Below are 57,671 nucleotides of genomic sequence, written 5' to 3'. Positions count from 1 at the left end.
CCGCGAGGCCCGACGCGCACTGCCGGTCGACGGTGAGCCCCGGCACGCCGACGCCCGCTCCGGCGGCGAGCGCCGCGACGCGCGCGACGTCCCCGCCGGGGCCCGTGCAGCACCCGAGCACGACGTCCGCCACGTCCGCCGCGACGCCGTGCGCCCGCGCGTCGTCGAGGGTCGCGCGCAGCGCCGCGGCCGCGAGGTCCACCTCGGTGAGCGCCCGGTGCCCGTGGCCCGCCGTCCCGACCCACGTGCGGCGCGCGGCCACCACCACGGGCGTCGCGTCGGGCGCGCCGTCCGTCGCGCCGAGCTCTCGTGGGCTCACCGCAGCGGCTCCAGGCCCGAGCGTGCGAGGTCCGTCCCACCGAGGACCTCGCTCACCGCGCCGCGCGCGGGCTTGCCCGACGGCGTCCGCGGCAGCGCCCGCGTGCCGTACCAGCGCCGCGGCCGCTGGGCCGGCGCGAGCGCCGCGCGGGCGACCCGCTCGAGGTGCGCCCGCAGCCCCGACCGGTCGTCGCACTCCACGACGGCCGTCACGACCGCCCCGAGGCGGCGGTGCGCCGTGCCGAGCACGACGACGTCGCGCACCCCGGGCACGGCCCGCAGCACGACCTCGACGTCCTCGGGCACGACCGTCGACCCGCCCGAGAGGATCGCGCCGTCGCCCCGGCCGCGCAGCACGAGCGGCTCCGGACCCGGGTCGGCGAGGTCTCCGACGGTGTGCCACGCGCCGTCGCGCCGCAGCGGTCCTGTAGCGCGCGCGAGGTAGCCCCGCGACACCCACGGCGAGCGCACCCACACCTCGCCGACGCTCGCCGACGGCAGGGGACGGACCGCCAGGTCCACGCCGGGGAACGCGCGCAGCCCCGACCCGTCGGGGTCGTAGGCGACGAACGACAGCTCGACGGCGCCGTAGTACGCGAGCACGTCGACGCCGAGGCCCCGCGCCCGCTCCCGCGCGCCGGGGGCGAGCGACGCCCCGCCGACGACCGCGTGCCGCAGCCGCGACGGCGCGCCCGCGGCGACGGCGTCGAGCACGTCGTCGAGGACCTGCGGCACGAGGTGCACGACGTCGCTCGTCGCGAGCGCCGCCGTCGTCGCGGCCGGGGTGCGCGTGAGGACGACGCACGCGCCCACCGCGAGCGCGTGCACGGCGGCGAAGCAGTACAGCGACGACGCGAGCGGGCCGGGGACGAGGACCGCGTCCGTGGGTCGGAGCCCGAGCAGCCGCGTGACGGCGTCGAACGACCCCGCCCACGACGCGCGCGTGCGCACCACCGCGCGCGGCCGGCCGGTGCTCCCGGACGAGAACCCGGCCCACGCGAGGTCGTCGGGGCCGGGGACGTGCGGCGGGACGGGCTGCGCGCCGTCGGCGGTGCCGGTCCCGCGCGGGAGCGGCACCTCGACGAACGTGCGCGGCGCGAGCGTGCGCAGCACCTCGGCGCGGTGGGCGCGCGGCCAGGCGGCGTCGCACACGAGGGGCGTCGCGCCCAGGTGGTCGACGGCGAGCACGGCGGTGAGCAGGTCCAGCGGGTCCGGCAGCGAGACGGCGACGAGGTCGCCCGGCCGCGTGCCCGACGCGCGCAGGTGCGTCGCGCCCGCGCGCACGTCCGCGGCGAGCGCGGCGTAGGTGCGCGACCGCTCGGGCGTGCGCAGGGCGGGACGGTCGCGCACCGCCGGGTCGGCGGCGTGCGTCAGGACCTGGTGGGCGACGGGCACGCGGACACTCTCGCAGGTGTTCAGGAGGCGGGGCGGTCGTCGGCCGCGGCACGGTCGGCGCCGGTCGGGCGCCGGGCCGGGCGGGCCGCGGGGTAGGCGCGCACGACGCCCACCGTGATCGCGGCGGCGGCGAGCGCCTTGAGCACGTCGCCGGGCAGGAACACGAGCGAGAGCTGTGCGGTCGTGGGCAGCGGCACGCCCGTGACGAGCGCCTGCACGGGGACGCCGACGGCGTAGACGACCGCGACCCCGCCGACGAGGCACGCGACGAGCACGGGTGCGAACGTGACGCGCCGGAGCCGGTCGACGAGCAGACCGACGACGGCCGCGCCGGCGAGGAACCCGACGAGGTAGCCGGCGGACGGCCCGACGAACGCCCCGAGCCCGCCGCGCCCGCCTGCGAGGACGGGGAGCCCGGCCGCGGCGAGCGCGAGGAAGGTCGCGACGGCGAGCGAGCCGCGCCACGCGCCGAGGACCGCCCCCGCGAGCATCACACCGAGCGTCTGGAGCGTCACGGGCACCGCGTTGCCGAACAGGGCGATCGAGCCGGGCAGGCCGAGCGCGGCGAGGAGCGCGGCGAACGTCGCGACCCGTGCCGCGTCGCCGGCGTCGAGCGCGAACCGGCCACGGCGGCGGCCGGGCTCGTCGCGCGGTACCTCGCGCGGCGCGGCCGGGGCGGTGGCCGCCGGGGCGGACGAGGTGGCGGTGGGCGTCTCCGTGCGGGCGTCGGTCATCGCGGGCTCCCTGCTGTCGGTGGTCGGGCGTGTCCACTCTGGCCGGGACGGCGGTCGTCGGGCGACGGCGCTCGCGACCACCTCGGCGGCCCGCCGTGCACGGATCGCACAACCCGTTGGAGGGAACCTCCAACCGCTCCCGGGCGCGGGTGCGGGGCCGGTGTGGGAGCCGCACAACGCGGCCTGCGTGGCCGGTCGGCACGCCTCGTCGCACCTCTTGGCACTCCCGGGGGGAGAGTGCTAAAACAGGAGCTGTAGCCGCCCGCGGGGTGCCTGCCTCGCGGGAGCACCGACCGGTCCCGGACCGCCCGGGACCGTGCGACGAGGAGGTGAGAGGTGTGGCTGCGATGACCGACCCCTTCACGAGCACCTTCGACGCGATGGACCGCCTGGTGGGCCAGCTCGCGTCCGGCGCCCGCGCGACCGCGGCCTCGGCGGCCTCGGGCGGCATGCCGCTCGACCTGTTCCGCGCCGGCGACCACTACGTGCTGACGATGGACCTCCCGGGCGTCGACCCGGGCACGATCGACGTGTCCGTCGAGGACCGCACGCTGACGATCCGCGCCGAGCGGAGCCCGCGGACCGACCCGGACGTCCAGTGGCTCGCGCGCGAGCGGCCGTCCGGCACGTACGCACGCCAGCTCACGGTGGGGCGCGGCCTGGCGCTCGACAAGATCACGGCGTCGTACGAGGACGGCGTGCTGACGCTGACGATCCCGGTCGCTGAGGAGGCCCGGCCCCGCCGGATCGAGGTCGCACACCGCGCGGGCGGCGCGGCGACCCAGATCACGGCCGAGGCCGAGCCTCAGGCGTCGGAGGGCTGAGCCGGGCTCACGCCTCGCCGGGGAGCGCTTTGCGGACGACGAGGCGCGTCCACGCCCCGAGGTACACGCGGTCCCCGTCGGCCAGCTCGCGTCGCTGGCCGGCGGGGATCGGGTCTGTCGGGAGCGGCTCGCCCGCGGGGCTCACGTAGGTGCCGTTCGAGGACTGCAGGTCCTCGACCCACCAGCGCTGCCCGTCCGTGCTGAGCTGGCAGTGCCGTCGCGAGACGCCGGTGTCCGCGCCGCAGTCGACCTGCGGGTGGATGCCGCGCGAGACCGACGGGCGCCCCACGAGCACGCTGCGCTCGCGCAGCACCACGAGCCCCGGCAGGCCCGCCGACGGCATGGGGTCCTCGGGCTGCTGGGCCGCGTACCAGTCGGGGTCGATCCAGATCTCGACGACCCACTGGTCTGGCCCGGGCACGGGCGGCGTCGGCAGGTGCGCGCCCGACGGCGCGGCGGAGGCCGGGTCGGCGGGCTCACCGCCGGGCTGCTCACCCGCGGCGGTCCCGGTGGCCGGGGTCGACGCCGGAGCCTCGAGCGGTGCGGAGGCGCCCGGCGGCGGGGTGGCCGCGGACGCGGGCGACGCGGCCGGGAGCGGCGGCGGCGTCGCGCCCGACGCGACGCCTGCCTCCGGTGCGACGGGTGCGGCCGGTGCGGCCGGTGCGGCCGGTGCGGCGGCGGGTGCGGCCGGGGTCGCCGGCGTGGGACGCGACGGCGGGTCGAGCGAGAGCGCCGACGCGGGCTCCACCGGGTCGGGCAGGGCACCGGTGGTGAAGTCGTAGCCGCAGTTCTCGCAGAACAGGGCGCCGGCCGGGGCGGGCGAGCCGCAGTTCGGGCACTCGAGAGCCTGTGCCGGGGTGCCGGACGACGCGCCCGGTGCCGGGGACGACGCGCCCGCCGGGGGCACCGCGGGTGCCGACGCCGCGGCGATGGGCTCGCCGCACACGTCGCAGTAGTCGGTCGACTCCGAGGGGTGCCCGTTGGGGCAGACGACGGCGCTCACCGACGCACCCGCGTCGTCTTCGTCGAGGCGGTGTCGAGCGCCATCTCGTCGAGCGTCGACGTGTTGCGCTTGAGCCGCACGGTGCCGTGCTCCTCGTCGTCGATCTCGACGACCTTGCGCAGGCGCGACGTCGCCTCCTCGTTCCCGGTCTGCTGCGCGAGCTGGACGGCGCGCCCGAGCTTGACGGTCGCCGTCGCCTCGTCCCCCGAGGCCTTGGCCGCGAGGCCCTCCTGGATCGCTGCGGCGAGCTCGGTCTGGCCGGTGTAGTGCGCGACCTCGGGGTTGATGCGCGTGGTGAGCGACTCGTCGTCGGACCACTTCGCCTTGACCAGGCCCGAGGACACGACCTCGCCGTTCACGGCGAGCTGGACGCGCGCCGCGAGCTGCTCGGAGCCGACGGGCTTCGAGGCCACGCGGACCGCGACGTGGTAGTCGCGCGACTCGTCGCCCCACGACCCGGTCGGGTACGCGCCCGTGAGCGGGTTGACCTCGGCCCGGCGGTGCGTGAGGTCCTCGACCGTCGGGGCGACCTGGCGGACGAACAGCACCTGCGAGCCCTGCGGGGCCCACACGCGCAGGTCCGCGGAAGCGACGCCGCGCGCCATGGAGGCCTGCATGAGCTTCTCGAAGTCGGCGGCGATCTCGTTCGGGTCCGCGATGAGGTCCACCGTGCCGAGCAGCGCGGTGGAGATCTCGCGCAGCTCGTCGACCTGCCAGCGCGAGCCGACGCCGCGGGCGTCGCACTGGAAGTGGCCCGTGACGTCCCGGACCGCGGCCGAGAGGTTGGCGCGGGGCTCCGACTCGTTCTTGCCGTCGGTGAGCAGGATCGCGTGCCGCTGCGTCGCCTGGGGCACCGTCGCGAAGAGCTGGTCCGCGAGGCGCAGCCACGTGCTCATCGCCGTGCCGCCGCCGGGCGTGAGCATCGAGATCGCGCGCTTCGCCTCGGCGCGCGCGCCCGGCTCCATCTGCACCATGGCCATGCGGGCGTTCGGGTAGGGGAACGCGCGGTTCGCGACGTGGCTCCCGCCGACGATCGCGAACCACGTGCCGTCGAGGATCTGGTCGACCGCGACCTGGGCCGCGTGCTTCGCGGCCTCGATGTTGCGCCCCGACATCGACCCCGACGTGTCGACCATGATGATCTCGGCCACCCCGCCCGCGCCGCCGGCGCTCCCCGCGCTCCCGGCGCCGCGGCACGTCACGGTGACGATCGCGTGGACGTCCGTCGCGCCCTCGGACAGGAACTCGTTCTGGTAGACCTCGGCGGCGAACTCGGCCATGGGGGCTCCTTCGGTGGTGCGGGTGTTCGTGCAGGCTATCGGGTCGTCGGGGCCCGACGCGCGGTGCGCGTCAGGTGGTGGCGGGGTCCGCCGGGGGCGGCGGCGGAGTCGTGGACGACGCCCGGGAGAACCGGGCGAGCGTGGCCGTGATGTTGTCCCGGCCGCCCTGGGCGTTCGCCCAGTCGACGAGGGCGCCCGCGAGCGTCTGCGGGTCGTCGCCGACACGGTCCTGCGTGCTGCGCACGAGGGCCGCCAGGTCGGGCGCGGGGGAGCAGTAGTTCCACAGGCCGTCCGAGCACACGAGCAGCCAGCCGTCGCGGTCGGGCAGCGTCGCGGCCGTGCGGGCCACCGGGTCGGGGGCGTCGGGGCCGAGCCAGCGCGTGATGGCGTGCGCCTGCGGCGACGTCTCCGCCTGGGCGCGCGGGACGCCTTGCGCGATCATCTCCTGCGCCCACGAGTCGTCGACGCTGAGCTGGTGCGCGTCGCCGTCGTCCGGGATCCAGTAGGCGCGCGAGTCGCCCACCCAGCCCGCCACGACGAGCGGCCCGTCGAGGACGGCCGCGACGAACGTGCACGACGGCGGGTTCTCGCGGTCGGCCATCGTGCCCACGGTCGCGAGGATCGCGTCCTGCGCGGCGCGCGACGCGTCGCCGAGGAGCGCGGACCACGCGCCCATGCGCGCCGAGGCCTCGCCGGTCACGGGGTCGGTCCCGTCGGGGGCGCGCGCCGCGAGCACGTCGCGCGCGGCGCGGGCCGCGGCGAGGCTCGCGACGTCGGAGTCGGGCGCGGAGGAGACGCCGTCGCACACGACGAGCGCCGCGAACGCCCGCTCGGCCGTCGCGGACTCGCTCGCCGCGAGGGCCATGGCGTCCTCGTTGCGCGAGTGCCGCACGCCCCGGTCGCACACGCCGGCGACCCAGCTCGCGGGCCGCTCGGCCCAGTGGTCGCGCTCGGACGCGGCGGGCTCGCCGCACTCGGTGCAGTACCCGTCCTCGGCGACCCGGCCGCCGCAGCGCACGCAGGGGCGCGCGCCGGTCTCGGCCGCGGCGCCTCCGGTCTCGGCCGATGCCCCGCCCGACGGCTCGCCGGGCTCGTCGCCGGTCCCGTCGCCGCTCCCGGGTCCGCCGCCGGTGGTCCCGGCTGCTGCGGGGTCCGTCGCGGCGTCGGTCGCGGGGTCCGCGGCAGGGCCGGTCCCGGCGTCTGGGGCCGGCGACGCGGGGAGCGGGGCGAGCGGCGTGCCGCACGCCTCGCAGAACCGGGCGCCCTCGGGCGACGGCTCCCCGCACGCCGGGCACTCGAGCACGCCGCTCGGCTCCGCGACCGTGCCGCCGGGCGCGGGTGCCGGGGAGTCGCTCATCGGATCGTCCACCGGCGGACCTCGTTCGCGCGGTCCACGAGCGTGATGCGCTCGTCCCGCGAGTCGGTGAGCGACGCGAGCTCGCGGTACGCGCCCTCGAGCGCGTCGCGCAGCGCGGGCTCGTCGGCGGGCACGCCGGCGATGCGCGTGGTCGGCTCCGGGCCGGAGGTCGTCACGGTGTCGAGCGCGGAGCGCAGGACGCCCACCGCGAGCTCGGCCCGCTCGCGCGGCGCGATCGCGACGGTCGACACGCTCGCCATGGCGTCGGCGAGCGCGGGCAGCCCCCGGCCCGACGCCGCGAGCAGGTGCGCGCGGAGGGTGCGGGACTCGACGTACGACCCGCGCGTCGGGCCGACGAGGTCGAGCGCGTGCAGCGCGCCGTCGAGGTCGCCGCGCGCCTCGCGCACGCGCATGAGCCCGAACGCGGCCGGCGCGGTGTAGTTCGCGTCGGTGCGCGCGCAGATCACGTAGAGGGACTCGGCGATGTCGGGCTCGCCGCTCAGCTCGCAGGCCGCGGCGAGCGCGAGCTTGGGCGCGAGCTCGCCCGGCACCTGCCCGTAGACGGCGTTGAACGAGGCGCGCGCCGCGACCGGGTCGCCCTGCGCGAGCTCGCCGAGGCCACCGATCCACGCGGCGCGCCACTCCCACGGGTCGTCCGCGAGGATCGTCGCGATCGTGTCGCGCAGCACGTCGAACCGCTCCGCCTCGATCGCGGCGCGGGCTCGGGCGAGACGCACCTCGACCGTGTCCTCGGGCGCGTCGGCGAGCGCCGCGAGGCGCGCGTCCGGGTCCACGACGTTGACCCCGGCGAGCCAGCTCGCCATGGGGTCGTGGTCGTCGCGCCGCAGCGTCGGCAGCTCGTCCCACGCGAGCGGGCGGGACGCGACGTCCGCGACCGGCGCCTCGAACAGGACCGAGGCCGCGGAGTGCAGCGCCGGGTTGCCCGGGCCGGCGTCGGCCGCCACGACCTCGCGCAGGACGCCGAGGAGCTGGGTGCGCATCTCGTCCGCGGTCGCGAACCGGTCGGCCGGGTCGAGCGCGCACGCCTTGGCGAGCAGGCGGTAGAACGAGTCGTACTGCTGGAAGACGGGCGTGTCCGCGACGGGCGGGAGCGAGGCGACGTACGTCGTCGTGTTCCCGCGGAAGTCGAGGACGAGCGTCGCGAGCGTGCGGCCGATCGTGTAGATGTCGGACGCGACGGACGGCCCGACCTCCGCGACCTCGGGCGCCTGGTAGCCGACGGTGCCGAAGATCGCGGACGTGAGGTCGTCGGTGCGGCGCACGCCGCCGAGGTCGATGAGCTTCACGCCGTCGCCCTGCTGGATGACGTTCTCCGGCTTGAAGTCGCAGAACAGCAGGTTGTGGTCGTGCAGGTAGGCGAACGCGGGGAGGATCGCGAGGACGTAGGCCAGGGCCTGGTCCACGGGCATCGGGGCGATGACCCCGTTGTTGTCCTCCCGGCGCTGCTGGAGGATCTCCTTGAGCGACTCGCCGCCGACGTACTCCATGACGGTGTAGCCCGCGCCGTCGTGCATCGCGAAGTTGTAGATCTCGACGATGAGCGGGTGCTCGACCTCTGCGAGGAACTGGCGCTCCGAGATCGCCGCCGCGTACGCGTCGGGGTCGCCCGAGTTGAGCAGGCCCTTGAGCACGACCCACCGGCCGGACACGTTCTGGTCGCGCGCGAGGTAGATCCAGCCGAGGCCGCCGTGCGCGAGGCAGCCCACGACCTCGTACTGCCCGCCCACGAGGTCGCCCGGCTTCAGCTGCGGCGTGAAGTCGAAGCGGTTGCCGCAGTGGGGGCAGAACCCGGAGGTGCGGCCGGGCTGCCCGTCGCGCCCGCGGCCGACCTTCTCGCCGCACGCGGGGCAGAAGCGCTTGCGCTCGGCGACCTCGGGCACGGCCATGACGGACTGCAGCGGGTCGCGGACGGGCACCGACGGGACGGTCGTGAGCCCCGCGCCCAGGCCGCGCCCGCGCAGCCGCGTCGAGGAGGTCCCGACGCGACGGGTCGCCTTGGAGCCGGTCGCGGCGGTGCGCGCCGAGCCGAGCGCGGTCGACGCGAGGCGGCTCGAGCTCGTGCGGCCGGTGCGCGTCGAGCGCTCGGCGTCGGGGTCGCCCGCCCCGGCGGTGCCCGGGCGGCCCTGCACGAACCCGGTGCCGAGCATGGCGGACGGCGAGGCGGCGGCCGCGCCGCCGGGCGCGGGCACGCCGGTGGTGCCGCTCGCGGTGGGCGTCGGGGCGGCGCCGGAGCCGCCCGCGGGCGCGCCGCAGACGTTGCAGTAGCCGTCCTCGATGGTGCCCGGGCAGCCGGGCTCCGAGCACGGGACGGTCGCGGTGGTCGTCACGACGACGCTCCTTCCGGGGTGGGCAGGTCGCGGGTGAGGAACTGGTACTGCTCGACGAGGAACCGTGCGAGCGTCACGTCGCACGGTGTCGTCTCGACGGCCTCGCGCGCCTCGGCGAGGCCGGAGCGCACCGTGGGGGACGCCGACCGGCCGTTGGCGTCGGCCCGCGCGGCGAGCCGCTCCAGGCTGTACCGCAGCTCGGCACGGGCGCGCAGGGGGCGGGTGTACGCGTCCTCGACGGTCTCGACGGCGCGGGCCACGGTCGCGAGCCGGGCCGCGTAGGCATCGAGCTCGAACCGCGAGTCGGGCACGGGGCCGAGGCGCGAGACGTCCGGGACGGCGAGCCGCGGCGGGTGCGCGATCTCGCGTCGGCAGCGCGCGACGAGCTCGCGCAGGGCGGGCTCGCGCGACTCGAGCGCGGCGCGCTGCTCCTCGGTGCGGGCGCGGTCGCGGCGCAGCTCGCGGCGTTGCGCGGACGCGACGATGAGGTCGCGCTCGGCGCGCGCGACCTCGGTCTCGAGCTCGGCGAGCGGGCCCGACACGTCGGCGCCGCGCGCCGCCTGCGCGACGAGGTGGTCGAGGCGCCCCCGGAGGGTCTCGACGCGGCCGCGCGCGTCGGCGTCCGAGCCCGCGAGGTCCTCGCAGCGCACGAGCTCGGCGCGCACGCCGCGCAGCCGCGCGACCTGGTCGGCCGTGTGCGGGTCGAAGGACAGGCGCGTGCGCAGCTGCACGACGAGCGCGTCGCACAGCTTGACCGCCTCGACGAGCGAGACGAGCGCGGCGCCCGAGCCCGAGTCGAGCCTGCCCCACAGGAGCTGGGAGATCTTCTCGCGCGCGACGGCGTCGGCCCGGCCCGAGTCCCACACGGGCCGGATCTCGTCGGCGCGCGAGCGGATCGCCTGCCACAGCGACAGCGCGAGCACGAGGTCGGCGGTGTAGGCGTCGGGCGTCGCGGCGGCCTGTGCGGCGGCGTCGAGCCGGTCGAGCTCGGTGCGGCGCTCGTCGAGCCAGGTCTCGAGCGCGCCGAGGTACGCCAGGAGGTCGGCGGCGGGGATCGCCTCGCCGAGCCGTCCCGGCGCCTCGGGTGCGGGGGTGCGCGTCACGGCGTGCGGCCGTACACCGCGGCCGGCGGGGTCGGGGCCGGGCCGAGGCCGCCGAGCCACTCGCCGTAGATCGCGGCCCAGCGCCCGTCGGCCTTCATCTGCTCCAGGACACCGTTGACGAACCGCACCATGTCGACGTTCTGCGCCGGGACGCCGATGCCGTAGGGCTCGTCGCTGATCGCCTCGCCGACGACCTTCGCGTACGGGTCCTGGGCGGCGAAGCCCGCGAGGATCGTGTCGTCTCCCGTGATCGCGTCGACCTTGCCCTGCTGGAACAGCACGAGGCACTGCGTGTGCGTGGTCGCGGGGACGGGCTCGATGCCGGAGAACTGCTCGAGGCGCGTGAGCGTCGTCGTGCCCTCGGGCGCGCACACACGCTGACCCTCGAGGTCCGCGATCCCGTTCGCGGTCGAGTCGCGCGTGACGAGCACCTTCTGCCCCGCGTGGTAGTACTCCGCGGAGAACGCGATGGACTCCCAGCGCTCGCAGTTGATGGTGAACGCGCGCGCGACGAGGTCGACCTCGCCGTTCTCGAGCACCTCGAGCCGCTGCCCCGACGTGATGACGCGGAACTGCAGCCGGTCGGGGTCGCCGAAGATCGCGCGCGAGACCTCGTGCAGCACGTCGATGTCGAAGCCCTCGATCTGGCCCGACAGCGGGTTGCGCGCGCCCATGAGCAGCGTGTCCGCCGAGACGCCGACGACGAGCGCGCCCCGGTCGCGGATCGTGGCCATGGTGCTGCCGCCCGGGAGGGCGTCCGGGCCGGGCAGGGCGCCCTCGGGCGCGTACGAGGCGAGCGGGTCGGCGCACTCGGCTGGTGCGGCGGGCGCCGCGGGGGACTCCTCGGTCGCCTCGTCCTGCGGGGTGGTCGTCAGGCGCAGGTCCTCCGCGCCCGACGGCCCCGAGCAGGCGCCGAGCACGAGCAGCGCGGCGAGCGCCGAGGCGACCCCGGTCGTGACGGCGCCGGCCCGGCGGGCGCGCGTGCCGGTGCGGCGGGTCCCGGCGGGCCGGGCATGGGGGGCGGGCGTCGTGGTCACCGGTACTCCTCCAGTCGTGCCGTCACGCCGCGCCACGCGAGCAGCGCCGCGACGAGCCCTGCCACGAGCAGCAGCCAGCCCGCGACGGTGGCCGTCGTCGCCGCGCCGTCGAGGCGGTCGCTCGTCGCGGCGGCGTTGGTCTCGATGTCGTCGCGCGCCGCGGCCGAGAACGCGTCGAACGCGGCGTTCGGGCTCTCGGGGTCGGTCGCGGTCGCGAGGGCGACCGCGTCGTCCCACTGGCCCGCGTCGTCGAGCGCGCGGATCTCGGCGTGCCGTGCGACCCAGGCGTCGAGCGCCTGCGCCGTCGTCCCGTCGAGGTTGCCCTCGGTCGCGGCGGTGTCGAGGCGTGCCGCCGCGTCGTCCGTCGCGGCGACGAACGACTCCTCGTACGTCTGGCCCGAGCCGCGCTTGATGAGCGTGAACGCCTCCATGGACTTCGCGTCGTTCGCGAGCGAGTACGCCTGCGACGCGGCGAGGGTCGCGGCGTACGGGCCGGTCCGGACGTCGTGCGCGCGGGCGCTCGCCTGGGACAGCAGGACCGTCGAGACGACGCCCACGACGAGCACCACGGCCGTCGCGACGGCGAGCCCCACGTTGAGCACGCGGTGCGTGCGCCGCGCGAGCCAGACCTGGCTGGCGAGGAGCACGGCGAGCGCGAGGAGGCCGGCGGCGAGCACCCAGAGCGCGTTGCGCACGCCCGAGAAGTCCGCGGCGACGCGGTCGGCGTCGTCGAGCACGACCTCGTCGAGCGCGGGGAGCATCTGCTCGCGCAGGATCGTCGAGGCCTGGTCGAGGTACGCGGACCCGACGGGGAAGCCCTGCCGGTTGGTGGCGCGCGCCTGCTCGACGAGGCCCGTGTAGACCGTGAGGTCGGCGGCCACCTGGCCCAGCAGCGCGGCGTCCGCCTCGTTGCTGCCCGAGAGCGTGGCGAGGCGGTTCGCGGCCTGGTCGACGAGCTCGTCGTACCGCGCGCGCTGGTCGGCGGGCTCGAGGCCCCCGACGAGGAACGCCCCGGTCGCCGTCGCGTCCGCGGCGACGAGCGCGTTGCGGACCTCCTGGACCCCGACGAGCTGGGCCGCGTCCTCGCTCGCCGCGGCGAGCGCGCGCGACTGGAGGCTGCCGGCCTGGAACCCGAGGGCACCGAGCGCGAGCGCGGCGAGCACGCACAGCGCCATGACGAGGCGCAGCTTGCCGGGCGTGCGTCGCAGCGCGCCGCGCGCGCGGGACACGGCGGCGCTCTGCGACCCCTGCGGGACGACGGCGCCGCCGCCCGGGGCGGTCAGGGCACCACCCGGCGCGGGGCCGCCGGCCGGGACGATCTGCTGGCCCGCCGGGCGGACCGGGGTGGTCGTCATGCGTTCTCCTCGGCGCTGGAGGGTGCGGTCTCTGGTGCGTCGTCGGTGGCGGGGCGGTCTGTGCCGTCCGTGCCCTCCGCTGCGGATCCGGCCGGCTCGGCCTCGGCGGGCTCGGCCTGCGCGTCCTCGGGTGCGGGCGGGTCGAGCGTCGCGAGGAGCGCGGGAGCGCCCTCGCCGTCCACGAGGTCGACGGGCAGGAGCAGGCGCAGCTCGTCGATCGTCGGGGCGTCGACGTCCTTGAGCCGCCACGCGTGGCGCGCGATCGCGGCGTCGAGCACGTTGCGGGCCCAGCGGGCGTTGCCGAACCCCTCGGTGCGCGGCTGCGCCGCGGCGAGCCGCGCGAAGACGTCGAGCGCCTCGGGGGTCGGCTCGAAGTCCGCCCGGGAGGCCATGCTCGCGAAGATGTCGCGCAGCTCGGCGTCGGCGTAGTCCTCGAACGTGATGGTCGTGGAGAACCGCGACTCGAGCCCGGGGTTGGTCGCGAGGAAGTCGGCCATCGGGCCGGGGTAGCCCGCCACGATGACGACGAGCTCGTCGCGGTGGTCCTCCATGTCCTTGACGAGCGTGTTGATCGCCTCGGCGCCGTACTGGTCCTCCGCGAGCCCGTACGCCTCGTCGACGAACAGGACGCCGCCGAGCGCGGTCGCGACGACCTCCGACGTCTTCACGGCCGTCTGCCCGAGGTAGCCCGCGACGAGCTCCGAGCGGTCGACCTCGACGAGGTGGCCCTTCTCGAGCAGCCCGAGCGCGCGGTAGATGCCCGCGACGAGCCGCGCGACCGTCGTCTTGCCGGTGCCCGGGTTGCCGAGGAACACGAGGTGGCGCGTGAGCGTGGGGCGGGTCAGGCCCGCCTCGGTGCGCAGCTTCTCGACGCGCAGCAGCTCGGTCTGGCGGTGGATCTCGTCCTTGACGCGCGTGAGGCCGGTGAGCGCGTCGAGCTCGGCGAGCAGCTCCTCGATCGAGCGCGCGGGCTCCTCCTCGACGGCCGCGTCCGCAGCGGTCTCCGTGGCGGTGGCCGTCTCCGCGCTCCCGGCGGTCGCGTCCGCCGTCGTGCCCGACGCCGGGGCGGGCGTCGTGCCCGACGGCGCGGTCCCGCCCCCGGTCCCGCGCGCGCCGAGCGCGTCGAGGATCGACGCGACGGACGGGACCTCGGGGGCCGGGCGGCGCAGCGCGTCGAGCGAGCCCTGCGCGGCGAGCAGGTCACCGAGGTCGAACGGGTCCGCGCCGCCCGTCGTGCGGGGTGCGCCGAGCGGGCCGCCCGCGGCGGGCTGCGCCGTCGGGCCCGACGGCGCTCGGCTCGCCGCGGGAGCGGCCACCGGCCCGGCGCCGGCCTGCTGGACCGCGGCCGTCGCGGCGGCGGCCCCGGCGACGTGCGGGCCGGGCGAGCCGAGGCGCGCGGCCGCGCGGGCGACGTCGGCGAGCGCCTGCCCGTATGCGGTCGCGTGCTTCGAGCGCGCCGCCCCGAGTGCGGCGAGGACGTCGGTCGGGGACGTGCGCCAGCGCCGGGCGCTCGACGCCGCGGTGAAGAACGCGCCCGTCGCCGCCGGGTCGTGACCCAGCGCGGCGAGCCACGCCGCCGGGGCGCCGGGGGAGGACTCGGCGACGGCCGCGGCGAGGCGCGCGCCCTCGTCGCGGGCGGCCTCCTCGTCCACGCCCGCGGCACGCGCGGCGGCGTCCAGCGCGTCGAGCGCCGCCGCGAGGGTCGGGGTATCCGGGGTGGTCACGGTGCCTCCAGTCGTCCGGGCTCCGACGGCGGGCCCGGCTGCGGCGTGCCCCGGCCCGCGCCGGGGTCGAGCGCGATCGACGAGTCGCGGAACTTCTCCGCGAGGAACGCGCCGTGCGCGACGAGGGCCGCGGCGTCGGCCCGCGAGACGGCGTCGGAGATCTTGTCGAGCGTCACGCCGAGCAGGTCGAGCTGGTCGCACAGCAGCATGAGCGACGTCTTGCCCTGCGCGACGACCCGCCGGTCGGCGAAGTCGCGCGGCAGGCGCAGGTACGCGCCGACGGCCTCGGGCAGGTAGCTCGTCGCCGTCGCGACGACCGTGTGCGCCTGCTGCGACCCGCCGCCGAGGCGGTCGAGGCGGGGGACCATCTCTTCGACCGTGCCGGTGATGCGGTGCACGCGCGCCGTCACGGCGGGCGGCACACGGCCCTCGATCTGCTGCTCGACCCGCTCGACCGACGCGAGGATGTCGGTCGACGTCGGCGGGGCCGGGAGCTCGTGCTCGGGCTCGGGCGCGGAGGACCGGCCGCCGAGGCGGCCGATCACGTCGGAGAACCAGCCCATCTAGCTCGGGGTCCGATCTGTGGTGCGGGGAGGGGTGGTCGGGGGACGGCGCGTCACAGCCGACCGATGTCGAGCGAGCCGCTGCCCGCCTGCGACTGGTCGGAGCGGCGTGCGCGGTCCAGGTACTCGTTCGCCTTCGTCGTCTCGGTCTCCAGGACGCCGATGGTCTGCGCCATGGAGTCGAGGGCCTGCGTCTTGAACGTCGAGATCGAGTCGAGCGTCGCGTAGATGTTGGCGAACGCCTGCTGGAGCTGCGGGAGCCCGACGGTCGCGCTCGCGGCCTGCTGCTGGATGCTCGCCGACTGGTCCGCCAGCATCTTCGAGGTCGACGCGATCATGTTCGACGTCGTCGTGTTGAGCGCCGTGATCTGGTCGAGCACGAGCTTCTGGTTCGCGAGCGCCTGCGCCACGATGACGGCGGTGCGCAGCGCCGAGATCGTCGTGGTCGTCGCGCGGTCGACGCCCTTGATGAGCTCGAGGTTGTTCTTCATGATGATGTCCATCGCGAGGTAGCCCTGGATGGACACCGCGAGCTGCGTGAGCAGGTCCTGGTGCTTCTGGCGCACGTAGAACAGCACGTCCTCGCGCAGCGCCTGGGCCCGCTCCGGGTCGCTCGCCTCGATCTCCGCGATCTTCGTGGACAGCTCGGTGTCGAGGCGCTCGGCGATGAAGATGTACTGGTTGAGCCGCGCCATCGTGTCCCAGAGGTTCTGCTTCTCCAGGTTGAGCGCGGCGTTGTCCTTGCGGAGCTCGTCCTGACCGTTGTACAGCGACTGGACGATCGCGTTGAGCTGCTTCTGCGAGCTCTCGTAGCGGCGGAAGTAGTCCTGGAGCTTCCCGCCGAACGGGATGAGGCCCAGGAACTTCTTCCCGACGCTCGCCTCGCTCGGGTCGAGGTCCTCCACGGTGCGGCGCAGCTCGAGCAGCGACTTGCTCACCTTCGAGCTGTCGGACACGCCGCCCTCGCGCAGCTCCTTGACCGGCATCTCCAGCATGCGGTTGGAGACGTCGGCCGCGGCGCGGATGTCCTTGTCGCCCATCTTGCGGACGTCGTCCGCCTTCGCGCCGAACTCGGGGGAGCGGGTGTCCGTGGTCAGGAGCTGGTCGAGGTAGGACGACACCTTCGACTCGAGACCCGGGATGGCCGCCTCGTCGATGCGCGGCGCGAGCGCCGGGGCCTGGGTCGCCGCGACGGGCTTGACGGGCTCCGGGGCGCTGAGCGTGAGCGTCTCCGTCGGGGCGGGGGGCTGGAGCGGTGCTGCCTCGGTCATGTCGGTCCTTCGCTCGTGCGTGCCGTCGGACGCCGTCGGTGGCGGGTGGAGGACGCCCTCGCGGGCTCCCCCTCGACCCGGGCGAACCGGGTGGAACCGGCCTGCGCCGGTCGGGCGAGTATATCTACGACCGGTGGCCGGATCTTTACCCTTTCCGGGGATCGGGAGGGTGAGAACTCCCCATGTCAGACCAACGTTCGGGCCGTCCGCGAGTTCCGCCCCTCGGCTCGTGCGTCGGTGCGTCGGGGTGCTCCGTCGGGGGCGCGCACACCACCTCAGGAGGGCGACCGCAGGAAGTCCGCGGCGAGCTCTGCGGGCGTGGCCCCGGTGAACCCGGTGCCGTCCAGCGGTCTCGTGAGCTCCTGGGCGCGGGCGCCGTCGGTGATCGTCACGTGGAGCGTGTCCTCGTGCCAGCGGATCCGCGCGTAGGCCAGCGGCTGCCCGAAGTCGCGGAGCAGGTCTTCCCAGGTCCCCAGATCGACCAGGTAGGCGGCCCACCCGAGGCGCCGCGACCAGGGCGTGAAACCACTCGCCCCCACTGCCGGGGCGGCCGTGCGCAGCCCGGGGACGCCGGCCGCGAGCGCGGCCCGGACGGCCCGCGAGTCCTGCGCCACGAGCAGGTCCACGCTCCCGCCCTGCACGGTCTGGACGCGCACACCGCCCGGGAACGGCTCGAGCGCGAGCGTCACCGGGTCGGGGCCCGGTTGGCCCGCCTCGATCCGCCCGACCGCAGCGATCAGATTCCCGAGCGCGCTCACGTCCCTCTCCTCGCTGCGCCTCGCGCCGTCGCCGACCGCGACTCGCGTCCCGTCGTCCGTCCAGGGTCGGTGACCGCATTCTCCGCCCCGCGGCCCGTGCGTGAGTCCTGTCGCTGCGAGCTCGTGAAGGCCTCGATCACGAGCTCCGCTGCGCGCACGTTCTCCTCGGGCACGTGCTCGTCGTAGAACCAGGTGCGCCCTTCCCCGTCGGGGGTGAGCGCGACGGTCACCGCCTCCGCGAACGCCTCCCGCGCGGGACGGAGGGTCGGCCGCTCGCGGTCGAGCTCGACGACGACCAGGTCCCGGAGATCGTCCTCCGAGAGGCCCAGCAGCGCGTCGCGCACGTGCCCGAGCTCCACCACCACCCGACGCCGTCCGGGAGGAACCGTCACCGGACATCGCACACCGGCAGCCCACGGGCCCCGAGCCGCTCGATCTCCTCCCACGCGATCGCGTTGACGACGCCCGCGACGTCGTCGGGCACGCACGGCGTCCCGGGCGTCACGTGGGAGTAGGCGGCGAAGCGCGGGTGCGGGAAGGTCGCGGGCCGGGACTCCGGCGTGCCTCAGTGGTTGGGTGTTCGAGTCCTAGAACTGCTGGGACTCCGACGGTCCTGCGTGGTGCCCCGAGCAGGACTCGAACCTGCAACCTACGGATTAGAAGGCCGTTGCTCTATCCATTGAGCTATCGAGGCGCGCGCCCATCGTAGTGGGAGCCGGGCGTGCTCGGGAGGTGGAGCCGCGGCGGTGGAGCCGCAGGTCGGGTGGTCGTGCGTCGTCCGGCGCGTGCGTTTGGCGGGGCCCTCGACAGCGGTCACTATGAACCAGTGAGAACCCCAGACGCCGCCACGAGCGACGCGAGCGCCACCTCGGCCGGCCGGTCGCCGGGCTCGTGGCGCCCCGCTCAGGCGACCGAGGAGCTCGGTGTCACGGTCTTCGACGTCGCGCGCGACCTGCGCCGCGACGTGGCGGACGTGCGCCTCCCGCTCGCGATCGACGGCGCGACCGAGGCCGACGCCTCGCGCCGCCGTCTGCTCACCCAGCTCGACGAGCACCTGCTGCCGCGGCTGCGGGAGCTGTCGTCCCCCGCGATCGTGGTCATCGCGGGGTCGACGGGCGCGGGCAAGTCGACGCTGTACAACTCGCTGCTCGGCGAGGAGGTGTCGCAGGCGGGCGTGCTGCGGCCCACGACGCGCGAGCCGGTGCTCGCGTTCAACCCGCTCGACGCGGACGTCATCGTCGAGGGCCCGGTGACGCGCGTGGCGCGGGTGATCGACCACGACGGCGTGCCGCGCGGCACGGGCCTGCTCGACGCCCCGGACCTCGACTCGCTGCTGTCGGAGAACCGGGACACGGCGAGCCTGCTCCTCGAGGCGGCGGACCTGTGGCTGTTCGTCACGACGGCGTCGCGCTACGGCGACGCGCTGCCCTGGCAGGCGCTGTCGCGCGCGAAGGAGCGCGGGGCGAGCGTCGCGATGGTCCTCAACCGCGTCCCGCGCGAGACGCTCACGACGATCCGCGGCGACCTGCTGCAGCGGCTGCGCGACCACGGCATGGACGGCGTGCCGCTGTTCGTCGTGCCCGACGTCGGCCCCCACGAGGGCCTGCTCGACCGCTCGGTCGTCGCGCCGGTCGCGCGCTGGCTGACGATGCTCGCGGGCCCGGACCGCTCCCGCGCGGTGATCGTGCGCACGCTCAAGGGGTCGCTCGCGGCCCTGCCCGACTGGGTCACCGGCGTCTCGGACGCGGTGGAGGAGCAGGTCGAGGCCGCGGCGGACCTGCGTTCCGCGGTCGAGCGAGCGCTGCCGCCGGTGCAGGAGGCCGTGCGCCGCGCCGCGCTGGACGGCGCCGTCGCGCACGGGTCGCTCGAGGCGCGCTGGTCCCAGGTGACGGGCGCCGGGCGGGTCGACCGCGTCAAGGTGCGCGGCGGCGTCGTGCGGTCGTCGCGCCGCCGGGGCCGCGCACGCGACCTGGTGCTCGCCCCTCTGCTCGACGAGACGCGCGACGCGGCGCGCCGCACGCTCGCCGCGGACGGTGTCCTCGCGTACGAGGCGCTGCGCGCGGCGCTCGACGGCGACCGCCCGCTGCCCGGCGGGGCCGACGTCCTGCCGGCCGAGGACGCGGCCGCCGCGCGCCGGGAGGCGTCGGCGACGACCCAGGTGCAGCAGTGGGCGACGCGCGCCGAGCACGTGGTGGCCGCGCTCGGGGCGCCGTCGGCGTCCGAGGCGGGCCGTGCCGCGGTGAAGGCCTTCGGGGAGACGGGCGTCGCCGCGCTGCTCCTCGCTGCCGCGGCAGGGAACGACGACGCCGCCCGGCTCGTAGGGACCGTGCTCGCCGACGAGGGCGACGAGGCGGTCGCCGCGCTGCGCGACGACCTCGCCGACCGGGCCGCGACCATGGTCGAGCGGGAGGCCGAGCCGGTCCTCACGACGCTCGCCGACCCCGCGCTGGCCGCGGACGCCGCCGTCGGCCTGCGCCTACGACTCGCCGAGCTGAGGAGGCTCATGTGACGTCCCACGACGCCCAGCTGCGCGCCCGGGTCGACGACCTCGCGCGCGCGGTGGACCTCGCGGGCGACCGCCTCGACCCCGCCGTCGCGGCCCAGGTGCGCGACGCGATCGGCGGCGTGCGCGAACGGCTCGCGCTCGGCGTCGACCACACCGTCGTCGCGCTCGCGGGCGGCACCGGGTCGGGCAAGTCGAGCCTCTTCAACCGGGTGTCGCGCCTCGACTTCGCGGACGTCGGCGTCAAGCGGCCCACGACGGCCCGGGTCACGGCGTGCTCGTGGAGCGACGCCGCGACGGCGCTGCTCGACTGGCTCGACGTCGACCCCGAGCGTCGCATCACGCGCGACGGCGAGCTCGACGCCGAGGACGAGTCGGCGCTCGGCGGTCTCGTCCTGCTCGACCTCCCGGACCACGACTCGATCGAGCCCGCCCACCGCGCGGTCGTCGACCGGGTGCTGCCGCTCGTGGACCTGCTCGTGTGGGTCGTGGACCCGCAGAAGTACGCCGACGACGCGCTGCACTCGGGCTACCTGCAGAAGTCGACGGGGCTCGAGGGCTCCATGGTGGTCGCGCTCAACCAGATCGACACCGTCCCCGAGGCGCGCCGCGCGTCGCTCGTCGAGGACATGGACCGCCTCCTCCAGGAGGACGGGCTCGACGGCGTCTACGTCACTACCGTCTCGGCGCGCACCGGCGAGGGCCTGGACGAGCTGCGCTCCCTGCTCGAGCAGGCGGTCGCGCGGCGCAGCGTCGCGGCGAGCCGCGTCGCGGGAGAGCTCGACCGCGCCGGGGCGCTCCTGCTGGAGCAGCTCCCGGGCGACGTCCCGTGGACGATGAGCACGGCCGTCGAGGAAGAGGTCGACGCGCTCGCCGACGCGACGGGCCTCGCCGCGGTCGCGGGCCAGGTCGGCGCGGCCGTGCGCAACGGGTACGGGCGGCCCGAGTTCTCGCCGCCGCAGCCCGACGCCGTCGCCCTGTCGCGCTCGCGCTGGCTCGCACGCGCCGGGCGCTCGCTGCGGTCCGGCTGGCAGAAGGCGCTCGACGAGGCCGTCGCGCCGTCCACGCGCGTCGCCGAGGCGACGCGGTCCGCGCTCGCGAAGATCCCCCTCGACACGCGCGGGCCGTCGTCTTCGCGGCCCACGCGGCGCGCGGCCTGGTCGGCGCTCGCGGTCGGGGTCGTGGCGGGGGTCCTGGCGGTGCTCGGGTCGCTGCGCGTGCTCGACCTGGGGCGCACGCTCGTCACGGTGTGCGCGGTCGTGGCGGCGGTCGCCGTCCTGGGTGCCGTGGTCGCGTTCCTCGTCGCGCTCCAGGTGCGGCGCACGCTCGCCCGACGCCGCGAGCAGCAGGTCCTCGCCTCGGGGCGCGGCGCGATCGAGCGCGTCGTGCAGGACGCGATGGGCCGGCCCACCCAGGAGCTCCTCGACCTGCACCGGCAGGTGCGCGAGCTGGCGCAGTCCGCGCGGGACAAGACGCCCGCCGCGCCGCTCACCGGGGCTCTACGGCTACCCCCAGGCATGGACGGCGCAGGCACGTCCACAGGCGAGGGTCCGACGCCGGACGGCACCACCGCTCCCACCGCACCCTGAGGCGGTGGCCGGGACCAGCCCGGCCGTCGACCTCAGGAGGAACCATGCCCGGTGACGTCACGGTCACGCTGTCCGGCTTCGTCGCGACCACGCCCACGCTGTTCCGCTCGCAGTCGGGCAACGACTTCACGAGCTTCCGGATCGCCCAGACCCGGCGCTACCTCGACCGCGAGCGCGGCGAGTGGGTCGACGGTCGCACGCTGTGGTTCACGGTCAAGGCGTGGAAGAACACCGCGCGCAACGTCGCGCTCTCCCTCCACAAGGGCGACCCGGTCGTCGTCACGGGCCGGCTCTCGCTCGACGAGTGGGACGGCCCGGACGGCCCGCGCACGAGCCTCGTCGTCGAGGCGACGGCGCTCGGCCCGGACCTCACGCTCGGCGAGGCGCGGTTCACGCGCACGGTGCACCGGCGCGACGACGACGCCGCGCGCCGGAGCGAGGGCGGCCCCGCCGACGAGGTCGACGGCGTCCCGCCCGCCGCGGCCGGCTCGCTCGACCCGACCGGGGAGTCCGACGCCGCGGGTGGGGGCGATGCGGGCACGGGTCCGGGCGACGGTCACGGTGAGCCCGCTCCGGGTGAGCCCGTGCGCGAGGAGCCCCCGGCCGACGACCCCTGGGCGACGGCGGACGTCGCGGCGGCGCTGGGCGGAGAGCCCGGCGCGTCGGGTGCCCGCGCGCCGCGTGCCCGCGCCGCCCGGAAGGGGAGCGCGACGGCGGCCGCCTGAGCCGCGGGACCGGGCGGCGCCGTGACCTTCGACCGGTCGCGGCGCCGTCGGGCGCGTCCCGGCGGCCCGACCGCGTAGGCTGAGTGGTCGACGAATCCCGTACCTCTCCCGACCGAAACGGTGGAACGACAGGCTGTGGCTGAGTTCATCTACTCCATGTACAAGGCGCGCAAGGCGCACGGAGACAAGGTCATCCTCGACGACGTCTCCCTGAACTTCCTGCCCGGCGCCAAGATCGGCGTCGTGGGCCCCAACGGCGCCGGGAAGTCCACGATCCTCAAGATCATGGCCGGCCTGGACACGCCGTCGAACGGCGAGGCGCGACTCTCCCCGGGGTACAGCGTCGGCATCCTGCTCCAGGAGCCGCCGCTCAACGAGGAGAAGACGGTGCTCGGCAACGTCCAGGAGGCCGTGGCCGACATCCTCGCCAAGAAGCAGCGCTTCGACGAGATCTCCGCGCTCATGGCGGAGCCCGACGCGGACTTCGACGCGCTCCTCGCCGAGATGGGCACGCTCCAGGAGGCCATCGACGCCGCCGACGCGTGGGACCTCGACTCCCAGCTCGAGCAGGCGATGGACGCGCTGCGCTGCCCGCCGCCGGACGCCGACGTGTCGGTGCTCTCCGGTGGTGAGCGACGCCGCGTCGCGCTGTGCAAGCTCCTGCTCGAGAAGCCGGACCTGCTGCTGCTCGACGAGCCCACGAACCACCTGGACGCCGAGTCCGTGCTGTGGCTCGAGCAGCACCTCGCGACGTACCCGGGCGCGATCCTCGCCGTCACGCACGACCGCTACTTCCTCGACCACGTCGCGGAGTGGATCTGCGAGGTCGACCGCGGTCGCCTCTACCCGTACGAGGGCAACTACTCGACGTACCTGGAGAAGAAGCAGGAGCGTCTGCAGGTCCAGGGCAAGAAGGACGCGAAGCTCGCCAAGCGTCTCAAGGACGAGCTCGAGTGGGTGCGCTCGAACGCGAAGGGCCGCCAGACCAAGTCGAAGGCGCGTCTCGCCCGCTACGAGGAGATGGCTGCCGAGGCCGAGCGCACGAGGAAGCTCGACTTCGAGGAGATCCAGATCCCGCCGGGCCCGCGCCTGGGCAACCTGGTCCTCGAGGCGTCGAACCTGCAGAAGGGCTTCGACGGCCGCCAGCTCATCGACGGCCTGAGCTTCACGCTGCCGCGCAACGGCATCGTCGGCGTCATCGGCCCGAACGGCGTCGGCAAGACGACGCTGTTCAAGACGATCGTCGGGCTCGAGCCGCTCGACGGCGGCGAGCTCAAGGTCGGCGAGACGGTGTCGATCTCCTATGTCGACCAGTCGCGCGGCGGCATCGACCCGAAGAAGACGCTGTGGGAGGTCGTGTCCGACGGTCTCGACTTCATCAAGGTCGGCAACGTCGAGATCCCGTCGCGCGCGTACGTCGCGTCGTTCGGGTTCAAGGGACCGGACCAGCAGAAGCCCGCGGGCGTCCTGTCCGGTGGTGAGCGCAACCGCCTCAACCTCGCGCTCACGCTCAAGCAGGGCGGCAACCTCCTGCTGCTCGACGAGCCGACGAACGACCTCGACGTCGAGACCCTGGGCTCGCTCGAGAACGCGCTGCTCGAGTTCCCCGGCTGCGCCGTCGTGGTGTCCCACGACCGGTGGTTCCTCGACCGGGTCGCGACCCACATCCTCGCGTACGAGGGCACCGAGGAGAACCCGGCGAGCTGGTACTGGTTCGAGGGGAACTTCGCCTCCTACGAGGAGAACAAGGTGGAGCGCCTCGGCGCGGAGGCGGCTCGCCCGCACCGCGTGACGTACCGCAAGCTCACGCGCGACTGAGCGACCCTCGTCGCACGGCTCGGCACGACGCCGGGCGGGACCCGTTCCCGCCCGGCGTCGGCGCGTCCGGGCCCGCCCTGGCCGACCGAGCCGGTGGGAGCCGTGGAGCCGTCCAGACCGCCAGGCTACGGCGGGGGACCACCTCGTCCACGGCGACCTCCGGGGCGACAGCACGGTGCCTGTCGACCGCGCCGCCGTCGCCGTCGACTGGCCGGGCGCGGCGCGCTGCGCCGCGTTCTGGGACGCGGTCGGCATGCTCCCGCCGGGCATCCCGCACCTGCGCGCGTTCCAGCGGGCGCAGGCGGAGGTCGGGGTGGCGTGGCTCCGGCATCGCGTGGGGGAGGGAGCCACCGCGAGATCGGCCCGTGCGGTCGAGATCGACCTTCCGCAGGGCGATGTCGGGCCGGGCGGGTCGATCTCGCCGGTGGTGTCGGCGGCTTGTGGTGTCATATCGGGCCTGGCCAGCGGCGTTCCGGCAGACTGGCGGGATGACGGCCAGCGGTGACTCCGGAGACGACGCAGTCCACTCTGGCGCGTCGGCACCCGACGGCCCGCGTCCCGACAGGCCGCGCCTCGACGGCCCGCCTCCCGACGGTTCGCGCGCCGGTAGGGTCGCGGCGGGCGCCGCGGCGACCACGGGGCTCGTCGAGGCGCTGGAGATCCTGCGGGGGCGGCTCGCCGCCGCGCGGCTCCCGCTCGACCTGCCCGGCGCGGCGCTCGCGCGCGAGGACCTCGGTCTTGCGGTCCACCAGCTCGACGACTACCTGCTGCCCCGGCTGCGCTCGCACGCGGCGCCGCTGCTCGTCGTCGTCGGCGGGTCGACCGGAGCGGGGAAGTCGACGCTCGTGAACTCCCTCCTCGGCGAGCACGTCTCGGCACCCGGCGTGCTGCGCCCGACGACGCGGGCTCCCGTCCTCGTGCACCACCCGCTCGACGAGCGCTGGTTCTCGACCGACCGCGTGCTGCCCGGGCTCGCGCGCGTGAGCGAGCACGGCGCGCGGTCCGCGGCCGCCGGCACGCCGACCGGCAGCGTGACCGGTGCCCTGACCGGCACGTCGACCGGCACGTCGACCGGCACGTCGACCGGCACGTCGATCGGCAGCGCGACCGGGAGCAGGACCGGGCAGCCGGTCACCCCGCCGGACCCGACGCGGACGCTGCGCCTCGTGGCGAGCGACGCGCTGCCGCAGGGCCTCGCGCTCGTGGACGCGCCCGACGTCGACTCCGTGGAGACCGCGAACCGCGAGCTCGCGGCGCAGCTCCTCGCCGCGGCCGACCTGTGGCTGTTCGTCACGACGGCCGCCCGCTACGCCGACGCCGTCCCGTGGGACCTCCTGCACCGCGCCGCCGAGCGCCGCGCCCAGGTCGCGATGGTGCTCGACCGGGTGGACCCGGGCGCTGAGGCCGTGGCGGACGACCTGCGCCGGATGATGGACGAGAACGGCCTCGACGCCGCGTCGCTCTTCGTCGTGGGGGAGTCCGAGCTGGTCGACGGCTTCCTCCCCGAGCAGGCGGTGGCCGAAGTGGCGTCGTGGCTGTCCGCGCTCGGGGCCGACGGCGACGAGCGGGACCGGGTCGCGACCGCGACGCGCGACGGGGTCGTGGACGACCTCGTGCGCCGGGCGGTCCTCGTGGCGGGTGCGGCCGACGCGCAGGCGGCGTCGGACGCGCGGCTGCGCGCCGTCGTCGAGCGCGCGTACGACGAGGCGGCGACGACCGTGGACGCCGCGACGAGCGACGGTGTGCTGCTGCGTGGTGAGGTGCTCGCGCGCTGGCAGGACTTCGTGGGCACGAGCGAGCTGTTCCGCTCGGTCGAGCAGGGCGTCGGCCGGGTGCGCGACGCGCTCGCGGCGTTCTTCCGCGGGCGTCCGGCGCAGGCGCCGCAGGTCGAGCAGGCGATCGCGCACGGCCTGGAGGCGGTGGTCCTCGACGCGACGGACGCCGCGGCCGAGCGGGCGTACGGCGGGTGGCGCGCGGACCCGGCGGGGTCGGCGCTGCTCGACGGTCTGGACCTGGCGCGGTCGTCCGCGGGCGTGCGGGCGCGCGTCGCGGAGGAGATCCGGGGCTGGCAGTCCGACGTGCTCGACCTCGTGGGCGAGCAGGGCGCGGGCAAGCGTGGCGCGGCGCGAGCGCTGTCCTTCGGGATCAACGGGCTGGGGCTGAGCCTCATGGTCGTGGTGTTCGCCTCGACCGGCGGCCTGACGGGCGCCGAGGTCGGGATCGCGGGCGGGACGGCGATCCTCGCGCAGAAGCTCCTGGAGGCCGTGTTCGGCGACGACGCCGTGCGGCGTCTGACGCGGACCGCGCGCGAGCGGCTCGCGGAGCGTGTGCGGGTCGTGCTCGACGACGAGGCGCTGCGCTACACCGCGCAGCTCGACGCGCTCGGGACGGCCGACGCCGACGAGACCGCCCGCTCGGTGCTCGAGGCGGCGCGCGCGGTCGAGGCGGCGGCCCGGGTCGAGCGGTCCGCGCGCCCGGACCGCGCGGCCGGTGGGGATGGCGGCCGGTCCACCGTGGGCCGGCACGCCGCGCGCCTCCTGCGCGGCGCTGGGTGGACCCCGCCGCCCCCGGACGAGCCCGCAGCCGCGCCGGGGGGCGAGGGTACCGAGCCGGCCCGGCGGCCGGGGTTCTGGCGCCGCCTGCTGGGGGGTGACCAGGCATGACGATCGACCTCGCGGCGCGCACGACCGCGCTGGAGACCGCCGTGCGCGCGGGGGAGGGACGCGTCGACGCCGACCTGCTCGCCGACGCGCGGACCGTGGTCGCCCGCGCGCGCGAGCGGGCCGGGCTCTCGGCCGACCACACCGTCGTCGCGCTCGCGGGCGCGACCGGCTCCGGCAAGTCGTCGGTGTTCAACGCGCTCGCGGGCACCGAGCTCGCGACGGTCGGGGTGCAGCGGCCCACGACGTCCCACCCGCTCGCCGCGGTGTGGGGCGCGTCGGGACCCGCCGCCGGCCCGGCGGGACCGGCCGCGCTGCTCGACTGGCTGGAGGTGCGGCGACGGCACGAGATGGGGACGCCGCTCACGTCGGGCGACCCCGCCGACGCGCGGGCGGGCGGCGGCCTGCGCGCGCTCCTGCGCGGTCGCCGCGCGGGCGAGCTGACGAGCGGCCTCGTGCTGCTCGACCTGCCCGACCACGACTCGGTCGTCGTCGAGCACCGCGTGCGCGCGGAACGCCTCGTCGAGCGCGCCGACCTGCTCGTGTGGGTCGTCGACCCGCAGAAGTACGCGGACGCCGCGCTGCACGAGCGCTACCTGCGCCCGCTCGCGGGCCACGGGTCCGTCGTCGTCCTCGTGCTCAACCAGGTGGACCGGCTCACGCCCGCCGACGCCGACGCGTGCCTCGCCGACCTGCGCCGGCTCGCGGCGGAGGACGGGCTCGCCGACGCGCGCGTGCTCGGCGTCTCGGCCCGCACCGGTCAGGGCCTGGACGAGCTGCGCGGGCTGCTCGCGGACGCCGCGGCCCGGCGTCGTGCGTCGAACGACCGGCTCGCGGCCGACGTGCGGGCGGTCGCGCGTCGCGTCGCGGCGGCGTGCGGCGAGCCCGTCCCGGAGCGGGCGGCGCGCCGCGCGCGCGACGGCCTGGTCGACGCCCTGGAGGCCGCGGCGGGCGTCCCGACGGTCGTCGCCGCCGTGCGCGGCTCGGCCGTGCGGGACGCGCGCGCCGCGACGGGCTGGCCCGTGACGCGCTGGGTCGGCCGGTTCCGGCCCGACCCCCTGCGCCGCATCGGGCTGCGCACCGGCCCCGCGCCGGGCTCGTCGCGCGCGCGGGCGGCGAAGGAGCTGGGCACGGCCGACACCGTGAGCCGGCCCGAGCTCGCGCGGACCTCGCTCCCGGCGGTCGGTGCCGCGCTGCGCGCCGGAGCCCAGACGGCCGTGCGCGACTACGCGGCCGAGGCCACCGCGGGCGTGCCGGACGACTGGGCGCTCGCCGTGCGCCGTCGGGCGTCCGAGGGCGCGGCCGACCTCGCCGACGCGCTCGACCAGGCCGTCGCGGGGACGGAGCTCGAGGCGGCCCGCCGTCCGGTGTGGTGGCGCGTCGTCGGCGCGTTCCAGTGGCTCGTGCTCGCGGCGCTCGTCGTGGGCCTGCTGTGGCTCGCCGCATTGTGGGGGTTCACCTACCTGCGCCTGCCGGAGCCGCCGACGCCAGTCCTTACGCTCGGCGGGCCGGGGGCCCCGGAGCTCCCGTGGCCGACGCTGCTCGCGCTCGGCGGGGTCGTCGTGGGCGTGCTCGTCGCGCTCGTGTCCCGCGCCGCGGCCGCGGTGGGCGGACGGCGGCGTGCGGCGCGCGCCCGACGGCGCCTGCGCGACGCCGTCGGCCAGGTGGCCGACCGCCGGGTGCGGCTCCCCGTGGGCGAGGAGCTCTCCGCGCTCGCAAGCTGCCGCGCCGCGGCCCTCGTCGCCGCGTCCTGACCTCGCCGCCCCCTCCTGACGCCGAGCACGAGGTTGCCGTCGTTCTGGGCGCCAGGACGACGGCAACCTCGTGCTCGGCGCGGAGGAGCCTCGTGGTCGGCGGGCCGGTGGAGAATGGACCCGGTCCGGTGACCGGGGCATCCGTCCTGCCGGTCGCGCCGGGCCGCCCGTCGAGCGAAAGGACCCTCCATGACCCGTCTGCACGTCCCCGTCTCCCTGCGGTGGTCGGACCTCGACGCGTACGCGCACGTCAACAACGTCGAGATGTTCCGCCTGCTGGAGGACGCCCGCATCACCGCGTTCTGGACCCACCCGGACGCGGGCGAGGACGCCTGGCCGACGGCCGTCCTGGAGACCGGCCCCCACGCGACGAGCCACACGCTCGTCGCGCGCCAGGAGATCGAGTACCTGCGCCCGCTCGGTTTCACGCGCACGCCCGTCCGCGTCGAGCTGTGGATCGGGCACCTCGGCGGGGCCAGCCTCGAGGTCTGCTACGAGGTGCACGACGGCGCAGCGCGCTTCGAGCGCACCGGCCCCACCTCGGGCGGGGCCCCGTACGCGAAGGCCGCGACGACGATCGTCGTGGTCGACGCCGCGACGGGCTCGCCCCGGCGCATCAGCGAGGCCGAGCGCGCGGCGTGGGAGCCGTTCGTCGAGGAGCCGCTGACGTTCCGTCGGCGCCGCTGAGCCCTCGGGACGGCGGCGCGCGCCGCCGCCCCGGTCAGCCCGTCCCTCGACCGGGTCCGGCGCCCGCGCCGGGCCGGTCCGCGGAGGGGCGGCCGCTGCGGGCGGCGCGCTCGGCGGCCTCGGCGACGTTGCGCTGCATCCCGCCGAACACCACGCCGTGGAACGGCTTGACCGCCCACCAGTAGAGCTGGCCCGCGAGCCCGTGGGGGTGGAACAGCGCGCGCTGCGCGAAGTACGTGCGGCCCGGCCCGCTGGCGTCCTCCGGGGAAGGGCCCGGCGCGTCGGGGTCGGTCGCGTCCGGGAGCTCGGCCGCGGCCTCGTCGACGCGCAGCTCGAGCCACGCGAGGCCCGGGAGCCGCATCTCGGCACGCAGCAGCAGCCGGCGGCCGGGCTCGATCGCCTCGACGCGCCACCAGTCGAGCTCGTCGTCGACGCGGAGGTAGCGCTCGTCGCGCCGGCCGCGGCGCAGGCCCGGCCCGCCGACGACCCGGTCCATGAGGCCGCGCACGCGCCACGCGAGCGACCACGAGTACCAGCCGCCCTGCCCGCCGATCTCCTCGATCACGCGCCAGAGCACCTCGCGCGGCGCGTCCACGACGGTGCGGCGCTCGTCCACGTAGAGCGAGCCGCCCGCCCAGTCGGGGTCGCTCGGCAGCGGGTCCGACGGCGCACCCGGCACCGACGCCGACGACCAGCGCGTCGTGACCTCGCCGTCGTGGATGCGCTCGAGCGCGAGCTCGACGGCCCGGTCGAAGCCGATGAGCCCTTCGGGCGGGTCGGGCACGTACTGCGCGATGTCGTGCTCGTGGCACACGACCTCGTGCTGGAGCGACTCGACGAGAGGTCGCGCGATGCCGCTCGGCACGGGCGTCACGAGCCCCACCCAGTGCGACGACAGCCGGGGCGTGAGCACGGGCACGCTGACGATCCGGCGCCGGGGGAGGTTCGCCACGCGCGCGTAGCGCTGCATCATGTCGCGGTAGGTGAGCACGTCGGGACCGCCGATGTCGAAGCCGCGCGAGACGTCGTCGGGCATCGAGGCCGAGCCGACGAGGTAGCGCAGGACGTCGCGGACCGCGATCGGCTGGATGCGGTTGTCGACCCACTTCGGGGTGGTCATGGCCGGGAGCCGCTCGGTGAGGTAGCGCATCATCTCGAACGACGCCGAGCCCGACCCGAGGATCACCGCGGCACGCAGCACCGTCGTCGGGACGCCCGACGCGAGCAGGATCTCCCCGACCTCCTTGCGCGACGCGAGGTGCGGCGACAGCTCGCCCTCCGGCACGTCGGGGAAAAGCCCGCCGAGGTAGACGATGCGTCGCACGCCGGCCTCGCGCGCCGCGCGGGCGAACGTCAGCGCGGTGCGCCGGTCGCGGACCTCGAACGTGCGCCCGGTGCCGAGCGAGTGCACGAGGTAGTACGCCACGTCGGCGCCCTCGAGCGCCGCCCGGATCTGGTCCAGGTCGCTCGCGTCCGCCTCGACGAGCTCGACGTCGTCCGCCCACTCGCGGCCCGCGAGCCGTTCGGGGTGCCGGGCGAGCGCACGGACCTCGAAGCCGGCGCGGAGCAGCTCGGGCACGAGCCGCCCGCCCACGTACCCGGTGACCCCGGTGACCGCGGCCCTCATCCGAGCAGCTCCAGGACCTCGCGCTCGGCGCGCGCCTGCGAGCGCGTCGACCCGATGGTCTCGCCGCGCTCCCACAGGTCGAACAGCCGCGGGTCGATGTACGACGACCGCGCCACGGCGGGCGTGTTTCCGAGCTCCTCCGCGACGTCCTTGACGATCCCCGTGACGACCCGGCGCCGGGCGCGCTCGGACGCGGGCGCCGTACCGGCGTCGGCCAGAGCGCGCGCCGCGAGCACCGTCGCGTGCCACGTGCGGAAGTCCTTGGGCGTCGCGTCGTCGCCCAGCCGCTCCTTGATGCCGGCCTGCACGTCGGCGCTCGTGACGTCGTGCCACACGGCGCTGCCGGTCGCGTCCACGTCGCGCCAGGCGAGCAGCTCGACGCCGCCCCGGCGCCGCTTGAGGGTCGTCACGAGCTCGGCGACGACCGGGTCGTCGACGACCACGTCGCGCACCTGGCCCGACTTCGCCGGGTAGTGGAAGTGCACGCTCCCGTCGCGGCGGACGCGCGCGTGCTCCTTGCGGATCGTGGCGAGGCCGTAGCTGTTGTTCTGCTTCGCGTAGATCTCGCCGCCCGCCCGGAAGTACGCGAGGTCGAGCAGCCGGAACGCGAGCGCCAGCACCTTGTCGCGCGGCATGCCGGGCAGCTCGAGCTCGCGCGCGACCCGGCGCCGGGCGGCGGGCAGGCGACGGCCGACGTCGAGCACGTGGTCGTGCTTGCGGCGCGACCGCCGCACCTGCCACTGCTCGTGGTAGAGGTACTGGCCGCGCCCGGCGACGTCCCGGCCGAACGCCTGGATGTGCCCGTTGGGGTACCGGCAGATCCAGACGTCGGACCACGCGGGCGGGACCGCGAGGCGCTCGCACCGCACGACCTCCTCCTCGTCGGCCAGGGGCAGGCCCTCGACGTCGAGGAACACCCACGCGTCGCCCTTGGGGCGGCGGGTGTACCCCGGCGAGGTCACGGTCACGCGGCGCAGTCGCACCAGGACAGTGTCGGGCCGACGCGCGTCCGTCGCCCGTCAGAGCGCGGGGAGGCGGACCATGCCCTCCTGGGCGATCGACGCGACGAGCGTGCCGTCCTGCGCGAACACCCGCGCCGCGCCGAGACCGCGGCCGCCCTGGGCGCTCGGGGCCGACTGGACGTAGAGCAGCCACTCGTCCACGCGTGCGTCGCGGTGCCACCACATCGCGTGGTCGAGGCTCGCGATCGACATGTCGGGCGTGACCCAGCTCGTGCCCGCCTGCCGCAGGATCGGCTCGAGCATCACCTGGTCGCACGCGTACGCCATGAGCGCGCGGTGCAGCAGCTGGTCGTCGCCGACGTCGCCCCGCGCCCGCATCCACACCATCTGGTGGTCCTTGGGCTCGTGGTCCGGGTGCAGGTAGAGCGACCCGCCCACGTGCCGCAGCTCGAACGCCGAGTGGTGCGACCAGAACCGCGCGATGGGGTGGTCGATGCCGCCGAGCACGTCGAGCGCGGACGGTACGTCCTCGGGCGCCGGGGCGTCGGGCATCTCGGACGAGTGCTCGATGCCGCCCTGCTCCTCCTGGAACGAGGAGATCATCGACAGGATCGGCTTGCCGTGCTGGATCGCGTGCGTCCGGCGGGCGCTGAACGAGCGCCCGTCGCGCAGCCGCTCGACCGCGAAGTCGATCGGCACGTCGAGGCCACCGGGTCGCAGGAAGTACCCGTGCAGGGAGTGGGGGAGCCGGCCCTCGGGGACCGTGCGGCCCGCGGCGAGGACCGCCTGCGCGAGCACCTGCCCGCCGTAGACGCGGCCCGTCGGCTGGTGCACGGAGACCCCGCGGAAGTGCTCCGGGTCGGCGGCCGACCCGTCGCCGTCGCCGACCCGCTCGAGGCGCAGCACGTCGAGGAGGTGGTGCAGCGGGTTCGGGACCTGCTCGCGCGGGGCGGTGTCCGACGTCGGGCCGGGGGAGGCCGACGAGGTCGACGGCGGGGTGGGCTCGGGGGTCACGGGTGGGGGCTCCTTCGCTCGGGCGGCGGGTCGGTCAGTCCTCGAAGGTGTTGAGGAGGGAGTGCGCCGCGCGCTCCAGATAGTCCCACAGCGTCGCCTCCTGGATCGGCGCCAGGTCCAGGGTGTCGACGGCGGCGCGCATGTGCGCGAGCCAGCGGTCGCGCGCGTCGGGGTTGACCTTGAAGGGCGCGTGCCGCATGCGCAGGCGTGGGTGCCCGCGCTGCTCGCTGTACGTCGTCGGGCCGCCCCAGTACTGCTCGAGGAACGCGGTGAGCCGCCAGCGCGCCGGGCCGAGGTCCTGCTCGGGGTACATGGGCCGCACGACCGGGTCGTCCGCGACGCCCTCGTAGAACGCGTCGACGAGGCGCACGAACGTCTCGTGGCCGCCGACCTCGTCGTAGAACGTGCGGCTCGGGCGGACCGGCGCGGCCGCGCCCGCGGGGCCGGCCGGCGCGCCGTTCGAGAGGCCGGCGACGGGCAGCGTCGGGCGGGGGGTGGGCTCGGTCGTCACCGGCCCATCATCGCACCGGCCGCGGCGCGCTCCCGAGCCCGGAGCCGCCGCCCGGGGCGGTCCGGGCGCACGTCACAGCCCGAGCTCGGCGAGCACCGGCAGGTTCTCGCGGACGACGGCGCGCGCCTCCGCCGCGCTCTCCGCCTCGACCGCGAGGCGCGCGAGCCGTCGGCACTCGTCGACGTCGACCTCGCGCAGGAGCGCCGCGACGTCGGGGATGGCGCGGGCCGTCATGGACAGCGACGACACCCCGAGCCCGACGAGCACGACGGCGAGCACCGGCTGGGACGCCGCCTCGCCGCACACCCCCACGGGCCGGCCCTGCTGGGCCCCGCCCGCGCACGTCGCCTCGACGAGCCGGAGGACGGCGGGCTGCCACGGGTCGCTCAGCTCGGCGAGCGACCCGAGGAGCCGGTCCGCGGCCATCGTGTACTGCGTGAGGTCGTTCGTGCCGATGGACGCGAACGCCGCGCGCGCGAGGATCGGCCCGGAGAGCAGGGCCGCGCTCGGGACCTCGACCATGACGCCCGCCACGTCGAGCCCGTGCGCGCGGCAGCGCTCGACGAACCACTCGGTCTCCCCGACGGTCGAGACCATGGGCGCCATGACCCACACCTCGGCCTCCTCGGCCGCGGCCGCCTGCGCGATCGCGTCGAGCTGCTGCTCGAGGAGCTCGGGCCAGCGGGCGGCGGTGCGCAGCCCGCGCACGCCGAGCGCCGGGTTCTCCTCGTCGTCGACCGTGAGGAAGTGCAGCGGCTTGTCCGCGCCGGAGTCGAGGGTGCGGATCACGACCTTGCGCCCGCCGAACTCGTGGAAGACGGTGCGGTAGGCGGCGACCTGCTCCTCGACGGTGGGCGGCTGCTCGCGGTCCAGGAAGCAGAACTCGGACCGGAACAGCCCGACGCCCTCCGCGCCGGACGCGGCCGCCGCCGCGGCGCCCGCCGGGTCGCCGACGTTCGCGAGGAGCTGCACGCGGTGCCCGTCGCGCGTGCGACCCGTGCCGTCGAACGTGCGCACCTGCTGCGAGCGGGCCCGCGCCGCGGCCACCTGCTCGGGCGACGGGTGCACGACGACGGTCCCCGCCGCGCCGTCGACGAGGACGACGTCCTCCGGGGCGAGCGCCGCGCTCGCCCCCGTGGCCGCCACGACGGCGGGGATGCCCTTGGCGTTCGCGACGATCGCGGTGTGCGACGTCGGCCCGGCGCCGTCGGTGACGATCGCGAGCACGCGCGCGGGGTCGAGCGCGGCCGTGGCCGACGGCGCGAGGTCGTACGCGACGAGGACGAACGGCTCGGCGTGCTCGGGCACCCCGGGCGCGGGACGGTCGGTGAGGGCCGCGACGAGGCGGTCGCGGACGTCCGCGACGTCGCGGGCGCGCTCGGCGAAGTACCCGCCGAGCTCGGTGAACTGCCGCACGACCTCCTCCGCGGCCTCCCACACCGCGCGCTCGGGCACGAGGTGCTCGTCGAGCACGCGGCGCCGCGCGTCGGCCGCGAGCGTGGGGTCGGCCGCCATGGCCGCCGTCGCCTCGAGCACGTCGCGCGCGTCGCCGTCGGCGGCGTCGGCCGCGCGCTGGAGGTCGCCCGCGACCTGCTCCGCCGCGGCGTCGACACGCCGGGCCTGCGCCTCGTGGTCCTCGCGCGGGCCCATCCGCAGCCCGGGTGCCGGCTCGTCGATCGCCTCCGGCATGAGCACCACCGGCCCGACGACCGTGCCGGGGCACACGCCGATGCCCGTGATGACCTGCCGTGCCTCGTCCTCGGTTCCGCCCGTCACGACCCTCGCTCCTGTCCGCCTCGGGCGTGCGACCCGGGTGCCCGGGCCGGTGCGCACGCGTGCCCGTCACGGTCGACCGCCAGGCCGCCGTGCACGTCCCTGTTGCGGGGGCGTTGCGGGGCCGCGTCGATCCGGTGACAACCTCGCCAGGAGACTAGGCTGTTCCCAGGTGCTCGGCACCCCGACACCCCGGATCCCCCGCGCGGATCCCCACCCGCGACTCGCCTCAGGAGACACTTTCGATGAGCACCCCCTCGGACCAGAAGGCACAGAACATCCTCGACGCCCTCGGGGGTCAGGGCAACGTGGTCGACCTCGAGCCGTGCATCACGCGCCTGCGCGTGGAGGTCACGGACCCCCAGCTCGTGGACGAGGCGCGCCTCAAGGCGACGGGCGCGTTCGGCGTCGTGCGCTCGGGCCGCGTCGTCCAGGTCATCGTCGGCCCGGAGGCCGACAACCTCGCCGCGGAGCTCGACGGCCTGCGCTGAGCCTCCACCGGGTCCCTCCGCACGGAGGGACCGGCGCCGTCGAGGTCGTGCCCGACGGCGCCGCGCGGCTCAGGACGCCCGGCCGCCCGCCGCGTCCTGCACCACGGTCGCCGCGGCGGCGCCGCGCCTCTCGCGGGCCGCCTGCGCGGACCTGTCGTCCGTGTCGTCGGGCCGGTCGTCGGGCCGGTCGTCGGGCCCTGTGCCGGACCGCGCGTCTGCCCGGTCGTCGGGCAGGGACGGGGAGTGGTCGAGGACGACCACCTGCTGCGCCCCGGCGAGCGGGATGCGCGCGTCGGACAGCGCCTGCCGGACGCGCGAGCGCAGCGCGCGCGCCACCTCCCACTGCATCGCGGCCTGCGTCTTCACCTGCACCTTGAGCTGCAGGGCCTCGGCCGTCATGGCCTCGATGCCCGTGACCTCGGGCGGCTCGAGGAAGTACGTGCCGAGCACCGGGTCGCTCCCGACGTCCTCGGCGGCCGCGAGCAGCGCCGCGCGCACGGCCTCGACGTCGGCCCAGTACGCGACGCGGACGTCCACCACCGCGCGTCCCCACTCCTGGGTCTTGTTGCCCGTGCGCAGGATCTCGCCGTTCCGGACGAACCACAGCGTGCCGTTGCCGTCGCGGACCTTCGTCACGCGCAGCGCGACCTCCTCGACGGTGCCCGTGACCTCGCCGAAGTCGACCGTGTCGCCCACGCCGTACTGGTCCTCGAGGAGCATGAACGTGCCCGAGAGGAAGTCCTTCACGAGGCTCTGCGCGCCGAAGCCCAGCGCGACGCCCGCGATCCCGGCCGACGCGAGGAACGGCGCGATGTTCACGCCGAGCTCGGTGAGGACCATGAGCACGATCGTCGCGCCGATGACGATGTTCGCGGTCGAGCGCAGCACCGAGCCCACGGTCCGCGCCCGCTGCGCCCGACGGGCGCTCGCGAGCGGGTTGGCGCGCAGCAGCACCGTGCCGACCTCGGACCGGCCCAGGCCCTTGAGCCGCTTGCCCCGGAGCGTGGGCGTGCCCTCGGCGATGTGCTCGGAGACGCGGCGGATGAGCCGGCGCACGACCGCGAGGACGAGCGCGCCGATCACGACGATGAGCAGCACGCGCAGCGGGAGGCCGACGAACCACTCGAACCAGTCGTCGGGGTTGCTCGCGTCGAAGCCGTTGGCGAGCTCTTCCGTGACCTCCGCGGGCGCGCGCACGGCAGGAGCGAGAAGGGGGAGGGACATGCGGGCAGGGTACCCGGGGCACATGAGAGCGCCCCGGGCACGCCGGGCGATCGTCCTGCCCGCAAGGCCCTGGTCTGGCAGGATGCAGGCGTGAGCGAACCCCCGCAGACGGACCTGCCCGAGCCGTTGGTGCAGCTGGCCGACGCCCACGGCGTCGCGTCCGACTTCTGGGACTTCGACGGGACGCGCCGCCAGGTCCGGGCCTCGACCCTCGTCGCCGTGCTGGAGGCCCTCGGCGTCCCCGCGTCGTCCCCGGAGAAGGTCGCCGTCAGCCTCGAGCACTCGCGCGACGACGCGTGGCGCCAGATGCTGCCCCCGACCGTGGTCGTCCGGCAGGGGGACGCGGTGCCGGTCCCCGTGCACGTCCAGGACGGCTCCGCCGTCGACGTCTGGGTCGAGCTCGAGGCCGAGCAGGGTCGCCACGGCGGCGCGGCCGGCCACCACGCCGCGCGCCCTGCGCGCGAGCGCCGCGACCTCGGCCAGCTCGACCTGTTCGTCGAGCCGCGCACGGTCGACGGTCGGCGCGTCGGCCGCGCGACGTTCGAGATCCCGGCCGACCTGCCCCTCGGGTGGCACGACCTGCACGCCGAGAGCGACGGCGCCCACGCGCGCGCGACGCTCGTCGTGACGCCGCAGCGGCTCGAGCTGCCCGCAGCCGTCGCGGAACGCCGCGCGTGGGGCTTCATGGCCCAGCTGTACTCGGTGCGGTCGCGCGCGTCCTGGGGCGTCGGCGACCTGGCCGACCTGGCGGACCTGGCCTGGCTCGCCGCGCACGAGGCCGGCGCGGACTTCGTCCTCGTCAACCCGCTGCACGCCGCCGAGCCCCGCACCCCGATGACGCCCTCGCCCTACCTCCCGACGAGCCGCCGCTTCGTCAACCCGCTGTACATCAGGGTCGAGGACATCCGCGAGACGGGGTACCTGTCCGCGGCCGACCGCTCGCTCGTCGAGTGGGCGTTCGACCCGGTGCGCGACCTCGACACCGACCCCGGCCCCATCGACCGCGACGCCGCGTGGGAGGCCAAGAAGGCGGCGCTCGAGGTCGTGTTCACCGCGCCCCGGTCGACCGCCCGGCAGGCGTCGCTCGACGCGTTCCGCGCCGAGCAGGGCAAGGGGCTCGAGGACTTCGCCACGTGGTGCGCGCTCGCCGACCACTACGGCGACCGCGACTGGCCGCCCGGCGCGTCCGACCCGAACGGCCCGACCGTCGCGGCGCTGCGCGAGCAGCTCGCCGACCGCGTCGAGTTCTACTGCTGGCTCCAGTGGGTGGCCGACGAGCAGCTCCGCGTCGCGCAGCGCACGGCGCGCGAGGCGGGGATGTCGGTGGGGATCATGCACGACCTCGCGGTCGGCGTGCACCCCGAGGGCGCGGACGTCTGGTCGCACCGGGGCGTGCTGGCCACCGGGGTGTCCGTCGGGGCGCCCCCGGACATGTACAACCAGCAGGGGCAGAACTGGTCCCAGCCGCCGTGGCACCCGCGCGCGCTCGCGCGGGCCGGGTACGCCCCGTACCGCGACATGCTGCGCACCGTCCTGCGGCACGCGGGCGCGATCCGGATCGACCACGTCATCGGCCTGTTCCGGCTGTGGTGGATCCCGGGCGGCGCGCGCGCCGACGCGGGCGCGTACGTCCGCTACGACCACGAGGCCCTCGTCGGCATCCTGTGCCTCGAGGCGCACCGCGCGGGCGCGATGGTCATCGGCGAGGACCTCGGCGTGTTCGAGCCCTGGGTGCGCGACTACCTCGCGGACCGCGGCGTCCTCGGCACGTCCGTCCTGTGGTTCGAGAAGACCGACGACGGCCGGCCGCTGCCCCCGGAGGACTACCGGCGCCTCGCGCTCGCGACCGTCACGACGCACGACCTGCCGCCCACCGCCGGGTACCTCGCGGGCGAGCACGTCGAGCTGCGGGACCGTCTGGGCGTGCTGACGGAGGACGTCGCCGACGTGCGACGGGCCGCCCGTGCCGAGCGCGACGCGATGATCGCGTTCCTGCGCGAGCGCTCGCTCGTGGGCGAGGACCCGTCCGAGCGCGAGCTCGTCGAGGCCCTGCACCGCCTCGTCCGCAGCACCCCGGCCGTGCTGCTCGGCGTCTCGCTGGCCGACGCCGTGGGGGAGCGCCGCTCGCAGAACCAGCCGGGCACGGACCAGGAGTACCCGAACTGGAAGGTGCCGCTCGGCGACTCGTCGGGCAACCTCGTCCTGCTCGAGGACCTCTTCGACTCCGCCCGCCTGCGCTCGCTCGCCAAGGCGATGAACGACTCCCTCTGACCGGCCGAGCAGGCCGTCCTGGCCCGTCCTGACCGCCGCACGCGCCGGGACCGCCTGCTCGACGCGCCGGTACCGCCTGGTCGCGGACCCGCCCGGGACGACGAGCGCCGGGTCGCTCCGTCGGACGGAGCGACCCGGCGCGGGGTCGTGCGGGGCGCCGGCCCGGCGGGTCAGGCGTCGGCGGCCTGGGCGGCGAGGGCGCGCTCGACGCCGGCGAGGTTCTCCACGACGAGCCGGCGCAGCGCGGGGGCGGCGTCGGCGTTGGCGTCGAGCCACTCCTGCGTCGCGTCGCGCAGCACCGTGCTCGCGAGCGGCGCGGGGTAGAGGCCCGTGACCAGCGCCTCGGCGATGTGGTACGACCGCTGGTCCCACAGGGGGAGCAGCGCGTCGAAGTACGCGCCGACGAGCGGGGCGAGCGACTCGGGGTCGTTGACGTGCTGGAACCCGAGCGTGGTGGCGCGGACGATCGCGTTGGGGGCGTCGTCCGAGCCCACGAGGCGGTCGAACGCGGCGCGCTTCGCCGCGGCGGTGGGCACGGTCGCGCGGGCCCGCGCGGCGGACTGCTGACCCGTCGCGGTCGAGTCGGCGTCGAGCGTCGCCTCGATCTCGGCGTCGTCCGCGAGGTCGAGCAGGACGAGCCCTTCGAGGATCTCCCAGCGCAGGTCGGTGTCGATCTCGAGCCCGTCGAGGGCCGCGGAGCCGTCGAGCAGCGACCGCAGCGCCTCGCCGTGCGCGGGCGTGGACGCGAGGTGCGCGAAGAACTTCACGAGCTGGAACTGCAGGTCCGAGCCGGGGGCGGCGTCCTGCGCGAGCGACCAGAGCACGTCGCCGACGTGCGCGAGCGTCTCCTCGCGGCGCTCCGGCGCGACGTACGTCTTCGCGGCGAGCGCGAGCTGGTTGAGCGTCGTACGGATCGTCGTCGACTCGGTCTCGCGGGCGATGTTGCCCAGCACGAGGCGCACGTAGTCGCTGGCCGGGGTCTCGCCGTCGCGCGTCGCGTCCCACGCGGAGCCCCAGACGAGCGAGCGGGCCAGCGGGTCGGCGAGGTCCGCGAGGTGCTCGGTCGCGACCTGGAGCGACGCGGGGTCGAGGCGGATCTTCGCGTACGCGAGGTCGTCGTCGTTGAGCAGGACGAGCTGCGGGCGGTCGAGGCCGAGCAGCTCGGGGATCTCGGTGCGCGGCCCGGCCACGTCGACCTCGGTGCGGTGCACGCGGGTCAGGACCTGCTCGCCGTCGACCTCCTGCACGTCGTAGAAGCCGATCCCGAGCCGGTGCGGGCGTAGCGTCGGGTGGTCGGCGGCCGCCGTCTGCACGACGGAGAAGGTGGTGAAGCGGCCGTGGGCGTCGAGGTCGAACTCGGGTCGCAGCGTGTTCACGCCCGCGGTCTCCAGCCACAGCGCGGACCACGCGGTGAGGTCGCGGCCGCTCGTGGTCTCGAGCTCGACGAGCAGGTCGCGCAGCTCCGTGTTGCCCCATGCGTGCTTGCGGAAGTAGGCCGCGACGCCGGCGAGGAACTGCTCCTTGCCGACCCACGCGACGAGCTGCTTGAGCACCGACGCGCCCTTGGCGTAGGTGATGCCGTCGAAGTTGACGAACACGTCCTCGAGGTCGTTGATCGTCGCGACGATGGGGTGCGTCGAGGGCAGCTGGTCCTGGCGGTAGGCCCAGGACTTCTCCATCGCGGCGAACGTCGTCCAGGCCTCGCGCCACTCGGTCGCCTCGGCGGTCGCGAGCGTCGACGCGTACTCCGCGAACGACTCGTTGAGCCACAGGTCGTTCCACCACTTCATGGTCACGAGGTCGCCGAACCACATGTGCGCGAGCTCGTGGAGGATCGTCACGACGCGACGCTCCTTGACCGCGTCGGTGACCTTGGACCGGAAGACGTACGTCTCGGTGAACGTCACGCACCCGGCGTTCTCCATCGCGCCCATGTTGTACTCGGGCACGAAGAGCTGGTCGTACTTGTCGAACGGGTACGGGTGCTCGAACGCGGACTCGAAGAACGCGAAGCCCTCGCGCGTCTTGTCGAACACGTAGTCGGCGTCCATGTGGTCGGCGAGCGACGCGCGGCAGAAGACCCCGAGCGGGATCGTGCGGCCGTCGGACGACGTGAGCTCGCTGCGCTCCACGACGTAGGGACCCGCGACGAGCGCGGTGATGTACGACGAGATGCGCGGCGTCGGCTCGAACGCCCAGCGCGCGACCTCGACGTCGCCGGCGCCGGTGCCGGTCGGGTCGGCCTTCGTGCCGAGCGCCTCGGGTGCCGGCGTCGGCTGGTTGCTCACGACCTCCCACGCCGCGGGCGCGGTGACCGTGAACGCGAACGTGGCCTTGAGGTCGGGCTGCTCGAACACGGCGAACACGCGCCGCGAGTCCGGGACCTCGAACTGCGTGTAGAGGTAGACCTCGCCGTCGACGGGGTCGACGAACCGGTGCAGGCCCTCGCCCGTGTTCGTGTACGCGCAGTCGGCGACGACGCGCAGCTCGTTGTCGGCCGCGAGGCCGTCGAGCGCGATGCGCGAGTCGGCGAACACCTGCGCCGGGTCGAGCGGGCGGCCGTTGAGCACGACCTCGCGCACGGTCGGCGCGACGAGGTCGACGAACGTGCTCGCGCCCTCGGTCGCGGTGAACCGCACCACGGTCGTCGACGCGAACGTCGTCGCCCCCGTCGTGAGGTCGAGGTCGACCTCGTAGGACTGGACGTCGACGATCGCCGCGCGCTCGCTCGCCTCGGCGCGGGTGAGGTTCTCTCCGGGCACTGCATCTCCTCGGTCTCGTGGTCGGGCCGGTCGGCCTCGACGGCGGCCTGTGGGCCACGGACGATCATCCCACGCGTGCCCGCGCCCGCTCCCGGGAATACGCTGCGGTCGCGCGGTGTCGGAACGAGGTGGGGACGCCGTCGGCCCGGCCGCGCGCCCCGGCGACCCGGACCCCCGGGCGCGACCGACGACGAAGGAGACCGACCCGTGACGCTCACCGCCACGACCGACCCGACCGCGACCGAGGACGACCTGCGCGTCGCCGACTTCTGGTTCGACCCCGTGTGCCCGTGGGCGTGGATGACGAGCCGCTGGATGGGCGAGGTCGAGCAGGTGCGCGACGTGACCGTCCGCTGGCACGTGATGAGCCTCGCGGTGCTCAACGAGGGCCGGGACCTGCCGGAGGAGTACCGCGAGCTCATGGAGAAGGCGTGGGGCCCGGTGCGCGTGGTCACCGCCGCGCGCGTCGAGCACGGCGAGGACGTCGTCAAGCCCCTCTACGACGCGATCGGGACGCGCCTGCACCCGGGCGGTCGCACGGACTACGACGCCGTGGTGCGCGAGGCGCTCGCCGAGGTGGGCCTGCCCGCGTCGCTCGCCGAGGCGGCGGGTTCCGACGCCTACGACGAGCAGCTGCGCGCGTCGCACGCCGAGGGCATCGGTCGCGTCGGCGAGGACGTCGGCACCCCCGTCGTCGCGTTCGGCGGGACGGCGTTCTTCGGTCCCGTGGTGACGCCCGCCCCGAAGGGCGAGGCCGCCGGCCGGCTGTGGGACGGGTGCGTGCTGGTCGCGAGCACGCCGGGCTTCTTCGAGCTCAAGCGCACGCGCACCCAGGGGCCGGTCTTCGACTGACGTCGGGCACGGCGTCGCCGTCGTGCGGACGTCGTGCCGACGTCGTGCAGACCGCGGGGGCAGGGGCGTCGCGGGGCTCCCGGGGTTCGACCGGTGCGGGTGGCTCGTGCCATGCTTCGTCAGTTCGCGGGCGGTGTCAGGAGCGCCCGCCGCCCGGTCGCACCGGGCGAGTCCGCCGAGGAAGCCCGCGAGGAGCCGAGCATGTCCCCGAACGCACCCGTGCCACCGCCGCCGCCGCCCCCCGGCGGCGTCCCGGGGGCCGCGGTCGGTCGTGACGACGCCCAGCCGACCACGGCGTTCGCACCCGTGCCCGCGCACGCGTCCTCCGGGCCGCCCTCCTTCGCCCCGACGAGCGGACCGACGGCCCAGGCACCGCGCGCCACGCCCGCGGACGGTCAGCCGACCGTCGTCGCGTCGGCGGCGTCCTTCCAGGCGACGACGGTCCAGCACGTCACGCCGATCACGCAGCTCCCGACGGCGGCGCAGCCCGCCGTCCCGGCGCCCTCGCCGTCCCCCGTGCCGCCGCAGCGCGTGCGCTACGCGACCGAGCAGAACGGCTTCGGCGTCGCGGCCCCGGTCGGGACGGCCGCGGGCCGTCCGGGCTACGCGCCGGGCGACACGTCGGCCGGGTACGCCGCGGCAGGCCCGTACGCGGGCGGTACCGCGGCGTACGAGCCGACCGGCCAGCCCGCCCACGCGGCGGCCACGCCGGCGTCGCAGCAGCCCGCGTACCACCCGCCGGCCTCGGCGGCCCCGGCCGCCGCGCCGCGCGCGGCGTCGACGGGCGCACCGTCCGGGCCGTCGACCGGCGGTCGCGGCGGGCGCGGGGGGAGCGGCGACGGTCGCGGCTCGAACCGTCTGGGCGCCGGATGGATCGCGTTCATCGTGGTCGACGCGCTGCTCGTCCTCGGGGCGATCGTCTTCGCGATCTCGTTGCTCGGCGGCGGCGACGAGGAACCGCTCGGCGGGGCGTCGACGTCCCCGGCGGCGTCCGCCACGGAGGGAGCGGAGGAGACGCCTCCGGCCGAGCCCACGGTGTCCGAGACGTTCGCGTCGGAGTCGCGGAACATCACCTGCGAGGTGACGGACGTCAGCGCGACGTGCGTCATCGCCCAGCTCGGCGCGCAGCCCGCCCCGGTGGACGGGTGCGACGGCACGGTGGGCTACAAGGTCGTGCTGGAGGCCGGCGGCGGCGTCGACCAGCCGTGCGTGCCCGCGGCCGAGCAGCCGCAGCCCGCGCCGGGGGACACCGCGATCCTCGACTACGGCACGTCCAAGACGGTCGGCCCCTTCACGTGCGACAGCGCGGAGACCGGCATGACGTGCCGCGACGACGCCACGGGCAAGGGCTTCACGATCGCGCGCGCGGGCATCCGGACGCTCTGACCGGACCGACCACCACGCACGAGGGCCCGCGGCGGGACGACCCGCCGCGGGCCCTCGTGCGTCCGGCGTCACCAGATGCGCACGCGCTCCTCGGGCGCGAGGTAGAGCGCGTCGCCCGGCTGCACGTCGTAGGCGCGGTAGAACTCGTCCACGTTGCGCACGACCCCGTTGCAGCGGAACTCGTTGGGCGAGTGCGGGTCGGTCGCGATGCGCCGCACGACCTCCTCGTCCCGGCCCTTCGACTGCCACACCTGGGCCCAGCCGAGGAACACGCGCTCGATGGCCGTGAGCCCGTCGACCACGGGCGCCTCGTCCAGCGGACGGCCGAGGGCGATGCGGTAGGCCTTGAGCGCGATGGACAGGCCGCCGAGGTCGCCGATGTTCTCGCCGATGGTCAGCGCGCCGTTGACGTGCGGGCCGTCCTCGCCGAGCTGGGCGGGTCGGTACGCGTCGTACTGGGCGACGAGCGCTGTCGTCCGCTTCTCGAACTCCTCGCGGTCGCGTGCCGTCCACCAGTCCTCGAGGCGGCCCGCGCCGTCGTACTTGGAGCCCTGGTCGTCGAACCCGTGACCGATCTCGTGGCCGATCACGGCGCCGATGCCGCCGTAGTTCACGGCGTCGTCGGCCTCGGGGTCGAAGAACGGGGGCTGGAGGATCGCGGCGGGGAAGACGATCTCGTTCATGCCCGGGTTGTAGTACGCGTTGACCGTCTGGGGCGTCATGAACCACTCGTCGCGGTCGAGCGGACGCCCGATCTTGCCGAGCTCGCGGTCCTGCTCGAACGCGTGCGCGCGGCGCACGTTGCCCACGAGGTCGTGCGCGTCGACGACGAGCGCCGAGTAGTCGCGCCACCGCACGGGGTAGCCGATCTTCGGCGTGAAGGCCTCGAGCTTGGCGAGCGCCTTCTCCTTCGTCTCGTCGGTCATCCAGTCGAGCGTCGTGATCGACTCGCGGTAGGCGGCCACGAGGGAGTCCACGAGCTCCTCCATGCGCGCCTTGTGCGCGGGCGGGAAGTGCCGCGCGACGTACTGGGCGCCGACGGCCTCGCCGAGCGCGCCCTCGACGACGGAGACGGCGCGCTTCCAGCGCTCGCGCACCTCCTGCGCTCCCGACAGCGTGCGCCCGTAGAAGTCGAAGTTCGCCTCGACGAGGTCGTCGGAGAGGTAGGGCGCCCGGGCGGTGACGAGGTGGTACACCATCCACAGCTTCCAGTCCTCGAGCGGCTCGCTCGCCCAGAGCTCGGCGAACCCGGCGGCGAAGTCCGGCTCGCGCACCACGACGTCGTCGAGCGAGCCCTGCGGCGCGCCGAGCGCGAGGACCCACGCACGCCAGTCGAACCCGGGCGCCTCCTCCACGAGCGCGGCGAGCGTGCGCGGGTTGTAGGTGAGGTCGGCGTCGCGGTCGCGCACGACGTCCCAGTGCTTCGCGGCGAGCCTCGTCTCGAGCGCCATGATCCGCTCGGCGGCGTCCTCGGGCGTCGCGCCCCACGTCTCGGACGTCACGCCCGCGAGCGCGAGCATGCGCGCGACGTGCGGCACGTACTTCTCGCGCACGGGCGCGTACTGGTCCTCGCGGTAGTACGCCTCGTCCGGCAGGCCGAGCCCCGACTGGTAGAGGTAGGCGACGTAGCGCTCGGGGTCCTTCGCGTCGTTGTCGACCCAGAAGCCGACGGCGCCGGCGCCGCCCGTGCGCTGCAGTGCGCCGAGCGCGCCGGTGAGCTCGGCCTGCGTCGTCGCGGACGCGATCAGCGCGAGGTCCGGCTGCAGCGGCGTGGTCCCGAGCGCCTCGATCCGCTCGGTGTCCATGAAGCTCGCGTAGAGGGCCCCGACCTTCGCGGCGTCCGGCCCGACGTCCGCGCCGCCCGCCGCGACCTGCTCCCCGAGGTCCGTGATGATCTCGCGGACGTGCACCTCCGCCTGGTCGTAGAGCGCCCGGAACGCGCCGTCCATCGCGCGGTCGGCGGGGATCTCGTGCGTCGCGAGCCAGCGCCCGTTGACGTGGCGGTACAGGTCGTCCTGCGGGCGGACGGCGGGGTCCAGCGCGTCGAGGTCGATGCCGGAGCGCGTCGCGTCGGGGGTGCCGGACGAGGCCGGAGGCGTGGACGTCGGGGAGGTCTGTGTCATGCGTCTCAGGCTACGGCCTCACCTCGGCGGCGAGGGGGCCCGCTGGGGCATGATGAGCCCATGCGCGTTCACATCGCCGCGGACCACGCCGGCTACGAGCTCAAGACCCATCTCGTCGAGCACCTGGGGGCGGCGGGTCACGACGTCGTCGACCACGGTGCCCACACGTACGACGCGCAGGACGACTACCCGTCGTTCTGCTTCGCGGCGGGCGAGGCGGTGGCGGCGGAGCCCGGTTCGCTGGGCGTCGTCATCGGCGGCTCCGGCAACGGCGAGCAGATCGCGGCGAACAAGGTCGTCGGCGTGCGCGCCGCGCTCGCCTGGAACCTGGAGACCGCGCGCCTCGGGCGGCAGCACAACGACGCGAACGTCGTCGCGGTGGGCGCGCGCCAGCACTCGGTGGACGAGGCGGTCGAGCTCGTCGACGCGTTCCTCGCGGAGCCGTTCAGCGGCGACCCGCGCCACCAGCGCCGCATCGACCAGCTCGCGGCGTACGAGGCGGCGCGCGGCACCTCGGCCTGACGTGCCCGAGGGCCACACCGTCCACCGCCTCGCGCGCGCCTTCGGCGAGCTCTTCACGGGCGAGCCGCTCGCGGTGAGCAGCCCGCAGGGCCGGTTCGCCCCCGGCGCGGCCCTGCTCGACGGGCGCGTGCTCGTCGCGAGCGAGGCGTGGGGCAAGCAGATGTTCCTCGGCTTCGCCGCGCCGGGTGCCGCGTCCGACGACGTCCGCTGGCTCCGCGTGCACCTCGGCCTCTACGGGGCGTGGACGTTCGCGGGCGACGGCGGCACCGCCGTCGTGCACGCGATCGGCGCGCCCCGGCGCCGGATCGGTGAGCGTGAGACCGTCCCGGCGGGCCCGGGGGAGGCGCCCGGCGCGCCCGACGGCGCCTGGTCGCCCCCGCCGCCGCGCGGCGCCGTGCGCGTCCGGCTCGTCGGCGCGCACGCGGTCGCGGACCTCACGGGCCCGACGGCGTGCGAGGTCGTCACGGCCGACGAGAAGCGTGCCGTCGAGGACCGGCTCGGGCCCGACCCGATCCGTGCTCCGGGCCCCGGGGAGCCTGACGCGCGCGACGCGTTCGTCGCCGCGGTGCGGCGCTCGCGGAGCCCCGTCGGGCTGCTCCTCATGAACCAGGACGTCGTCGCGGGCGTGGGGAACATCTACCGCGCGGAGGCGCTGTTCCGGGCCGGGCTCGACCCGATGCGCCCCGGCCGCGACGTGCCCGCGGAGGACCTGCGGACCGTGTGGGACGACCTCGTCGTGCTCATGCGCGACGGCGCGCGCACGGGCGCGATCGTCACGACCCGCCCGGAGCACCGCGACGACGGCACGGCCCCCGACGGCACGGCCCCCGGCGGCGCGGCGACCGGGCGGCGGCCCGTGCGGCAGAACACCGACGTCGCGCCCGACGCCGTGCCCGCGGACGAGGCGTTCTACGTGTACCACCGCGACGGGCTGCCGTGCCGGGTGTGCGGCACGCCCGTGCTGCTCAAGGAGCTCGCGGGGCGCAACCTCTTCTGGTGCGGCGTCTGCCAGACGTGACCGCGGGTGCACCCGGGACCCGGGTGCACCCGCCGCGTCAGAACACCCAGCTGCACACCGGCGCGACGGGCCAGCCGAAGGCCGCGCTCGCGCGCGCGAGCGCGTCGGGGGAGTGCTCGGTGACGAGACCCGCCGCGCCGAGGGCCGCGAGCGACGTCCCGCCCAGGTAGGCCGCGCCGAGCTCGCGCACGTCGAGCGAGACGTCCGCCGCGTCGTCGGTCCGCTCGGCCGCCGCCGCGCCGAAGGCCTCCGCCCGCAGGCGCCAGCGTCCCGCGTTGTCGGGCAGGCGCGCGTCGGTCACGTGCAGGACGACGTCGACGTCCGCCGCGTACCGGCGCGCGGCGAGCGCGCCGGGCACGTCCACGACCCGGACCCACAGGTTGTCCGCGAGGCGCGGCGACGCGGAGCGCGGGTCCACGAGCAGGCTCGTGACGACGTCGTCCACGGGCAGCATGAAGGGCGTCACCTCGTGCGTGAGGTCGAGGTCGGTGAGCACGCCCCACAGCGCGCGGGCGGCCGCGGCGTCGAGCGCGACGACCTCGCCCGTGCTCACCGGGCCGCGCGGGCCCGTCGCCTCCCACGAGAGCTTGCGGTGGAAGCGCGCGTACCCGCGCGGCTCGCCGTCGAGCTCGACGACCGCGATGCGCGTGGGCTCGCGGTCCTTGCGCCACACCTTGGCGTCGTCCCAGAACGTCGCCTGGAGCTCGGGTGTCTCGCGCGTCGCCCACCCCGGACGGTTGATGCCCGCGCCCTGGCCCGTCGGGTCGGCGCCCGCGCGCTCGTGGATCGTCGCGACGAGCTGGCCGTGCCGCGCGCGGTCGGCGCGCTCGATGCGCACGGTGTGGCGCTCGGCACCCGGGACGTCGCGCAGCGCGACGCCGCGCGGGACGGTGAGCCGTACGTCGTCGGCCGCCTTGCCGTACCCGAAGCGGCCGTAGATGGCCGCCTCCGCCGCGAAGAGCGCCGAGACCGGCTCGCCCCGCTCGCGGCACCGGGCGAGGTGCGTGTCGATCATCGCGCTGAGGATGCCGCGCCGCCGGTGCGCGGGGTGGACGCCCACCCAGGTGAGGCCCGCGACCGGTGCGGTCGCCCCGGGGACCGGGAAGCGCGCGAACGGGTACGACGCGTGCATCCCCACGAGCTCGCGCCGCACGGGGCGCGCACCGTCGACCGGCGGCGCGTCGACGTCCTCGCGCTCGACCGTCACACCGAGCGCGCGTTCCCAGGTGAGCGGGAAGGGGAGGTCGACGAGCTCGTCGACCTCGACCGGCGAGGGGAACGTCGTGGTGTCGAGGTCGAGCACGTCGCGCAGGTCGGCGGACGTGAGGGGGACGATCTCGTAGCCGTCGGGGAGGCGGGCGGGTCGGTGGTCGTTCATGCCCCCGATCCTGGCGTCCCGGGCGGTGCTCGCGCCAGGACATTCGCGACGGCTAGGGTCGGGCGCCATGGCACGACGCACCCCCGGACGTGACGGAGCCGGCGACGACGACCGCGCCGACCCCCGGGCCCTCGCCCAGGAGTACGCGACCGCGGTGCTCGACCTCGTGCGGCGCGTCCCGCCCGCGCGGGCCATGACCTACGGGCTCGTCGCGGAGATCGTCGCGGAGTCGCTGGGGCGGGGCGGCCCGCGCCAGGTCGGGCAGGTGCTCGCCGGGTCGTCCGGGGTGGACGACGACGGCGCCCCGGTCCCGTGGTGGCGGATCGTCAACGCGGCGGGGTCGCCGCCCGCGCACCACCTCGACGCGGCGCTCGCGGAGCTCCGCGCCGAGGGGTGCCCGCTGTCGCGCGACGGGCGCCGTGTGGACCTGCGCCGTGCCGTCTGGTTCCCCGGCGCAAACGACTGACCGCCGCGGTCGGGATCAGCCCGGGGTCGGTGCCGCGAGGAGCGGGGCGAGCGTCTGCACGGCCGTCGCGTCGCCCTGGACGAGGAGCGTCGTCACCGCCGTCTCGCGCCACGCCGCGAGGTCGCGCGCGATCTTCTCGGGCGGCCCCACGAGCGCGACGTCCTCGACCATCGACGTCGGGACGGCGGCGGCGGCGAGGTCCTTGCGGCCCGCGAGATAGTGCGCCTGGATCTCGTCGCACGCCTCGGCGTACCCGAGGCGGTCGAGCGCGTCGCGGTGGAAGTTCGCGCCCTTGGCGCCCATCCCGCCGACGTACAGCGCGAGGAACGGGCGCACCTGGTCCGCCGCCTGCTCGACGTGCTCGCGCACGACGACGGGGACGGTCGCGCTCACCTCGAACGACGACTCGGGCGAGCGGTCGGGCGCACGCCGCGCGAAGCCGTCGGCGAGGAGCTCGCGGAACGTGGCGTCCATGCGCGGCGAGTAGAACAGCGGGAGCCAACCGTCCGCGATCTCGGCCGCGAGCGCGATGTTCTTGGGTCCCTCGGCCGCGAGATGGATCGGGAGGTCGGCCCGCAGCGGGTGGACGGTCGAGCGCAGCGGCTTGCCCAGGCCCGTCCCGGCGCCCTCGGGCAGGGGGAGCGGGTAGTGCGGCCCGGACGACGTCACGGGCGCCTCCCGGCGCAGGACGTCGCGCACGACCTGCACGTACTCGCGCGTGCGCGCGAGCGGCTTCGCGTACGGCTGCCCGTACCAGCCCTCGACCACCTGCGGCCCGGACACGCCGAGGCCGAGGACGAACCGGCCGCCCGAGAGGTGGTCCATCGTCAGCGCGGCCATCGCCGTCGCGGTCGGGGTGCGTGCGGAGACCTGCGCGACGGCCGTCCCGAGGCGGATGCGGGTCGTGCGCGAGCCCCACCACGCGAGCGGCGTGAACGCGTCGGAGCCGTAGGCCTCCGCGGTCCAGACCGAGTCGACGCCGAGGCGGTCGGCCGCCACGATCGCGTCCTGGATGCCGTCGGGGGGACCGGCCGACCAGTAGCCGGTGTGGATGCCGAGGCGCATGCGCGCTCCTCCTCGTCGAGGGTCGTGGTGCCGGGCCGGGCTGCCGCGGACGGGCGGCCGCGAGCGGCGGTGGGCGGGCGGTACCCGAGGGCGTACCGGGCAGGGGGGTATCCGGTACGCGCGGTCTCAGGTACCGCCCGCGACCACACTAGCCGATCCGGGGGCGCCGTCGCGGCCCTCAGATGACGTACTCGATGAGGAGCGACGGGTCCTCGACGGTCTCGCGCGCGGCGGGCGTGCCCGCCGGCATCCGGACCGTGGCCGGCACGCCGACGGCGACGGCGCCCGCGGGCACGTCCTTGACGACGACGGCGTTGGCCCCGACCTGGACGTCGTCGCCGACCCACACCGGGCCGAGGATCTTCGCCCCGGCACCGACGACGACCCGGTCGCCGAGCGTGGGGTGGCGCTTGCCCCGCTTCATCGAGCGCCCGCCGAGCGTCGACGTGTGGAAGAGCACGACGTCGTCGCCGACCACGGCGGTCTCGCCCACGACGACGCCCATCCCGTGGTCGATGAACAGGCGTCGGCCGATGCGCGCCCCGGGGTGGATCTCCACGCCGGTGAGCGCCCGCGCCGCCTGCGACACGAGGCGTGCCGGCAGGCGCAGCAGCGGCTCGCGCCACATGCGGTGCGCGAGCCGGTAGGCCCACACGGCGTGCACGCCGGGGTACGCGAGAGCGACCTCGAGGCGGCTGCGCGCGGCGGGGTCCCGCCGTCGGGCCGCCTCGAGGTCCTCGCCGAGCACGCGCACGAACCGGCGCAGCCGGTGGCCGGCCGTCCGTGCGCGGGGGTAGGGGTCGGTCACGTCAGTCCAGCAGGTCGGCGTAGAGGACCGAGGACAGGTAGCGCTCGCCGAACGACGGGATGATCGTCACGATGAGCTTGCCCGCGTTCTCGGGACGCGCGGCGAGCTGCAGCGCGGCCGCGATCGCGGCGCCCGACGAGATGCCGACGAGCAGGCCCTCCTCCTTGGCGGCGCGGCGCGCGTACTCGACGGCCGTCTCGGCGTTGACGTCGATCACCTCGTCGTAGACCGAGGTGTCGAGGATCTCCGGCACGAAGTTCGCGCCGATGCCCTGGATCTTGTGCGGGCCGGGCTGGCCGCCGTTGAGGATGGCCGACTCCTCCGGCTCGACCGCGACGATCTGCACGCCGGGCTTGCGCTCCTTGAGCACCTGGCCCACGCCCGTGATGGTGCCGCCCGTGCCGATGCCCGCGACGACGATGTCCACCGCGCCGTCGGTGTCGGCCCAGATCTCCTCCGCCGTCGTGCGGCGGTGGATCTCCGGGTTCGCCTCGTTGGCGAACTGGCGGGCCAGGATCGCGCCCTCGCGCTCGGCGACGATCTCGTCGGCGCGGCTGACGGCGCCCTTCATGCCCTCGGAGCCCGGCGTGAGGATGAGCTCCGCACCGAACGCGCGCAGCAGCGCGCGGCGCTCCTTCGACATCGTCTCCGGCATCGTCAGCACGACGTCGTACCCGCGCGCCGCACCCACCATCGCGAGCGCGATGCCGGTGTTGCCCGACGTCGCCTCGACGATCGTCCCGCCGGGCTTCAGCTCCCCGGACGCCTCGGCGGCGTCGATGATCGCGACGCCGATGCGGTCCTTGACCGAGTTGGCGGGGTTGTAGAACTCGAGCTTGCCCACCACGGTGGCGCCGAGCCCCTCGGTGAGCTTGTTGAGCCGGACCAGCGGGGTGTTGCCGACGAGCTGCGTGACGTCGTCGTAGATGCGTGCCATGTCTTCCTCTTCTGTCGACGGCTCGGGGTGAGCCAGGTGGGGGTACCGATGGGGAGCGGGGCGCGCCCGGTGGCCGGGGTCCAGCGTCTCGCGGGGGCGGCGCGGACGCGCGCGGACGGCGGGACGGGCTCGGGCGGGACGAGGGACGTGCGCGGGCGTGCCGGGGCACGCGGGGACGGCCGTCGTCAGCGGCAGCCGAGACAGCGACAACAGGAGGTGCGCGGCGCGGCGCGGTGCAGCGATGCAGGACGCGCGGTCGTCGCGGTCATTCCTCGCTCCTCCTGGTCGGTCGCGCCGGGAGCCGCCCGGAGCTCCGGGCGTGCCGACGGCGCGCGTGCCCTGAGGCTATCGGTCCGCGGCGCGGCCCTGCAACGCCGTCCGGGGAGGGCTCGTGGCAGCGTGCGGGCGGCGTCGGGCCCGGAGCGCCGTGCGCGGCAGGACGGACGGGGGACGACGACGGGCGCCCGGCCGTGGAGGCGGGGCGCCCGTGGTGTCGAGGACGATCGGAGCGGGCGACGGGAATCGAACCCGCGTAGCCAGTTTGGAAGACTGGGGCTCTACCATTGAGCTACGCCCGCGCGGGTCGTGAGATGCGTCCGGTGGTCGGCCTGTGCGGCCGCCCGGGACGGCGTGCCACCGACCTGCGGCCGCCACCCTAGCAAACGTCGGCGGGCGGCCGGTGCCCGCGTCGTCGCCCTGCGCGTCCGTGCGCGGCCGGCGCCGTCGGTGGCGCACCGTCCCGCCAGTACACTTGCCCCTGGTCCGCCCGCCGCGGCGGACGACGGGGTGTGGCGCAGGTTGGTAGCGCGTCCGCTTTGGGAGCGGAAGGTCGCAGGTTCAAATCCTGTCACCCCGACCTTCGCGCGGCGCCCTGCGGGGGCGTCGCGGGACGTCGCCGACGTCCGGGCCGTCGCGGCGGCCCCGGTCCCCAGGAGGTGCCCGTTGAGCGAGGCCTTCGCGCCCGCCGGCCCGGCGGCCCGCGTCACCGTCGCCGCGCTCGTCGCCGCCGGGAGCGGCGCGGTGCTCTCGCTCCAGGGGCGCCTCAACGGCGATCTCGGTGCCGCAGGGACGGGACCCGTCCTCGCCGCATGGCTCTCCTACGTGGGCACCCTCCTCGGGACCGTGCTCGTGATCGTCGTCCGCCGCCGCGTCCGGTCGACGCTCGCCGTCGTGCGCTCGACCGCCTCGTGGTGGTGGTTCGCGGTCGGGCTGTGCAGCGTGCCGATCGTCGTCGCGATGGCCGCGGGGATCCCGCTCGTCGGGGTCGCGGTCGCCTCGGTCTGCGCCGTGGCCGGCCAGACCGTCGCCGGGCTCGCGCTCGACGCGCGGGGCGTCGGGCTGCCCGCGCCCCTTCGGCTCACGCCGCGTCGCGCGGGAGCGGGCCTCGCCGCGGTGGCGGGGCTCGGGATCGCGGTGCTCGGCAGCAGCGCGGGCGGCCCCGGGTGGGCGGTGGTCGCGGCCGGTACGGCGCTCTTCGTCGGCGGCGCGGTGCTGTGCGGCCAGCAGGCCGGCAACGGCCGTGTCACGGAGCTCACGGGCGACCCCGTCGTGGCGACCCTCACCTCGGTCACCGGCGGCCTCGCCGGCATCACGCTCGTGTGCGCCCTCGGCGTCCCCCTCGGGCTGCTCGACGGCGTCACCCTCCCGGCGCAGTGGTGGCTCTACCTCGGCGGCCCCCTGGGGACCCTCGTCACCGTCGCGGCCGCGTTCGCCGTCCGGCACCTCGGCACGTTCGTCCTCACGCTGACCGTCGTCGGCGGGCAGATGGTCATGGCGGTGCTCCTCGACGCGGTCGGCGCGGTCGGACTGCGGTGGCCGACCGTCGCGGCGACGGCGGTCGTGGCGCTCGCGGTGCTGCTCGCCGTGCCGCGACGGGCGCCACGGGCGAGCCGCCGCGTCGAGCGCGCTTGACCGCTCGCGTACGATGGGACGGTTGCCCGTACGCCCGCGTGCGGTGCCGTCCCCGGCCGTCCGCGGCCCGCCCCGATCAGTTGGAGATCATCGAAGTGAAGAGCGCCGTCGAGACCCTGGACCCCACCAAGGTCAAGCTGACCGTCGAGGTGGAGTACGACGAGCTCAAGCCGAGCATCGACCACGCCTACAAGCACATCGCGGAGCAGGTGAACATCCCCGGCTTCCGCAAGGGCAAGGTCCCGCCCCGCGTCATCGACCAGCGCGTCGGCTGGGGCGCCGTGATCGAGCACGCCGTCAACGACGCGCTCTCCGGCTTCTACCGCCAGGCCGCGAGCGAGGAGAACCTGCGCCCCCTCGGCCAGCCCGAGGTCGAGGTCACCGAGATCCCGGCGAAGGCCGGCGAGGGTCAGCTGGTCTTTACCGCCGAGGTCGAGATCCGCCCCGAGATCACGCTGCCCGCGCTCGACTCGCTCGCGATCACCGTCGAGCCCGCCGAGGTCACGGACGAGGACGTCACCGAGCGCCTCGACGCGCTGCGCGAGCGCTTCGGCACCCTCGTCGGCGTCGACCGCCCCGCGGCCGAGGGCGACTTCGTCGTGCTCGACCTGAAGGCCGAGATCGACGGCGAGGAGGTCGACTCCGTCTCCGGCGTCAGCTACCAGATCGGCTCGGGCAACATGCTCGAGGGCCTCGACGAGGCGCTCACCGGCCTGTCTGCCGAGGAGACGACCACGTTCAACGCGCCGCTGGCCGGCGGCGAGCACGAGGGCAAGGAGGCCGCGGTCACCGTCACCGCCACCTCCGTGAAGCAGCGCGACCTCCCCGAGGCCGACGACGACTTCGCCCAGCTCGCCTCCGAGTTCGACACGCTCGAGGAGCTCACCGCGGACCTGCGCGAGCAGGTCGCGAGCATCAAGACGTCGAACCAGGCCGTCGCGGCGCGCGACGAGCTGCTCAAGGCGCTCAACGACGCCGTCGAGATCCCCGTCCCCGCGGGCGCCGTCGAGGCCGAGGTGCACCGCCACCTCGAGTCCGAGGGCCGCCTGGAGGACGACACGCACCGCGCCGAGGTCACGGTCGAGGCGACCGACGCCCTGCGCAACCAGATCCTGCTCGACACGCTCGCCGAGCAGCTCGAGATCAAGGTCGCGCAGAACGAGCTCCTCGAGTACCTCGTGAGCGCCTCGCGCCAGTACGGGATGGACCCGAACCAGTTCATCCAGTCGCTCGACCAGGGCGGGCAGATCCCCGCGATGGTCGGCGAGGTCGCGCGCTCCAAGTCGCTCGCCGTCGCGCTGCGCCAGATCGAGGTCAAGGACACCGCCGGCAACGTGGTGGACCTGACCGAGTTCATCGGCTCGGACGACGAGGACGCCGCCGCGGACGAGCCCGTCGAGGACGTCGCCGGTGAGCCGGTCGAGGAGGCGCTCGTTGACGACTCCGCCGCCCCCGCGGCCGACGCCCCGGTCGAGGACGACGAGAAGGACGCGACCAAGGCCTGACGCCTCGGCGGCCTCGGCCGGACGGTCCCCACGACGGCCCGCACCCTCTGCGCGAGGGTGCGGGCCGTCGTCGTCGGCGAGGGTCGGCGCACCTGGTGCGCCGTCAGCGAAAACGCGGCCCGCCGGGACGAACGGCGGGCACGGACCGCGTTAGGGTCACTGCAGCACGGCTGGACCGGGACGCCGTCCCGGCCGGCCAGGGCAGCGCAGGCGGGGGCGACCCGCGGGAGCGACGAAGGAGATGGATGTGAACGAGCTGTACCTGCCGTCCGACGCGACGGCCCCGGTGAACCGCGCCGAGGGTCCGGGCCTCGGACTCAACGACTCCATCTACAACCGGCTCCTCAAGGAGCGCATCATCTGGCTCGGCTCGGAGGTGCGCGACGAGAACGCGAACGCCATCTGCGCCCAGATGATGCTGCTCGCCGCGGAGGACCCGGACAAGGACATCTGGCTGTACATCAACTCGCCCGGCGGCTCGATCACGGCCGGCATGGCGATCTACGACACCATGCAGTACATCCAGCCCGACGTCGCGACGATCGCCATGGGCATGGCGGCCTCGATGGGGCAGTTCCTGCTGTCGTCCGGCACCAAGGGCAAGCGGTACGCGACGCCGCACGCGCGCGTCATGATGCACCAGCCGTCCGGCGGCATCGGCGGTACCGCGACGGACGTGCGCATCAACGCGCAGCTCATCATGCACATGAAGCAGGTGCTCTCCGAGCTCACGGCCGAGCAGACCGGCAAGCCGCTCGAGCAGATCCTCAAGGACAACGACCGGGACAGCTGGTTCACCGCGCAGGAGGCGCTGGAGTACGGCTTCATCGACCACGTCGTCACCAACGCGTCGTCCGTGACCGGCGGCGGCGGCACCACGGGTTCCTGACCCCGCACCGGACACCAGACTTCACCGAGGAGAACCCGTGAGCTTCAGCGCCGAGTCCCAGTACCTGTCCACCGCCCAGCGCCTCGCCGGCCCTGCGGCCCGCCCCGGCGGCGTCGCCCTGCCGGGCGGCGCGCCGTCCGCCCGCTACGTGCTCCCGCAGTTCGAGGAGCGCACGGCCTACGGCTTCAAGCGGCAGGACCCTTACACCAAGCTGTTCGAGGACCGCATCATCTTCCTGGGCGTCCAGGTCGACGACGCGTCCGCGGACGACGTCATGGCCCAGCTCCTCGTGCTCGAGAGCCAGGACCCGGACCGCGACGTCATCCTCTACATCAACTCGCCGGGCGGGTCGTTCACCGCGATGACCGCGCTCTACGACACGATGCAGTACATCAAGCCGCAGATCCAGACGGTCTGCCTCGGCCAGGCGGCCTCCGCCGCGGCCGTGCTGCTCGCCGCGGGCCAGCCGGGCAAGCGTCTCGCGCTCCCCAACGCGCGCGTGCTCATCCACCAGCCCGCGATGGAGGGCGGCGGCTACGCGCAGGCGTCCGACATCGAGATCCACGCGAACGAGCTCATCCGCATGCGCGAGTGGCTCGAGGACACCCTCGCGCTGCACTCGGGCAAGTCGGTCGAGCAGGTCCGCCAGGACATCGAGCGCGACAAGATCCTCACCGCCGAGCAGGCGAAGGAGTACGGCCTCGTGGACCAGGTCCTCGAGAGCCGCAAGGCCGTCGCGATCAACAAGCCGTGACCCGGCACGCCTGACCACGCGCCGCGCCGCCGTCCCCTCGGGGCCGGCGGCGCGACACGTTTGTGCCTCGTGCGGAGAGCCCACCTGACAACGGGGGCCCCGTGGTGTGGAATGGGGAGCAGGACCCGCTCGGCCGTGCCCGGGCCCTGAGCCGTCGAACCCGACGGCCGGAGGACCGGGCACCGGGACAAGGAGACGCGTAGTGGCTCGTATCTCAGACGGTGCCGACCTGCTGAAGTGCTCGTTCTGCGGCAAGTCGCAGAAGCAGGTCAAGAAGCTCATCGCGGGCCCCGGCGTGTACATCTGCGACGAGTGCATCGACCTCTGCAACGAGATCATCGAGGAGGAGCTCGCCGAGGCGACGGAGCTCGGCCTCACGGAGCTGCCCAAGCCCAAGGAGATCTTCGAGTTCCTCGAGCAGTACGTCATCGGCCAGGACGCCGCGAAGCGGGCCCTGGCCGTCGCGGTCTACAACCACTACAAGCGCGTGCAGGCGGGGGAGCAGGCCAAGCCGTCGAACCCCGACGACGCGGACTACGTGGAGCTGGCGAAGTCGAACATCTTGTTGATCGGTCCGACGGGGACGGGCAAGACGTATCTGGCGCAGACGTTGGCG

Annotated in this window: 47 protein-coding genes, 3 tRNA genes and 1 pseudogene (1 of these 51 running past the window's edge); 22 read left to right on the top strand and 29 right to left on the bottom strand. The window is 75.4% G+C overall.

Annotated elements, in window-relative coordinates:
* The 3 genes in view from ACZ4MO_RS03255 to ACZ4MO_RS03245 are tightly spaced (at most 20 nt apart) and all read right to left on the bottom strand, a layout consistent with a single transcriptional unit that may run on beyond the window.
* Window positions 1-319: the 5' end (the start) of a thiolase family protein gene (locus tag ACZ4MO_RS03255; RefSeq protein ID WP_255437032.1), read on the bottom strand. 893 nt of this gene lie to the left of the window's left edge; the window shows 319 of its 1,212 coding nt (coding positions 1-319); the start codon lies at window positions 317-319; its stop codon lies off the left edge, out of view.
* The gene (locus ACZ4MO_RS03250) at window positions 316-1,713 is read right to left on the bottom strand and encodes a class I adenylate-forming enzyme family protein (protein WP_499278599.1); all 1,398 of its coding nucleotides are present in this window, start codon (window positions 1,711-1,713) and stop codon (window positions 316-318) included. Before ACZ4MO_RS03250 ends, ACZ4MO_RS03255 begins: the two co-directional genes overlap by 4 nt.
* A 20-nt stretch (window positions 1,714-1,733) precedes the next feature.
* On the bottom strand, window positions 1,734-2,447 hold the full coding sequence (locus ACZ4MO_RS03245; RefSeq protein ID WP_175008096.1) for a biotin transporter BioY: 714 nt from the start codon (window positions 2,445-2,447) through the stop codon (window positions 1,734-1,736).
* Window positions 2,448-2,794: 347 nt separating this feature from the next.
* On the opposite strand from ACZ4MO_RS03245, the gene ACZ4MO_RS03240 reads away from it, so the two are divergent.
* Window positions 2,795-3,271 carry an Hsp20/alpha crystallin family protein gene (locus ACZ4MO_RS03240; protein WP_255180952.1) on the top strand — a complete coding sequence of 159 codons (477 nt, stop codon included), beginning with the start codon at window positions 2,795-2,797 and terminating at the stop codon, window positions 3,269-3,271.
* A gap of 7 nt (window positions 3,272-3,278) precedes the next feature.
* Here ACZ4MO_RS03240 and ACZ4MO_RS03235 read toward each other — a convergent pair whose 3' ends face one another.
* From ACZ4MO_RS03235 to ACZ4MO_RS03175, 13 genes are all read right to left on the bottom strand, one after another.
* Window positions 3,279-4,274: an FHA domain-containing protein gene (locus tag ACZ4MO_RS03235; RefSeq protein WP_175008097.1), complete on the bottom strand. Its 996-nt coding sequence runs from the start codon at window positions 4,272-4,274 to the stop codon at window positions 3,279-3,281.
* Entirely contained in the window at window positions 4,271-5,554 is a 1,284-nt protein-coding gene (locus ACZ4MO_RS03230) for a vWA domain-containing protein (RefSeq protein ID WP_021483252.1), read from the bottom strand. The genes ACZ4MO_RS03235 and ACZ4MO_RS03230 overlap by 4 nt, the downstream gene beginning before the upstream one ends.
* A gap of 70 nt (window positions 5,555-5,624) precedes the next feature.
* Window positions 5,625-6,911, bottom strand: a complete 1,287-nt coding sequence (locus tag ACZ4MO_RS03225; RefSeq protein ID WP_175008099.1) for a protein phosphatase 2C domain-containing protein — start codon at window positions 6,909-6,911, stop codon at window positions 5,625-5,627.
* A complete protein-coding gene (locus ACZ4MO_RS03220) occupies window positions 6,908-9,259 on the bottom strand; it encodes a tetratricopeptide repeat protein (protein ID WP_175008100.1) in 2,352 nt (783 codons plus the stop codon). The genes ACZ4MO_RS03225 and ACZ4MO_RS03220 overlap by 4 nt, the downstream gene beginning before the upstream one ends.
* Entirely contained in the window at window positions 9,256-10,362 is a 1,107-nt protein-coding gene (locus ACZ4MO_RS03215) for a hypothetical protein (protein WP_175008101.1), read from the bottom strand. Before ACZ4MO_RS03215 ends, ACZ4MO_RS03220 begins: the two co-directional genes overlap by 4 nt.
* Window positions 10,359-11,399 carry a glutamate ABC transporter substrate-binding protein gene (locus tag ACZ4MO_RS03210; RefSeq protein WP_083385467.1) on the bottom strand — a complete coding sequence of 347 codons (1,041 nt, stop codon included), beginning with the start codon at window positions 11,397-11,399 and terminating at the stop codon, window positions 10,359-10,361. Before ACZ4MO_RS03210 ends, ACZ4MO_RS03215 begins: the two co-directional genes overlap by 4 nt.
* Window positions 11,396-12,754, bottom strand: coding sequence for a GlnX family signal transduction membrane protein (locus ACZ4MO_RS03205; RefSeq protein WP_175008102.1), 1,359 nt, complete (start codon window positions 12,752-12,754; stop codon window positions 11,396-11,398). The genes ACZ4MO_RS03210 and ACZ4MO_RS03205 overlap by 4 nt, the downstream gene beginning before the upstream one ends.
* The gene (locus tag ACZ4MO_RS03200) at window positions 12,751-14,478 is read right to left on the bottom strand and encodes an AAA family ATPase (RefSeq protein WP_175008103.1); all 1,728 of its coding nucleotides are present in this window, start codon (window positions 14,476-14,478) and stop codon (window positions 12,751-12,753) included. The genes ACZ4MO_RS03205 and ACZ4MO_RS03200 overlap by 4 nt, the downstream gene beginning before the upstream one ends.
* Window positions 14,475-15,041: a hypothetical protein gene (locus tag ACZ4MO_RS03195; protein ID WP_061268560.1), complete on the bottom strand. Its 567-nt coding sequence runs from the start codon at window positions 15,039-15,041 to the stop codon at window positions 14,475-14,477. Before ACZ4MO_RS03195 ends, ACZ4MO_RS03200 begins: the two co-directional genes overlap by 4 nt.
* Window positions 15,042-15,094: 53 nt before the next feature.
* A complete protein-coding gene (locus tag ACZ4MO_RS03190) occupies window positions 15,095-16,312 on the bottom strand; it encodes a toxic anion resistance protein (protein WP_021482025.1) in 1,218 nt (405 codons plus the stop codon).
* A 275-nt stretch (window positions 16,313-16,587) separates the two neighbouring features.
* Window positions 16,588-17,070: a hypothetical protein gene (locus tag ACZ4MO_RS03185; protein WP_175008104.1), complete on the bottom strand. Its 483-nt coding sequence runs from the start codon at window positions 17,068-17,070 to the stop codon at window positions 16,588-16,590.
* A complete protein-coding gene (locus ACZ4MO_RS03180) occupies window positions 17,067-17,462 on the bottom strand; it encodes a hypothetical protein (protein ID WP_175008105.1) in 396 nt (131 codons plus the stop codon). The genes ACZ4MO_RS03185 and ACZ4MO_RS03180 overlap by 4 nt, the downstream gene beginning before the upstream one ends.
* Window positions 17,463-17,688: 226 nt before the next feature.
* Window positions 17,689-17,764: transfer RNA gene (locus tag ACZ4MO_RS03175), tRNA-Arg, on the bottom strand.
* Between the two features lie 132 nt (window positions 17,765-17,896).
* On the opposite strand from ACZ4MO_RS03175, the gene ACZ4MO_RS03170 reads away from it, so the two are divergent.
* The 8 genes from ACZ4MO_RS03170 to ACZ4MO_RS03135 all read left to right on the top strand — a co-directional run bounded on the left by ACZ4MO_RS03170 (window position 17,897) and on the right by ACZ4MO_RS03135 (window position 28,806).
* Entirely contained in the window at window positions 17,897-19,579 is a 1,683-nt protein-coding gene (locus ACZ4MO_RS03170) for a GTPase (protein ID WP_074810589.1), read from the top strand.
* Entirely contained in the window at window positions 19,576-21,162 is a 1,587-nt protein-coding gene (locus ACZ4MO_RS03165; RefSeq protein ID WP_186810366.1) for a P-loop NTPase family protein, read from the top strand. The genes ACZ4MO_RS03170 and ACZ4MO_RS03165 overlap by 4 nt, the downstream gene beginning before the upstream one ends.
* Before the next feature lie 44 nt (window positions 21,163-21,206).
* Window positions 21,207-21,887 carry a single-stranded DNA-binding protein gene (locus tag ACZ4MO_RS03160; protein ID WP_175008154.1) on the top strand — a complete coding sequence of 227 codons (681 nt, stop codon included), beginning with the start codon at window positions 21,207-21,209 and terminating at the stop codon, window positions 21,885-21,887.
* A 135-nt stretch (window positions 21,888-22,022) separates the two neighbouring features.
* Window positions 22,023-23,705, top strand: coding sequence for an energy-dependent translational throttle protein EttA (gene ettA / locus ACZ4MO_RS03155; RefSeq protein ID WP_021483138.1), 1,683 nt, complete (start codon window positions 22,023-22,025; stop codon window positions 23,703-23,705).
* 175 nt (window positions 23,706-23,880) lie between these two features.
* On the top strand, window positions 23,881-24,210 hold the full coding sequence (locus ACZ4MO_RS03150) for a hypothetical protein (RefSeq protein ID WP_175008156.1): 330 nt from the start codon (window positions 23,881-23,883) through the stop codon (window positions 24,208-24,210).
* Entirely contained in the window at window positions 24,194-26,368 is a 2,175-nt protein-coding gene (locus ACZ4MO_RS03145; RefSeq protein WP_175008157.1) for a dynamin family protein, read from the top strand. The genes ACZ4MO_RS03150 and ACZ4MO_RS03145 overlap by 17 nt, the downstream gene beginning before the upstream one ends.
* Window positions 26,365-28,119 (top strand): GTPase, encoded by a 1,755-nt coding sequence (locus ACZ4MO_RS03140; RefSeq protein WP_175008158.1) that lies wholly within the window; start codon window positions 26,365-26,367, stop codon window positions 28,117-28,119. The genes ACZ4MO_RS03145 and ACZ4MO_RS03140 overlap by 4 nt, the downstream gene beginning before the upstream one ends.
* A 189-nt stretch (window positions 28,120-28,308) precedes the next feature.
* A complete protein-coding gene (locus ACZ4MO_RS03135) occupies window positions 28,309-28,806 on the top strand; it encodes an acyl-CoA thioesterase (RefSeq protein ID WP_043658693.1) in 498 nt (165 codons plus the stop codon).
* Between the two features lie 34 nt (window positions 28,807-28,840).
* Here ACZ4MO_RS03135 and ACZ4MO_RS03130 read toward each other — a convergent pair whose 3' ends face one another.
* From ACZ4MO_RS03130 to ptsP, 5 genes and pseudogenes are all read right to left on the bottom strand, one after another.
* A complete protein-coding gene (locus ACZ4MO_RS03130) occupies window positions 28,841-30,433 on the bottom strand; it encodes a DUF2867 domain-containing protein (RefSeq protein ID WP_175008159.1) in 1,593 nt (530 codons plus the stop codon).
* Window positions 30,430-31,416 (bottom strand): DNA topoisomerase IB, encoded by a 987-nt coding sequence (locus ACZ4MO_RS03125; protein WP_499278598.1) that lies wholly within the window; start codon window positions 31,414-31,416, stop codon window positions 30,430-30,432. The genes ACZ4MO_RS03130 and ACZ4MO_RS03125 overlap by 4 nt, the downstream gene beginning before the upstream one ends.
* Before the next feature lie 36 nt (window positions 31,417-31,452).
* On the bottom strand, window positions 31,453-32,409 hold the full coding sequence (locus ACZ4MO_RS03120) for an acyl-CoA thioesterase (RefSeq protein WP_175008161.1): 957 nt from the start codon (window positions 32,407-32,409) through the stop codon (window positions 31,453-31,455).
* Between the two features lie 37 nt (window positions 32,410-32,446).
* Window positions 32,447-32,779: pseudogene (locus ACZ4MO_RS03115) on the bottom strand (globin); the annotation flags it as partial.
* 213 nt (window positions 32,780-32,992) lie between these two features.
* Window positions 32,993-34,696, bottom strand: coding sequence for a phosphoenolpyruvate--protein phosphotransferase (gene ptsP, locus ACZ4MO_RS03110; RefSeq protein ID WP_175008162.1), 1,704 nt, complete (start codon window positions 34,694-34,696; stop codon window positions 32,993-32,995).
* 206 nt (window positions 34,697-34,902) lie between these two features.
* Between ptsP and ACZ4MO_RS03105 the strand changes: the two genes are divergently transcribed.
* Window positions 34,903-35,184 (top strand): PTS sugar transporter subunit IIB, encoded by a 282-nt coding sequence (locus ACZ4MO_RS03105; RefSeq protein ID WP_255181276.1) that lies wholly within the window; start codon window positions 34,903-34,905, stop codon window positions 35,182-35,184.
* A gap of 69 nt (window positions 35,185-35,253) precedes the next feature.
* Here ACZ4MO_RS03105 and ACZ4MO_RS03100 read toward each other — a convergent pair whose 3' ends face one another.
* A complete protein-coding gene (locus ACZ4MO_RS03100) occupies window positions 35,254-36,408 on the bottom strand; it encodes a mechanosensitive ion channel domain-containing protein (protein ID WP_175008163.1) in 1,155 nt (384 codons plus the stop codon).
* A 90-nt stretch (window positions 36,409-36,498) separates the two neighbouring features.
* Here ACZ4MO_RS03100 and malQ point away from each other — a divergent pair, with 90 nt between their 5' ends.
* The gene (gene malQ, locus ACZ4MO_RS03095; protein ID WP_175008164.1) at window positions 36,499-38,679 is read left to right on the top strand and encodes a 4-alpha-glucanotransferase; all 2,181 of its coding nucleotides are present in this window, start codon (window positions 36,499-36,501) and stop codon (window positions 38,677-38,679) included.
* A gap of 170 nt (window positions 38,680-38,849) precedes the next feature.
* Here the strand turns inward: malQ and pepN are convergent, their stop codons facing one another.
* Window positions 38,850-41,441 (bottom strand): aminopeptidase N, encoded by a 2,592-nt coding sequence (gene pepN / locus ACZ4MO_RS03090; protein WP_175008165.1) that lies wholly within the window; start codon window positions 41,439-41,441, stop codon window positions 38,850-38,852.
* 207 nt (window positions 41,442-41,648) lie between these two features.
* Between pepN and ACZ4MO_RS03085 the strand changes: the two genes are divergently transcribed.
* Entirely contained in the window at window positions 41,649-42,293 is a 645-nt protein-coding gene (locus tag ACZ4MO_RS03085) for a mycothiol-dependent nitroreductase Rv2466c family protein (protein WP_400109818.1), read from the top strand.
* 201 nt (window positions 42,294-42,494) lie between these two features.
* Window positions 42,495-43,679 carry a hypothetical protein gene (locus ACZ4MO_RS03080; protein WP_175008166.1) on the top strand — a complete coding sequence of 395 codons (1,185 nt, stop codon included), beginning with the start codon at window positions 42,495-42,497 and terminating at the stop codon, window positions 43,677-43,679.
* A gap of 68 nt (window positions 43,680-43,747) precedes the next feature.
* Here ACZ4MO_RS03080 and ACZ4MO_RS03075 read toward each other — a convergent pair whose 3' ends face one another.
* Window positions 43,748-45,802 (bottom strand): M13-type metalloendopeptidase, encoded by a 2,055-nt coding sequence (locus ACZ4MO_RS03075; protein WP_175008167.1) that lies wholly within the window; start codon window positions 45,800-45,802, stop codon window positions 43,748-43,750.
* A 60-nt stretch (window positions 45,803-45,862) separates the two neighbouring features.
* Between ACZ4MO_RS03075 and ACZ4MO_RS03070 the strand changes: the two genes are divergently transcribed.
* Complete coding sequence (locus tag ACZ4MO_RS03070) at window positions 45,863-46,324, top strand: ribose-5-phosphate isomerase (RefSeq protein ID WP_074810546.1); 462 nt, start codon at window positions 45,863-45,865, stop codon at window positions 46,322-46,324.
* A 1-nt stretch (window position 46,325) separates the two neighbouring features.
* A complete protein-coding gene (locus ACZ4MO_RS03065; RefSeq protein ID WP_175008168.1) occupies window positions 46,326-47,342 on the top strand; it encodes a zinc finger domain-containing protein in 1,017 nt (338 codons plus the stop codon).
* 37 nt (window positions 47,343-47,379) lie between these two features.
* Here the strand turns inward: ACZ4MO_RS03065 and ACZ4MO_RS03060 are convergent, their stop codons facing one another.
* Window positions 47,380-48,720, bottom strand: a complete 1,341-nt coding sequence (locus tag ACZ4MO_RS03060; RefSeq protein ID WP_175008169.1) for a GNAT family N-acetyltransferase — start codon at window positions 48,718-48,720, stop codon at window positions 47,380-47,382.
* A 67-nt stretch (window positions 48,721-48,787) separates the two neighbouring features.
* Here ACZ4MO_RS03060 and ACZ4MO_RS03055 point away from each other — a divergent pair, with 67 nt between their 5' ends.
* Window positions 48,788-49,186 carry an MGMT family protein gene (locus ACZ4MO_RS03055; protein WP_175008170.1) on the top strand — a complete coding sequence of 133 codons (399 nt, stop codon included), beginning with the start codon at window positions 48,788-48,790 and terminating at the stop codon, window positions 49,184-49,186.
* 15 nt (window positions 49,187-49,201) lie between these two features.
* Here the strand turns inward: ACZ4MO_RS03055 and ACZ4MO_RS03050 are convergent, their stop codons facing one another.
* From ACZ4MO_RS03050 to ACZ4MO_RS03035, 4 genes are all read right to left on the bottom strand, one after another.
* Window positions 49,202-50,251: an LLM class F420-dependent oxidoreductase gene (locus ACZ4MO_RS03050; RefSeq protein ID WP_175008171.1), complete on the bottom strand. Its 1,050-nt coding sequence runs from the start codon at window positions 50,249-50,251 to the stop codon at window positions 49,202-49,204.
* A 178-nt stretch (window positions 50,252-50,429) separates the two neighbouring features.
* Window positions 50,430-51,059 carry a serine O-acetyltransferase EpsC gene (gene epsC, locus ACZ4MO_RS03045; RefSeq protein ID WP_255437036.1) on the bottom strand — a complete coding sequence of 210 codons (630 nt, stop codon included), beginning with the start codon at window positions 51,057-51,059 and terminating at the stop codon, window positions 50,430-50,432.
* A 1-nt stretch (window position 51,060) separates the two neighbouring features.
* The gene (cysK, locus tag ACZ4MO_RS03040) at window positions 51,061-51,996 is read right to left on the bottom strand and encodes a cysteine synthase A (RefSeq protein WP_021482934.1); all 936 of its coding nucleotides are present in this window, start codon (window positions 51,994-51,996) and stop codon (window positions 51,061-51,063) included.
* A gap of 507 nt (window positions 51,997-52,503) precedes the next feature.
* A tRNA-Gly gene (locus ACZ4MO_RS03035) sits at window positions 52,504-52,574 on the bottom strand.
* Between the two features lie 204 nt (window positions 52,575-52,778).
* On the opposite strand from ACZ4MO_RS03035, the gene ACZ4MO_RS03030 reads away from it, so the two are divergent.
* The 6 genes from ACZ4MO_RS03030 to ACZ4MO_RS03005 form a co-directional block, all read left to right on the top strand.
* Window positions 52,779-52,852: transfer RNA gene (locus ACZ4MO_RS03030), tRNA-Pro, on the top strand.
* An 86-nt stretch (window positions 52,853-52,938) separates the two neighbouring features.
* Window positions 52,939-53,907, top strand: a complete 969-nt coding sequence (locus tag ACZ4MO_RS03025; RefSeq protein ID WP_175008172.1) for a DMT family transporter — start codon at window positions 52,939-52,941, stop codon at window positions 53,905-53,907.
* Window positions 53,908-54,002: 95 nt separating this feature from the next.
* Window positions 54,003-55,412 (top strand): trigger factor, encoded by a 1,410-nt coding sequence (tig, locus tag ACZ4MO_RS03020; protein ID WP_175008173.1) that lies wholly within the window; start codon window positions 54,003-54,005, stop codon window positions 55,410-55,412.
* A 256-nt stretch (window positions 55,413-55,668) separates the two neighbouring features.
* Window positions 55,669-56,301: an ATP-dependent Clp protease proteolytic subunit gene (locus ACZ4MO_RS03015; protein ID WP_499278630.1), complete on the top strand. Its 633-nt coding sequence runs from the start codon at window positions 55,669-55,671 to the stop codon at window positions 56,299-56,301.
* A 118-nt stretch (window positions 56,302-56,419) separates the two neighbouring features.
* Window positions 56,420-57,055, top strand: a complete 636-nt coding sequence (locus ACZ4MO_RS03010; RefSeq protein ID WP_167405795.1) for an ATP-dependent Clp protease proteolytic subunit — start codon at window positions 56,420-56,422, stop codon at window positions 57,053-57,055.
* Window positions 57,056-57,257: 202 nt separating this feature from the next.
* Window positions 57,258-57,671, top strand: a 414-nt coding sequence (locus ACZ4MO_RS03005; RefSeq protein WP_499278597.1) for a ClpX C4-type zinc finger protein, incomplete at its 3' end; no start/stop codon positions are given.

This window comes from Sphaerisporangium cinnabarinum (assembly GCF_055567015.1).
Note: the sequence above shows the minus strand (reverse complement) of the source record. Positions and strands in the feature narration are given on the sequence as shown.

Excerpts from the sequence above, each read along its gene's own strand:
- ACZ4MO_RS03145 (WP_175008157.1), top strand. The coding sequence starts at position 24,194 with ATGACGGCCAGCGGTGACTCCGGAGACGACGCAGTCCACTCTGGCGCG.
- ACZ4MO_RS03230 (WP_021483252.1), bottom strand. The coding sequence starts at position 5,554 with ATGGCCGAGTTCGCCGCCGAGGTCTACCAGAACGAGTTCCTGTCCGAG.
- cysK (WP_021482934.1), bottom strand. The coding sequence starts at position 51,996 with ATGGCACGCATCTACGACGACGTCACGCAGCTCGTCGGCAACACCCCG.
- ACZ4MO_RS03070 (WP_074810546.1), top strand. The coding sequence starts at position 45,863 with ATGCGCGTTCACATCGCCGCGGACCACGCCGGCTACGAGCTCAAGACC.
- ACZ4MO_RS03140 (WP_175008158.1), top strand. The coding sequence starts at position 26,365 with ATGACGATCGACCTCGCGGCGCGCACGACCGCGCTGGAGACCGCCGTG.
- ACZ4MO_RS03240 (WP_255180952.1), top strand. The coding sequence starts at position 2,795 with ATGACCGACCCCTTCACGAGCACCTTCGACGCGATGGACCGCCTGGTG.
- ACZ4MO_RS03160 (WP_175008154.1), top strand. The coding sequence starts at position 21,207 with ATGCCCGGTGACGTCACGGTCACGCTGTCCGGCTTCGTCGCGACCACG.
- ACZ4MO_RS03100 (WP_175008163.1), bottom strand. The coding sequence starts at position 36,408 with ATGTCCCTCCCCCTTCTCGCTCCTGCCGTGCGCGCGCCCGCGGAGGTC.
- ACZ4MO_RS03075 (WP_175008167.1), bottom strand. The coding sequence starts at position 45,802 with ATGACACAGACCTCCCCGACGTCCACGCCTCCGGCCTCGTCCGGCACC.
- ACZ4MO_RS03130 (WP_175008159.1), bottom strand. The coding sequence starts at position 30,433 with ATGAGGGCCGCGGTCACCGGGGTCACCGGGTACGTGGGCGGGCGGCTC.
- ACZ4MO_RS03245 (WP_175008096.1), bottom strand. The coding sequence starts at position 2,447 with ATGACCGACGCCCGCACGGAGACGCCCACCGCCACCTCGTCCGCCCCG.
- ACZ4MO_RS03205 (WP_175008102.1), bottom strand. The coding sequence starts at position 12,754 with ATGACGACCACCCCGGTCCGCCCGGCGGGCCAGCAGATCGTCCCGGCC.
- ACZ4MO_RS03135 (WP_043658693.1), top strand. The coding sequence starts at position 28,309 with ATGACCCGTCTGCACGTCCCCGTCTCCCTGCGGTGGTCGGACCTCGAC.
- ACZ4MO_RS03055 (WP_175008170.1), top strand. The coding sequence starts at position 48,788 with ATGGCACGACGCACCCCCGGACGTGACGGAGCCGGCGACGACGACCGC.
- ACZ4MO_RS03050 (WP_175008171.1), bottom strand. The coding sequence starts at position 50,251 with ATGCGCCTCGGCATCCACACCGGCTACTGGTCGGCCGGTCCCCCCGAC.
- ACZ4MO_RS03195 (WP_061268560.1), bottom strand. The coding sequence starts at position 15,041 with ATGGGCTGGTTCTCCGACGTGATCGGCCGCCTCGGCGGCCGGTCCTCC.
- ACZ4MO_RS03060 (WP_175008169.1), bottom strand. The coding sequence starts at position 48,720 with ATGAACGACCACCGACCCGCCCGCCTCCCCGACGGCTACGAGATCGTC.
- ACZ4MO_RS03225 (WP_175008099.1), bottom strand. The coding sequence starts at position 6,911 with ATGAGCGACTCCCCGGCACCCGCGCCCGGCGGCACGGTCGCGGAGCCG.
- ACZ4MO_RS03080 (WP_175008166.1), top strand. The coding sequence starts at position 42,495 with ATGTCCCCGAACGCACCCGTGCCACCGCCGCCGCCGCCCCCCGGCGGC.
- ACZ4MO_RS03190 (WP_021482025.1), bottom strand. The coding sequence starts at position 16,312 with ATGACCGAGGCAGCACCGCTCCAGCCCCCCGCCCCGACGGAGACGCTC.